General features: G+C 42.3%; 30 protein-coding genes (1 of these 30 only partly in view). 16 read left to right on the top strand and 14 right to left on the bottom strand.

The features are described from left to right. On the bottom strand, window positions 1–1,789 hold the 5' portion of the coding sequence (locus BSAG_RS17645; RefSeq protein ID WP_004312572.1) for a rhamnogalacturonan lyase. The gene continues 53 nt to the left of window position 1, outside the view; only the first 1,789 of its 1,842 coding nucleotides appear in the window; its start codon is at window positions 1,787–1,789; its stop codon lies off the left edge, out of view. 244 nt (window positions 1,790–2,033) lie between these two features. On the opposite strand from BSAG_RS17645, the gene BSAG_RS17650 reads away from it, so the two are divergent. Both BSAG_RS17650 and BSAG_RS17655 read left to right on the top strand, forming a co-directional pair. Next, window positions 2,034–3,173 (top strand): glycoside hydrolase family 88 protein, encoded by a 1,140-nt coding sequence (locus BSAG_RS17650; protein ID WP_004312573.1) that lies wholly within the window; start codon window positions 2,034–2,036, stop codon window positions 3,171–3,173. Window positions 3,174–3,302: 129 nt separating this feature from the next. Further along, window positions 3,303–4,937: a rhamnogalacturonan acetylesterase gene (locus BSAG_RS17655; protein ID WP_004312574.1), complete on the top strand. Its 1,635-nt coding sequence runs from the start codon at window positions 3,303–3,305 to the stop codon at window positions 4,935–4,937. Between the two features lie 318 nt (window positions 4,938–5,255). Here BSAG_RS17655 and BSAG_RS17660 read toward each other — a convergent pair whose 3' ends face one another. The 8 genes from BSAG_RS17660 to BSAG_RS17695 all read right to left on the bottom strand — a co-directional run bounded on the left by BSAG_RS17660 (window position 5,256) and on the right by BSAG_RS17695 (window position 23,846). After that, window positions 5,256–8,654: a DUF6250 domain-containing protein gene (locus BSAG_RS17660; protein ID WP_004312575.1), complete on the bottom strand. Its 3,399-nt coding sequence runs from the start codon at window positions 8,652–8,654 to the stop codon at window positions 5,256–5,258. Between the two features lie 170 nt (window positions 8,655–8,824). Next, a complete protein-coding gene (locus BSAG_RS17665) occupies window positions 8,825–10,960 on the bottom strand; it encodes a hypothetical protein (protein WP_004312576.1) in 2,136 nt (711 codons plus the stop codon). A 77-nt stretch (window positions 10,961–11,037) separates the two neighbouring features. Continuing rightward, window positions 11,038–12,759: a RagB/SusD family nutrient uptake outer membrane protein gene (locus tag BSAG_RS17670; RefSeq protein ID WP_004312577.1), complete on the bottom strand. Its 1,722-nt coding sequence runs from the start codon at window positions 12,757–12,759 to the stop codon at window positions 11,038–11,040. Between the two features lie 21 nt (window positions 12,760–12,780). After that, the gene (locus BSAG_RS17675) at window positions 12,781–15,831 is read right to left on the bottom strand and encodes a SusC/RagA family TonB-linked outer membrane protein (RefSeq protein ID WP_008771101.1); all 3,051 of its coding nucleotides are present in this window, start codon (window positions 15,829–15,831) and stop codon (window positions 12,781–12,783) included. Window positions 15,832–15,878: 47 nt separating this feature from the next. Next, window positions 15,879–17,891 (bottom strand): RagB/SusD family nutrient uptake outer membrane protein, encoded by a 2,013-nt coding sequence (locus tag BSAG_RS17680; RefSeq protein ID WP_004312579.1) that lies wholly within the window; start codon window positions 17,889–17,891, stop codon window positions 15,879–15,881. 21 nt (window positions 17,892–17,912) lie between these two features. Further along, window positions 17,913–21,092, bottom strand: a complete 3,180-nt coding sequence (locus tag BSAG_RS17685) for a SusC/RagA family TonB-linked outer membrane protein (protein ID WP_004312580.1) — start codon at window positions 21,090–21,092, stop codon at window positions 17,913–17,915. Between the two features lie 60 nt (window positions 21,093–21,152). After that, on the bottom strand, window positions 21,153–22,778 hold the full coding sequence (locus tag BSAG_RS17690; RefSeq protein ID WP_004312581.1) for a fimbrillin family protein: 1,626 nt from the start codon (window positions 22,776–22,778) through the stop codon (window positions 21,153–21,155). 54 nt (window positions 22,779–22,832) lie between these two features. Further along, window positions 22,833–23,846, bottom strand: a complete 1,014-nt coding sequence (locus BSAG_RS17695; protein WP_157442943.1) for a fimbrillin family protein — start codon at window positions 23,844–23,846, stop codon at window positions 22,833–22,835. A 399-nt stretch (window positions 23,847–24,245) separates the two neighbouring features. Here BSAG_RS17695 and BSAG_RS17700 point away from each other — a divergent pair, with 399 nt between their 5' ends. The 3 genes from BSAG_RS17700 to BSAG_RS17710 all read left to right on the top strand — a co-directional run bounded on the left by BSAG_RS17700 (window position 24,246) and on the right by BSAG_RS17710 (window position 31,172). Further along, complete coding sequence (locus BSAG_RS17700; RefSeq protein WP_008771100.1) at window positions 24,246–25,424, top strand: tyrosine-type recombinase/integrase; 1,179 nt, start codon at window positions 24,246–24,248, stop codon at window positions 25,422–25,424. A gap of 510 nt (window positions 25,425–25,934) precedes the next feature. Further along, window positions 25,935–29,066 (top strand): SusC/RagA family TonB-linked outer membrane protein, encoded by a 3,132-nt coding sequence (locus BSAG_RS17705; protein WP_004315619.1) that lies wholly within the window; start codon window positions 25,935–25,937, stop codon window positions 29,064–29,066. A 24-nt stretch (window positions 29,067–29,090) separates the two neighbouring features. Next, window positions 29,091–31,172 (top strand): RagB/SusD family nutrient uptake outer membrane protein, encoded by a 2,082-nt coding sequence (locus tag BSAG_RS17710; protein WP_004315618.1) that lies wholly within the window; start codon window positions 29,091–29,093, stop codon window positions 31,170–31,172. Window positions 31,173–31,264: 92 nt separating this feature from the next. On the opposite strand, the gene BSAG_RS17715 is transcribed toward BSAG_RS17710, so the two are convergent. The 4 genes from BSAG_RS17715 to BSAG_RS17730 all read right to left on the bottom strand — a co-directional run bounded on the left by BSAG_RS17715 (window position 31,265) and on the right by BSAG_RS17730 (window position 38,245). Further along, window positions 31,265–31,954, bottom strand: coding sequence for an SGNH/GDSL hydrolase family protein (locus BSAG_RS17715; RefSeq protein WP_008017535.1), 690 nt, complete (start codon window positions 31,952–31,954; stop codon window positions 31,265–31,267). 88 nt (window positions 31,955–32,042) lie between these two features. Continuing rightward, window positions 32,043–33,425, bottom strand: a complete 1,383-nt coding sequence (locus tag BSAG_RS17720) for a glycoside hydrolase family 28 protein (protein ID WP_004315616.1) — start codon at window positions 33,423–33,425, stop codon at window positions 32,043–32,045. Window positions 33,426–33,487: 62 nt separating this feature from the next. Then, window positions 33,488–35,575: a beta-galactosidase gene (locus BSAG_RS17725; RefSeq protein WP_004315615.1), complete on the bottom strand. Its 2,088-nt coding sequence runs from the start codon at window positions 35,573–35,575 to the stop codon at window positions 33,488–33,490. A gap of 312 nt (window positions 35,576–35,887) precedes the next feature. Beyond that, window positions 35,888–38,245, bottom strand: a complete 2,358-nt coding sequence (locus BSAG_RS17730; protein ID WP_004316737.1) for a family 43 glycosylhydrolase — start codon at window positions 38,243–38,245, stop codon at window positions 35,888–35,890. Window positions 38,246–38,488: 243 nt separating this feature from the next. Here BSAG_RS17730 and BSAG_RS17735 point away from each other — a divergent pair, with 243 nt between their 5' ends. From BSAG_RS17735 to BSAG_RS17760, 6 genes are all read left to right on the top strand, one after another. Beyond that, the gene (locus BSAG_RS17735; protein WP_008771098.1) at window positions 38,489–41,365 is read left to right on the top strand and encodes a sugar-binding domain-containing protein; all 2,877 of its coding nucleotides are present in this window, start codon (window positions 38,489–38,491) and stop codon (window positions 41,363–41,365) included. 130 nt (window positions 41,366–41,495) lie between these two features. After that, window positions 41,496–42,734, top strand: a complete 1,239-nt coding sequence (locus BSAG_RS17740) for a rhamnogalacturonan acetylesterase (RefSeq protein WP_008771097.1) — start codon at window positions 41,496–41,498, stop codon at window positions 42,732–42,734. A gap of 48 nt (window positions 42,735–42,782) precedes the next feature. Then, the gene (locus BSAG_RS17745) at window positions 42,783–44,318 is read left to right on the top strand and encodes a glycoside hydrolase family 28 protein (protein ID WP_004316734.1); all 1,536 of its coding nucleotides are present in this window, start codon (window positions 42,783–42,785) and stop codon (window positions 44,316–44,318) included. Next, window positions 44,269–44,871 (top strand): DUF4450 domain-containing protein, encoded by a 603-nt coding sequence (locus BSAG_RS17750; protein WP_004316733.1) that lies wholly within the window; start codon window positions 44,269–44,271, stop codon window positions 44,869–44,871. The genes BSAG_RS17745 and BSAG_RS17750 overlap by 50 nt, the downstream gene beginning before the upstream one ends. Beyond that, the gene (locus tag BSAG_RS17755; RefSeq protein ID WP_004316732.1) at window positions 44,868–46,271 is read left to right on the top strand and encodes a glycoside hydrolase family 28 protein; all 1,404 of its coding nucleotides are present in this window, start codon (window positions 44,868–44,870) and stop codon (window positions 46,269–46,271) included. Before BSAG_RS17750 ends, BSAG_RS17755 begins: the two co-directional genes overlap by 4 nt. Then, a complete protein-coding gene (locus BSAG_RS17760; protein WP_004316731.1) occupies window positions 46,271–49,036 on the top strand; it encodes a glycosyl hydrolase in 2,766 nt (921 codons plus the stop codon). The genes BSAG_RS17755 and BSAG_RS17760 overlap by 1 nt, the downstream gene beginning before the upstream one ends. A 316-nt stretch (window positions 49,037–49,352) precedes the next feature. Here the strand turns inward: BSAG_RS17760 and BSAG_RS17765 are convergent, their stop codons facing one another. Beyond that, window positions 49,353–50,525, bottom strand: a complete 1,173-nt coding sequence (locus BSAG_RS17765) for a MalY/PatB family protein (RefSeq protein WP_004316730.1) — start codon at window positions 50,523–50,525, stop codon at window positions 49,353–49,355. Window positions 50,526–50,593: 68 nt separating this feature from the next. On the opposite strand from BSAG_RS17765, the gene BSAG_RS17770 reads away from it, so the two are divergent. The 5 genes from BSAG_RS17770 to BSAG_RS17790 form a co-directional block, all read left to right on the top strand. After that, window positions 50,594–51,379, top strand: a complete 786-nt coding sequence (locus BSAG_RS17770; protein ID WP_004316729.1) for a Cof-type HAD-IIB family hydrolase — start codon at window positions 50,594–50,596, stop codon at window positions 51,377–51,379. 105 nt (window positions 51,380–51,484) lie between these two features. Further along, window positions 51,485–53,485: a tetratricopeptide repeat protein gene (locus tag BSAG_RS17775; protein WP_004316728.1), complete on the top strand. Its 2,001-nt coding sequence runs from the start codon at window positions 51,485–51,487 to the stop codon at window positions 53,483–53,485. A gap of 83 nt (window positions 53,486–53,568) precedes the next feature. Further along, complete coding sequence (locus BSAG_RS17780; RefSeq protein ID WP_004316727.1) at window positions 53,569–56,094, top strand: AsmA-like C-terminal region-containing protein; 2,526 nt, start codon at window positions 53,569–53,571, stop codon at window positions 56,092–56,094. A 79-nt stretch (window positions 56,095–56,173) separates the two neighbouring features. Next, a complete protein-coding gene (locus BSAG_RS17785) occupies window positions 56,174–56,788 on the top strand; it encodes an L-threonylcarbamoyladenylate synthase (RefSeq protein WP_004316726.1) in 615 nt (204 codons plus the stop codon). Between the two features lie 232 nt (window positions 56,789–57,020). Further along, on the top strand, window positions 57,021–57,671 hold a 651-nt coding region (locus tag BSAG_RS17790; protein WP_008997381.1), incomplete at its 3' end, for a transposase.

Genomic DNA, 57,671 nt, shown 5'->3' with positions numbered 1-57,671 from the left:
CAAAGTAGAATCCCGGTTGTGTCGGCTGGTTGTAGGCTACGTTCTGGGTAGCGATACTGATGCGATAAACAGGATCCTCCAAAAAGGTGTGGAAGCGGTAATCAGTGGGAATGGTAGAGACATAAAGTCGCAAAGCGGTATTATCGGCTGTGCGCAACAGTACTTCTTCCCGCCAGTCGCCTACAATATCTCCTTGCAGGCAAGGTGTTGCCTTCGTTCCGTTGTTGGAAAGAGCTCCTTCGAAAATGGCTATACGCTCACAGACTCCTTTCTTCCAATTATATTTGCTGACTATATTTCTATCCAGCAGTTCGCGCAGTAAATCACCGTCCCACCAGACAGCCATATTACATGACAATCCTCTGACACGGGCTTTCACCACTTCTCCTTTTATATTTCTTATTCCTCCGGAAGCAAGAGACCACATTTCAACGCCCGGATGGGTCGGGTCAATATCAGCCGCCATGCAACGCCCGACATCTGTACTATCTTTTATCTGGAAAAGTATTTCTCCGGTTGCCGCATCTCTGTACGTACTTCCGTCACGCTTGTTTTCGTGACAGTCCCATACTTGCAACCCTTTGCGGGAAGGATCGAAATGAGTCAGATGAATCGCGTCTCCATGTCCCATCTTCGTTGTGTACAGCCCTTTGCCGTTATGGTCGATGGCACACGAGCCGTAGATAATCTCATCGCATCCGTCACCGTCTACGTCACCTACCCGAAGGTTATGATTACCTTGTCCGGCATAGTCTTCACAACCGGGATGGTTACTGTCGAAAATCCAGCGTTCTTTCAGTTCCTTTCCATTCCAGTCGTATGCTGCCAATACTGTACGGGTATAATACCCACGACACATCACAACACTAGGATGGATGCCGTCGAGATAGGCTACGCAAGCCAAAAAGCGGTCACTACGATTACCACGATTGTCTCCCCAGTCCATCAGGTTTCCTCTTCCCGGTACGTAATCAATTGTTTGCATCGCTTCTCCTGTCAGTCCGTTGAAGACAGTCAGATATTCCGGTCCGGTCAAAATACGTCCCTGTTCATTCCGATAGTCAGCTTGCGCATCTCCAATCACTTTTCCTTTTCCGTCCACTGTTCCGTCGGCGGTTTTCATTACTACTTCCGCTTTACCGTCACCATCGAAGTCAAACACCATAAACTGGGTGTAGTGTGCACCGGCACGTATATTACGTCCCAGATTAATGCGCCATAAATGTTGCCCGTTTAATTTATAACAATCGAAATATACCTCTCCGGTGTAACCGTCATGCGAATTATCATGTGCGTTCGACGGATCCCATTTCAAGATAATCTCATATTCCCCGTCACCGTCCACATCGCCGATACTGGCATCATTAGGAGCATAGAAATAACTTTGCCCTGCCGGAGTCGTACCGTTTTCAGGACGATTCAGCGGAATGTTCAGATAACCAGCCGGAGCATCGGACGGCAATTGATAATTGCTTTCCGTTTTTGATTGGATAGCTTTGACGGTATAAAGTACGGATTCCGTACCTTTATATATATCCTGAAAGAAAGTCGCATTTCTTATCGGATATTTGTTTACCTTTTCACCGTTTCTATAAACATCAAAAGATTCGTCCATCGGGTCGGAGGACAGATAACGCCAAGACACGGCAACAGTAGATGGATTCTCTCTGATGGCAATTACCCCGCGTCCCAAATGTTCGCGTTTCAGTTTCGAAAAGTCATAGTTCGGCTGCGCCACTACAAAAGCAGCTATCAGACACAGACTTAAAAAAGCACTTATGCATTTCATAGTTTTATCGTTAATCAATTTACAACACAAAAGTAAGCGGCACAGCCTACTTATAAAATAGAATATTGTACAGATCTATGTAGAAATCATCATATAGCCCACTTTTAAACCGCATTATAACTACCTGGTGAACAAAAATGAATATATCTGAACGGAAATCCATTGAAAAAGAAAAGTGCGTCCCTTATCTTTGCCAATGAAAATTAGAATGAACACCCAATTAATAAAACAGAATTATTTCACCATGAAGAAATCACTACTCTCATTCTTTACAGTAACTCTTCTTTGTCTTATGACAGGAAAGCCGGTCATGGCACAAGAGTTACCTGCACAAAAAGAGACTTTAGAGACTATCGTAAAAGTAAACGACTACTTTATGAAAAAGTATGCCGATTACACATTGCCTTCTTTCTATGGCAGAGTTCGTCCAAGCAATATATGGACGAGAGGCGTATATTATGAAGGATTAATGGCTCTGTATGGCATTTACCCTCGTGAGGATTATTATAAGTATGCCTACGATTGGGCTGATTTCCACAAATGGGGAATGAGAAACGGCAATACCACCCGTAACGCAGACGACCATTGCTGCGGACAAGTTTATATCGACCTTTATAATATGTGTCCGTCCGATCCGAATATGATCCGGAATATAAAAGCAAGTATCGATATGGTAGTCAACACTCCGCAGGTGAACGATTGGTGGTGGATTGACGCTATCCAGATGGCAATGCCAATCTACGCAAAGTTTGGAAAAATGACCGGTGAACAGAAATACTACGATAAGATGTGGGATATGTATTCTTACACTCGTAACGTGCACGGAGAAGCCGGAATGTATAATCCTAAAGATTGCTTATGGTGGCGCGATCAGGACTTTGATCCTCCTTACAAAGAACCGAATGGAGAAGATTGCTACTGGAGTCGTGGAAATGGCTGGGTATATGCAGCTCTTGTACGGGTATTGGATGAAATCCCTGCCAATGAAACACATCGCCAGGACTATATAAATGATTTTCTCGCTATGAGCAAGGCACTTAAAAAATGTCAGCGTGAAGATGGTTTCTGGAATGTGAGTCTTCATGATCCGACGAACTTCGGAGGTAAAGAGACTTCCGGAACAGCACTGTTTGTATACGGCATGGCTTGGGGAGTGCGCAACGGACTGCTCGACCGCAAAGAATATCTTCCCGTCCTTTTAAAAGCATGGAACGCTATGGTGAAAGATGCCGTACATCCGAACGGATTCCTGGGATATGTGCAGGGAACAGGCAAAGAGCCTAAAGACGGACAGCCGGTTACTTATAAGAGTGTGCCCGACTTTGAAGACTACGGAGTCGGTTGTTTCCTGCTTGCCGGAACAGAAGTTTATAAATTAAAATAACATAGACAGTTTTTTCATTAGGTTTAAAGATAATCATTCATTAGGTTTAGTTAGAGGTTAGTTAGTAGCTAGTTCCCTCACTGACTGTTTAGACACCGGTCAGTGAGGGATTTCAAAGAAAACAGATTCATGAAAAACAAATTATTCCCGTATATATGTTGGCTGATGGCCATTACATTTAGTTTGCAACTGCAAGCGCAAAATAAAGTTTCCGCTCCCATGGCAGACGTCAATCAAGTAATTGACAACACGCTGGACAGCCTGAATAAAGCACGTACCTCGCGACCGGAAGCCGGTTCGAGCCGGAAAGGTGACAACCCTGTTCTGTTCCTGGTAGGTAACTCTACCATGCGTACCGGAACTTTAGGAAACGGCAACAACGGACAATGGGGATGGGGCTATTATGCAGGTGATTATTTCGACTCTAACCGGATTACTGTAGAAAATCATGCACTGGGTGGAACCAGTAGCCGTACTTTCTATAACCGTTTATGGCCGGATGTAATCAAAGGAGTACGCCCGGGAGACTGGGTTATCATCGAACTAGGGCACAATGACAACGGCCCATACGACAGCGGACGTGCCCGTGCTTCCATTCCCGGAATTGGCAAAGATACACTGAACGTAACGATTAAAGAAACCGGAGTAAAAGAAACCGTATATACCTACGGGGAATATATGCGTCGTTTCATTCAAGATGTAAAAGCCAAAGGTGCTCATCCGATCCTTTTTTCGCTTACTCCCCGCAATGCTTGGGAAGACAAAGACAGCACCATCATCACACGTGTCAACAAGACTTTTGGATTGTGGGCAAAGCAAGTAGCCGAAGAACAGCATGTTCCTTTTATTGATTTGAATGATATCAGTGCCCGCAAATTTGAAAAGTTCGGCAAGAATAAGGTGAAATATATGTTCTACATCGACCGTATACATACAAGTGCTTTCGGTGCTAAAGTAAATGCTGAATCTGCTGCTGACGGAATACGTGCGTATGAAGGACTGGAATTAGCCAATTATCTGAAACCTGTTGAGAAAGATACAGTGACAGATTCCAGTCGGAAAGAGGGACGTCCGGTATTGTTTACTATCGGAGATAGTACGGTCAGAAATGAAGATAAAGACAAAAACGGTATGTGGGGTTGGGGAAGCGTAATTGCTGACGAGTTCAATCTAAATAAAATTTCTGTAGAAAATCGTGCGATGGCAGGACGTAGTGCACGTACTTTCCTCGATGAAGGTCGTTGGGATAAGGTATACAATGCCTTGCAACCGGGGGACTTCGTTCTGATTCAGTTCGGACATAATGATGCAGGAGATATAAACAAAGGGAAAGCCCGTGCCGAATTGCGCGGTTCGGGAGATGAGAGCAAAGTCTTTCTAATGGAAAAGACAGGCAAATATCAAGTTGTTTATACTTTCGGCTGGTATCTTCGAAAGTTCATCATGGATGTTCAGGAGAAAGGTGCCATTCCCATCGTTCTTAGTCATACGCCACGCAACAAATGGAAAGATGGAAAAATAGAACGTAATACCGAGTCTTTTGGCAAGTGGACACGTGAAGCTGCGGAAGCTACGGGAGCTTATTTTATCGATCTGAATAAGATTAGTGCCGATAAACTAGAAAAGAAAGGTGTGAAGAAAGCAGCAACTTACTATAATCATGACCATACACACTCTTCTTTGAAAGGAGCGCACATGAATGCGAAAAGCATTGTTGAAGGGTTGAAAAAGAGCGATTGCCCGTTAAAGAATTACTTAAAGTAAGAACATAAGGGATAAAGTACGCTATCTATCCCGTAATCTATTAATAGAAAAGTTACTCTTATCCCTTTGCAAACTTCTTTTGGATTAGTACCAAAGTATCAGTTGCTTAAGACTAATCTATAAACGCAAGTTCCGTTTATAAAAATGCAAGTTTTGTTTTTATAATCAAAAGCTTCATTTATAAAAACAGAACTTGCGTTTATAGTTTATAATAAGTTGATTGTAAGTTTGGTATTAAAAGAAAGGAAGTTTACCCTTAATGCGGAAGAACTTTGCTATTAATAGATTGGGAGGCAACTAGTGCTACTTTACACTCGTTCAGTTATCTATTGGAATAACTTCCTGCATATAAATAGCATCCAAGCTCCAAAGAGCAGCATCATTCGTGCTGATGCTCGTACATTCATCTAATAGAGACGGTACTTCCGGCGGAAGTATGGTAGTGATGCGGAAAGGCGGTGCAGGTGTATGTTCCAACCGGGTAAACAAATCTTTCCAGGCTTCTTCAGCCATTTGGGTATTACGCAAGTGATAAGCTGCGTAAGCCATCAGGCGGGAAACACGAAAACGGCTATGGCTAAGCTCCCATGCTTTCTTCTTGTAACGTGCAGCATGGTCAAGCCAGGCGTCTTTCCATTCGGGTATATCAATCATACGCATCATTTCATTGGCTATCTCAAATCCGCCCATGATCGTCATTAAATGGTTGGTTGTTTCCAGTTTGGGGTCACATTCGGTTGTGATGATCCCTGTTGACGGATCAAATCCTAGAGCTTTGGGACCGGTAAAAAGGCGGTTAGGCAGGGCGGCAATGCTTTTCATTCCTGCTATTATTTTATCACGATAAGTTGTGTTACCTGTGCGCTCCCATTCTGTCATCCAATTACCGGCATAAGCCAGCCAGTCGGGGCCGATACGCAAACGGGCGGGAGCAGTACAAGGATATTCACTGCGAGGTTGGGCCAGGCGCATAGGGTCCAGTTCATAGAGTTTGTGGTCGGCATCCTTCACTTCAGTCATTAAATCACCGCAACGTTCGTCCGTAGTAAGGTAATAGTAGAAACGGTTCCAGGCGGCCTGGCTGATTCGCGCTTCTTTTGCTCCGCATCCCCAATGACTTACATTATGCCGACTGCCTAATCCGGCATTGGGACCGATATGATAGACATCCACTTCACCCGTATGACGCGTCATAGCTTCTGCCATACGCCAAATATCAATACGCCCGGTACGCAGGAAATTATACCATAGCCACATATTAGAAGCCAGTTCCGTATTGTCCCAGGCAAATCCTCCGACATCGTAACGCCAGGTATGACGAACGGGGTCATAAGCGTGCATCACATCACCATAATTCCAGAAACCGTACCATTTGTTTTGTTCGATTGCTTTCTGATAGAAGTCAATGTAAGCATCCAAGCGGTCTTCTACACGAGTACGGAATGGAGTAGTACGGTCAGGGAGACTCCATATCCCGAAAGCTTGGCGGGCATGAAGATAATTCGGGGTTGGCAGTAACAGACTAGGGCTAGAAAATTGTTTGGCATAATCAGCAAAAGCCTTTTTCCCGGTATATCCACTTTGTGGGATCAGTGTAAACGTAGTTGTACGGGCAATGCCGTATGGCGTATTCATGCCCTCCTGAACATCTTCATAGCTGGCATTCAGGTCATGAGCTATACGATCATAATGCCGCAAATCCATAGGTTCGGACTCCGGGCTCCACAACCAGGCGGTAAGGGTAGCTACCGGGGTTCGTGCGTCTGAAATTTCAATAGAAGAGGGATAAGACTGCCAAAAGTCATGCATACAAAGTCCTAATCCTCCGGTAATATCTCCAACAAAAGTATATCCATCGCTACGTGTGCCGGAAAAGGTTCCTATCCAGGGATTATCGTTATTGGCACGTTTACGAATGGAGAAAGCATCGGCAGTGAGTTGAGACAGACGGTAATCATTCCATGAAGCCCAGTTATCGAGCAGAGAGCGGTTCTTTTCATCGAAAGATTCATAAGGTGGAATACGTTTGCCTTCCATTTGCTGTTGTTGCAGGGAGGGTTCATCTGTTGACTTCTGTTGTGCATCTTTCTTTTCATTACTGTTTTTCTTATTATCTGTCTTATTTAAAGTGAGTATGCGACGCCCTACCAATGGTTGTACCGGCTCGCTCCACACTCCTCCATCTGCACACGAGAAAGCAATATGACGATTATACAGAGCTTCACGCATAGGAACGTCGAAACGGATACCTAAACTACGAATGAAATCTTTCTTCTGATCTCCGTCATAGACGAAACTATGTACCATTTTGATCTGTTCACTGCAACCATAAAAGTAGAGACGTACCACAAAAGGAAGCCACTCACGGTTATTCCATTTGTTCATATCAGAGTTATTCGCATAGTTCCCTTCCTCTTCAGAGTGATTCGTATCAATCTCCTTATTCCTGTTCCGATGTATCCCTTCCAACTTTACAAGTGCCCGTACAGAGCCCAGACGTTCTATGGTTACTGATTTTATTTCTCCTATGTAACGAGTAAAAGATATTTGAGATGTATTTTCTTGAATCGGCTCGCTTTGAGTATTACAAATCAGACGCGCTTTCTCTCCTACTTTAGTTCCTTTATATAATAGACTATCAATCAGGAAATCTCCGCGTTGGGGAATAAATACGGAAATTACCCCTGTTTCAATTTGAATATTTTCAGGCGTTTCAGTGATTGCAATAGAAGCATCAGGCTGTTTATTGATAGTTTTTGCTTTCCGGGGGGCTTTTTCTAATGTCAGTCTTTCTGTTCCGGCAGGAATGACTCCGGCAACTCCGCTCCATTTCACGGAACCATCCGGCCAGTAAGCCAACGGCCAAGTATCTATCGGAATCTCTTGATTTCTATCTGTTTTTAGTCGCAATGAAGTTTCAGGAAATAGGTAGCCTTCATCAAAAGGAACTCCGAAGCTTACAGCTTTGTCTTGTTCAGGAGTATTGCCGATCCAATGTAAAGGAACAGTAGACGTTTGGGATGGCAAACATTCGTAGCGGAAGTTTGTAATACGGGTACGGGATAAGGTGGTGCGAAAGCCGAACCATCCTTCTGTCAGAGGTTCGGCATCGCGGAAGTCCACCAGTCTCTTGCCGTCTATGTAATAACTAACCCTATTATTTTCATTTGTTATCTTAATGTGATACCAGTGATTCGCTTTTAGCAAATGTTCGGTATCTGTATATTCTTTCAGTATGGCAGGACGTACCTTGGGATCTGTGATTCCTGCTTCATTGCCGTCATAACGACGGAAGCGTGTAGTAGAGTTATAGTTTCCACCATATCCCATGTAATAGAGTTGCAAAGAATAACAATTCAGAAAGATTCCGCTACGCCACTTCTCACGTTTCCATATATTATCAGGATGTTTGGGGTCCGAAGCCATCCAAAAGCAATTCAGGTCACTCAAGCGGTCTCCTTCTTTTTCTACAACTACACACGCATCATATTCAATGGTTACCCGTCCGCTCATCTTTTCTTTCCTCCATAAGGTAAGGCCTTTAGGAGACAGTATTTCAGCGGTATCACCCTGAAATGTCACTTTATAATCCGGAGATTCCGACTCTACCTTCCAATATTTATGAAACTGGCGGGCGTTGAGGCCGGAAACTTTATTGTTTTGTGCGTTTGTTCCCAAAGTGATGAAGAGGAACAAAAGGATAAAGAGTTTTTTCATATGTATATTTGCTATCTCACCTTACAAAGGTAGGGAGAGCCGTTCAATTAAGAAATAGAATATTATCCATATATATGGCGATTCGTTCAACTATGAAAAAAAGAACAACCCGACAGTTAGCCGGATTGTTCTTTCCTTATAAACTTATACTAAATAGAATAAGATTTTTCTTATTCTTTCGGTTCTTCCGTTTCGGATGACTTCAAAGTTTCGGCACCTACATAATAACCCAGGTTAGTTCCCTGATTATATCCCATGTTCTGCATAGCCTGAGACATGTCATAGTTATGGTCGGTCATCAAGTGTGGCAGACGGTGTGTAGTAGGATGATTCGTTGAGAATATATAGATTGATTTATAATCACTTGAGCCTAAAATAACCTCTTCACGGTAATCACCCAAAAAATCACCATAATAACAAGGATTATATTTTGAGGCATGATTTCCCTGATTACTACCATAAAGGTCAAAAGATATCAGACGATTCTTATTTGACTTGTTTACATCAGGGTTCGCTTTATAGCTCACAATACAACCGCGGTCTAACATTTCCCTAGTAGACTGACCACTCCAATAAATAGCCACATTATACATCACTCCGCTACCAATTCCAGTAGGATATGTAGTAGAAACCAATCCGGTACCATTACAACTAAACATACCTTCTTGTGTAGAAGACCAATATTCAAAATCCGGACTATCCGGATCAACATCCGCTACTATACAACGCCCAACATCACTTGCATCTGCCGGTAAATTTCGTCCATGACCGGTAATCATACTACCATCTCTTGCATTCATCACCTGACAGGCATATCCATTTCCCTGACCTTCATAATCTTTTGACTCTTCAAAAGAAGCAACAATCTGCAATCCGGAACGGTCTTTTATGAATTTTCCGACATGCAATATATCTCCATGCCCATTTCCACTACACCATAACTCGCTTCCATTATCGTCAATAGCTGCCGAACCATACAAAATCTCATCCCTTCCATCACCGTCCAAATCAGCAACACGGAAACAGTGTGAACACATCCCTAACCATTTAGACGAATGATCTGCTGTATCAAACTTCCAACGTGGAACCAATTCATTACCTTTTAAGTCAAGTGCCCAAACCTGCCAATTCTTATAAATACCTCTACTGATTATCAAACTAGGATTAGCCACTCGCGCTCCGGTTGTTTCATCAGGAATACCATCCAAATAAGCAACACCGATAAAGAAGCGATCCATACGATTGCCAAAATCATCTCCCCAATATTCACTCCAATACTTGGCACGTGATACTTTCGATCCTTCTCCTCCACGTGGAATATTATCTATACGAGTTATTTCACGTCCGTCATATCCCCTGCAAATAGAGATATATTCGGGACCCTCCATTATCAAACCGCAAGTAGTAGCTGTAGACGGGTCATTCTGATCTCTCGCAATAGCCGCTCCGGAGTACCAACCTTTACCATCTGTTTGACGATTACGATAATCATTCACTTTCCCATTTGCGTCAGTGATAATCTTGCCATCGGCAAACTTTGTACCTTCGGAAGTACGGAAAGCAATTTCACACAAACCGTCACCATCAAAATCATACAAGATATAAGAAGTATAATGTGATCCGGAACGGATGTTAATTCCCAAATCAATCCTCCACAAGAAAGTCCCGTCCATTTTATATGCTTCCAACAGAGTAGTACCATTAAACCAAACTCCCATATTCGCTCCGTCGTATGGTTCTCTCTTCACCACAATCTCTAATTCACCGTCACCGTCCAAGTCACCTAGCTGAATGTCATCAGGAGAATATGTAATCGATGCATCGGGTACATTCATGTCTAATCTAATCTCATGATAAAACTTTTCTGCCATTTCAGAAGTAAATGTATAATCGCAAAGCGTTTCAGCCTGATTAGCAAGAGTAACCCGATATACATTCGTTTTTGATACATCAATATCTGCATCCACCCAGGAAGTCGTATTTGAAATAGGTTCTTCATTCAATTTCACTTCCGTCTCACCGTCTACTGATTTATAAATATCAAAAGCAACATTAGACGGATCGGTCTTCAATAATCTCCAGCTAATCAATGCGGATGCAATCCCTGATGCGTTATTGGGATCAGAAGCCGAAATAGGATCATAACTCACCCACATGGCGCGGCTACCCGTTATGACTTCGGTCGGCAGAGGAGGCAATTCTTCTGTTTGATTGCCATTGTTCACTTCAACGACGGGGTCATTATCTGAGCAAGCAACTATAGCCAGCAAATAAAACAGCCCCAATATTATATAATGTATCTTCATTTCTTTCGTTTTTTATTCTATAAACATCCGTTCTATGCAAGAATATCCTATTTCTATTCATCAGTATTCCGGTTAAGTTACCAACCCGGATTCTGCTCCAAATTAGGATTTTTCGATTTTTCACTCTGAGGAATCGGGAAGAAATACATCTTATCATCCCAACTTCTTTCTTTTACCTTACGCTCATACGTATAAGTATCATCCCCATTTTTCGTAATTTTCATTTCAACAATGTTTTTGAAATGTTTGTCCCCCTCCTTCCAACGACGTACATCCCAAAAACGATGTCCTTCAAAAGCCAATTCTACCATACGTTCATTCTGATATTTCTTCCAGAAAGCATCATTGGTCATCCCTTGAGGGAATCCGGGCATTCCGGCACGTGTACGAACTACTTTGATAGCATCTACAGCCGAAGTTGTAAATTCACTGTCCGTTGCATACGGACTACCCAGATACTTATATACAGCTTCCGCATAATTCAAATAGAACTCTCCAAAACGGAACGTAATCCATGAATGATAGGTCTTTGAAGCTGTACCGGCACGCAAATCTACTGCCGTCTGACAATACTTCTTCAGATAATAACCTGTCGGAGTTCCGCCACTCAAAGGTTCCGCATTTAATCCGCCCTGATAGGTTTGCAGAGGAACAGTATTCCAGTTAGGCCATTTTTCGTCTCCATTCTTGGCAATAGTCAGATAGAAACGAGGGTCGCGGTTGGTATAATAAGGATTAGTAGGATCGTAGTTATCCAACTCGTCCGGGCGCAACCCTGTATCCTTCATCTCATACGCATCCACCAGTGTCTGTGTGGGACAGTTTCCACCTTTACAATTTTCCAACCCTACCGGGAAGTTATATCCCTCAAAAGAATTAGTGGTAGTAGTGGCACGACGGAGAAAAATCAATTCACTAGTAGCGTCATTGTAATTATCCTTACTCCAAAGTGATGAATAATCCTCCACTAAGAGTTTTGCCTTTTCAGCAAATCCATTACTGTCATCTAAAATTTCCTTATTGGCTTTAGCTGCACGATACCACAGATCTTTATTATCAGTCGGGTTAAACAAAGGACTTGCCGCATATAACGCAGCACGAGCTTTCAAGGCCAATACCGTTTTACGGTTGGCACGTCCTGTTTCCGCCGGACTACTAGGCAATGCCATATCTCCCAGTTTACTGTAATCGACAATAATCTTATCCTTTATATCATCACATTCGGCTATGATATAATCAAAAATCTCCTGTGCCGGTCTGCGCGACAATGTATTCGATTCTTCGGCTGTTAATATATGGTCGCTAAACGGCACATCTCCATATTGCCGTACCAAGTTAAAGTAGAAATATGCACGAAGGAAACGCACCTCATACTGGTAATTGGTATAACGGAACATTTGTTGTGCATAATCACTGTTCAAAGCCAACTCGGGAAATGTCAGTCCGGTAAACTTCTCCAGATATAAATTACAATTGGCTATCCCTTCATAACAGGACGTCCACATACTACTTTTAGCATTTGACGGACTCCAAGAACCATTGTAAAAGTCTTCAATCTGATTTCCCGAATAAGCATATTCAGCCTCATCAGTAGCAGAACCAAGAATTGCCCCGCTATAGTTTCCAAAGTCCACATCCATGGACAAATAGATATTTGTTATCAGCCCTCCCACATTACCGAAGTTGAGCTTCACAAAATCCTCATCATAGTTATTGTACTCATGATATTCCATCTTATCTGAGCAGGAACCGAGTGTGACTACACACATCATTCCGTAGATAATGTTTTTCAGTTTCATTCTTTCGCTTTGTTTTTATGATTAAAAACCAATCGTAACACCGACTACTACACTCTTATTCAGCGGAGTCGCTACACCATAACATTCCGGATCTGCCACATCAATGTGATCTGAACAGAACAAATCTGTTCCTCTAACATATAACTTGGCACTCCCCAATATCTTAGTCTTCTTCATCAATTCTTTCGGGAATCTGTAATACACCTCCGCATTACGCAACTTCAAGAATGACCGGTCTGCCAACCAAACCGTATTAGCCTGATAGTTATTGGCATTACTCTGTGAACTCAAACGAGGATATTTGGCATTTTGATTTTCCGGTGTCCAACGATTCTCATAATAATGAGTAGAAAGTGTCGTATTATTTATCAATGGCCAAAACATACTCTTCGTATTCAATAAAGCAGAATAGTTACCTGTTCCCTGAAACATTACATCTACCCCAATCCCTTTCCATTCGGCTCCCAAATGGAAAGAATAATAAATTTCCGGAGCTGTCGTACTATAACCAATAGCAGTTTTGTCATTAGCATCAATGATTCCGTCTCCATTCACATCTTTATATTTTATGTCTCCCGGCACTACCGTAGTAAAGTTTTGTGTAAGGCTGTTTGCTATATCTTCTTTATCTTTGAAGAAACCTTCAGCTACCATTCCATATACTTGGCCCAACCGATTTCCTGTTTGCACAAGATTCTTATACAAACGCGGTTCTTCCAGTTGTTCCTTAATTTCATTCTTATTCCAAGCAAAATTACCGCCAAGATTAAACACTACATCTCCTAACCTTTTCGTATAGTTAAGTCCTAGTTCCATACCATAGCTATCAACGATTCCGGCATTCTCGAACGGAGCATCAACTCCCAGTACATCGGTATATTTACCCTCGGAAGAAACCCAAATATCTTTTCTCCGTTGATAATAGCCTTCTGCCGTCACATTCAATCCATTGAACAACATAGCATCAACACCAACATTATATTTATACGCTTTCTCATGTGTCGAATTAGCAGTTGCCAAGCGACCGATAATAGTACTTCCGAATTCAGAGTCGTAACTACTGTTAAACTTATATTGCGTACCGGTAGTCGTATAAATCTGGTCCCAATAGTCATATACGGTAGTACTTCCGTCTTTAGGCAGATAATCAACATTGATCACTCCAAACGAAGCTCGCAATTTCAAGAAGTTCACCCAAGACACATCTTTCAACCATTTTTCTTCCGAAAGTACCCAAGCAGCAGAAATGGTAGGAGAAAAAGCCCATTTATGTCCCGGTGCCAATAAACTGGAAGCCGAGCCAACCAATGCCAGATCCAAATAATAGCGATTAGAGAAACCTACATGATTGTACCAAGAAACATTTTGCCGATAAATAGTAGTGTTCAGACCGTATGAATCACGATATTCATAATCCCATTTCAATTGAGAATACACATCCCACTTTTGGAATGAACGATTATAATCTACACTACCTGCAAAATTAAATTGACGAGCCCAATTGTCAATACCCGCACCCGAACCCATTTCACTGGATTCGCCACCTGAAATGGCAGTATAAAACGGCCCGTTAGTTGTCCAGCTTGTTGCATAACCGGCATACGTATAAGTCTTGCTATGGTCTTCTAAAATATTGGAATAGTTATCATAAGCTAAACGAAAGTTAGCTCCCAATCCTTTCAGCAAACCAGACAAATCTTGTGATAAGGTAAGGTCGGTAAACAAACTGCGAGAGTGTCCTTTAGAATAAGCAGCTCCCTGCGATTGTGCGACAGGATTCGACGTGCCCGCCCAAGTAGTACTTCCTCCCCAACTGCCATCTTCCGTACGAACCGGAAAAGCTGCAGAAGGAATCGAATAAATCATATCCCATAAGTTAACCGAAGCCCCCGGAATCCGAGATTCGGATAATGTTCCGAGAAGATTTAACTTCAATTTGGTAGTGCCCGTTAAATCAATATCCAGATTTGTACGCAAATTAGCACGTGAATACATATTCTGTGTAGAATATCCGTCATTTGCATTCGGGGTCTTGATAAACCCTTTGTCTGTTAATAAATTCGCCATAGTATAGTAGCGGAACTTTGTTCCTCCTCCACGGAATTCGATCGTGTATTTATTAGAAACTCCTCTGTCTTTAAAGGTTTCATCAATCCAGTTCACATTAGGATAGAGATAAGGGTACATACGGGAAGCTCCTCCACTGCCTACTCCATTACGGAAAGCGTCGACTTCTTCCGGAGTATATCGAGCTCCCAAACCTTCATATCCACGCGCTTCATTCACAGCAGAAGCATACGTAGCCGCATCTACAAATTCCGGACGTCGAGACTGAGTGTTAATGATGTGATCATACGTAAACGTTATCTCTTTTGTTTTGTACTTACCACGCTTCGTCGTAATCAAGATCGCACCGTTCACTCCTTTGTATCCGTACAATGCCACAGCCGCAGCATCTTTCAGGATGGAAACGGATTCTACTTCTTCCGGACTCACCAAGCTCATGTCTCGTTCCAAACCGTCAACCAGCACAAGCGGTGTACTACTTGACAAGCTCTGCAAACCACGTACATAAAAGGTAGGATCTGCCATTAAACCTGTACTAGCTGCATTCTGCAAAGTAGTAAGACCCAATCCATATCCATATAAAGAATTGGATATATTCCGGGAAGACCGCTTATTAAACTCTTCATTATAGGTGGTAGAAACAGCTGCTGTTGATTCATGACGATTGAATGTCCGGTTAGCTCCCACATCAATAGTCTGAGCTGCATATCCCATCACAATAGTCATCGGACCATCAGCCTTTACCACAACTGTGGTAGAGCCTTTGTCGGCAGAAAAGACACTCAAGCGTTGTCCCTTCTCGACCGCAATCTCGAATTTACCATCTTTATCAGTTTCAACCCGGGTCTCCACTGCGCCACCTTCCACATTAACGGACGCTCCATAGACTGGGTTTCCCGATTTATCAACAACAATACCTATAATGTTGTTGTCTGTATTCTGCGCTCTGACCGGAATGCTCAAACAAACTAGTAAAGCCAGTATCAGAATCTTATTTTTTCTCATATAAATCAATATTCAAGTATTGTTTTAATCTGTTTCGTTGTCTCACATTACCAACCCGGATTCTGAATCAATCCATACCCTTTGTTAATTTCCGTTTGCGGGAATGGAGAAAGATACCATTTGGAATCAAATCCGTATGTCCACCAACGACGAACCGGTTTAGATAATTCAAACCTTTCATATTCAAATCGAGTAGGTTGCAATGCTCCTTTGTTCTTATCTCCTTCATTCCATTTTGTATTACCTGTCATGCGATTACCGGTATCATCCAAACGATAGGCAAGTAATCCATGCAGACGTTTCTCGAAACGATCGGCACGTTTGTAACGGACAAGATCAAAGTAACGGCTATCTTCAAGCCCCAATTCCCGAACACGTTCACACAGCAATTCTTCCAATAAGGCAGCTTTGTCAGAAAGTAAATTCTTATCTGTAACACACTCCGCCAAATCTTTTTTCAATCCCACGCGGGCACGTACTATATTCATTTGGTTAATAGCCCCCCGGTGATCGTTCTTAGCTTGAAGCAAAGCCTCCGCATAAGTCAAATAAATATCAGACAAGCGAAGATAAACCCAGTGCGTATACTGACGTTGGTACTCAGTTCCCAAATAATATTTCATATTTTTATAACCGGTCGCATAGTTACCAGATTCAAGTGCCGCATTTTGTCCTTCATCGTATCCTCCGACCCACAATTCATAAGGTAAACCGGACATCGTTCCGGCACTCCAGTCTAACATCTTCGGTAGTCCATTCACCATGCAATGCTCATACAGACGAGGGTCACGGGTTAATACGATTTCCGACAATAGTTGTTCTCCATTTTTAAATGTTCCGGTCAAGAACATTTCATCCAACTTACCTTCTGTTTCCGCCTTTTTCCAGTCAAACGGAGTGCCGTCGGCCCATGGGAACATCTCCACATATTCCTGTGTAGGCGGATATTCAGTACGGCAAAGTGACGGAACAGCCCAAGAATGCCACATATAAGAACTTGAATTGAAAGCGTCCGACATATTCGTGCGAACAGAATGTAAGACTTCCTTGCTGTTCTGACGAATATACCCCATACGATATGCCTGACGATACTGTTCCGGTGTTTCTTCCGAAGCCTTATTCAGGCTATACCCGCCTTGACTCTCCAGCTCTTTAAAGAATGCTTCACAAGCCTTCAAACAGTTATCCCAAAGTTCCGCATGATAGCCGCCGTACCATACCAGACGTTGCTGTTCAGCCTCTGAGTTTCCTCCTGCATATCCGTTGACATCGTTAAATAACGGAGAAGCGGCAAATTGCCAGATTTTGCATTTCAATGCCATCGCACCGGCCTTTGTCCAGTGTCCGGCCTTGCTAGCAAGATCGGCATCAGCATAAGCCCACACCAATCCGCCGGAATTGATAGCATCATCCAACATCTTTATCATGTAGTTAACAGTCTCCTCTACCGTAGCACGGGGTATTTCATAACCTGACTCCGTACCAGTGAATGAAGCATATAACAATGGAAGACCTCCATAATGACGGAACATATCAAAATAGCGCGCCGCAATCAAGCATTTAGCTTCTGCCACCAACTGAGTTTTTTCAGCATTATCCATACCCGGCACTCTATCTATATTTTCCATTAGCAACCAGCACCAACGCACTACTTCCCATACCATTTCCCGTGTATATGGGAAAATATTACCACGCGTGCCATAGTTGGCATTGAGAGAACCCAAATAATACTGCTGATATACAGTCGCATCACTAAAATAAAGTGACCAGCAGTCTGTTAGCGCATCCTTCTTTCCTAAATAAGGACTGGAAGAATCAGGAATATTACCGTTACTATCCGTATTATAAGGTAATCCGTAATACTGTCTACTGTAACAGGTATTCAAAAATTGGCGCGTATATTCCGCACTATTGAACACTGTGTCAATAGTAGCATTTCCGCCCGGTGCCTTATCCAAAAAAGAGTTTCCGAATTTAATTTCGTCCACACATGAAGTGGAAACCAAACAAACCGCCGCTCCCAACATTGCACCGATGAACCATTTATTTTGTAATTTCATTGTATCTTTCCTTTATCTATTTTAGAATCCTAATTTCAAGCTCAACGTATAAGTCTTGGACAATGGATAAGAAGGTGCATTAGTAGCTCTTGCCTCCGGATCACCCCACAAATAAGGTGTAATAGTCCACAAATTATATCCTGCAAAAGCCAACTGACATGTATTCAGTCCAAGTTTCTTCATTAATGGGAAGTGAAAATTGTATGCCACCTGAAGAGTTTTCAAACGCAAGTATTTGGCATCTTTCTCATATAAAGTGGAAGTAGCATAATTATTCTTTGCATTATCAATGGTAGCTCTCGGATACTCCGAAGATTGTGACGGATTTTCCGGTGTCCATGTATGATCTAAATGGTATGCCAACAATCCTCCCTGCTCGCTATTGGAAGATGAATAAAACGGTTGACGAAATACATCCGAAATCATACGACTTACATTCCAGGCCCCTGTCCATTGAGTACTTATTTCCAAATTCTTCCAACTGAATCCTAAATTAATACCTAGCATATATTCAGGATCGTCTGTAAAGCCATAGTCATAACTTGCATCATTTGCATCAATCTTACGGTCACCATTCAAGTCAACATATACTGCATCTCCATTTTGAAGAATACTCTCGTGAGTGGGGAACGGACGATTAAATGTCTGCTCATATAGCGCAGGTGTATCCTCATCATAGAAGCGCCAGAAAACATATTGACTACGCGAACCGATACGGTGTCCCTTCTGATATTGATATAAATTATTCTGCGGGGCTTCCTTCTTTTCAAGAATCTCATTCTGATTATAAGAAAGGTTAATACCCGCCCAATAACGGAAATTATCGCCAATCTTATCGTTCCATTTTAAAGAAAGTTCCCAGCCCCAACTGTCTACACTTCCTAAATTTGAATAGGGAGTAATGAACCCTAACATTCCCGGAGCTGTACCGTCACGCAAAAGGATGTCATTACGACGTTCTTTATAATATTCAAAGGTTGTTTTCAGACGGTCATCAAGGAAGTTAATATCAACACCATAGTTCCGTTTCAGAGCTTTTTCCCATGTCACAGCAGCATTATTCTTAGCTACCTCACGTGCCCCTAGACTAACAGTACCATTATCTGTACCGAATCCATATCCCCAAGCGTTAGTCGCTCCTCCACTTGCTGTTACACGATTCGCCAAATCACCTAAACCGACATTATATGGATCAGCCATATACATAAATCGCGATCCCCCAATATTATCGTTACCTACTAAACCGACACTGGCACGTAATTTCAAAAAGCTAACCACCGACTTCAAAGGACGGAAAAACTTCTCTTCACTCATCACCCAACCTATAGAACCAGCCGGGAAATAAGAAAAGCGCAAATCGGACGCAAAGTTTTCCGAACCGTTATACCCCACATTAAACTCTGCCATATAGCGGCTCTTCCAATCATAAGTGACACGTCCGACTAATCCGACATATCCATGAGGAATGTCCGAATATACTTTCGGATAATATTCTTTCTGTTGATTATATAAGAATAAAGCTGTCACTGTATGATCACCAAAAGTACGATTATAATTAAAGCTAGCTTCCATATACCAATTACGCGCTTTGCCTGTAGTATACGAATACTTCACATCTGTATTCTCTCCAAACTTACGATAAGCAATACTACCGTCATCCATCAATACAGGAGTGTATGTAGCAATAGACCCACCAGAACCTACTTTATTAACTGTAAATGAGCTGTTATAAGATCCTTTCACTTTAAAAGAAAGCCCTTTAGTCAAAAAGTCCATTTTTTGATCCAGAATCACATCCACATTCAGCGAATTGTTGCTGGTTTGGCTGAATCCATTTCCATAATATCCCATACCTGTACCTCCAGTAAATGGTAATTTCAGCCCGTCCGAATAAGTCTCATCGCTCGAATTTACTAATTTTCCGTCTATGATTCCCGGACTGGAGAAAGGAGTAGCATAATACATATTTTTAATCAATCCGGAAGATCCCTGACTCGTACGCGGTTGATCTGAATTATTCACATTACCACTAATATTGAATGACAAAGTAGTCGTTTTAGTGACATCCATATCCAAGTTTGTACGATAGTTAAACCGACGGTACTGATAGCTTAAATTATAAGGAAGATCAAACTCACTAAAAAGTCCTCCTTGCGTATAAGCACCTGCAGAGATGAAATAACGTACTTTATCTGTTCCTCCCGAGATGTTCAGATTATGCTGGCTCTGAAGCGTAGAGCTTTTCATAATATAGTCAGCCCATTGTATATTTGGGAAACGAATAGGATCGGAACCATCTGCAAATTTTTGAATCACTCCATCACTAAATAAGGCAGATTTGCCATCACCGGACATCATTTGATTATGAAAACGGGCATAGTCATAGGAACTTGCCTGTTCTACCATTTTTGTAGGCATCAATACAGAAGCAGAAGTAGTAAACGAAATTTTCGCCTTTCCTTCCTTTCCTCGTTTAGTTGTAATCAAAATGACCCCGTTTGCTCCACGAATACCAAATACGGCTGTTGCCGAAGCATCTTTCAAGATAGAAATGGATTCAATTTCATTCGGGTCGATATCACTCATACTTTCACGATCCACACCGTCTACCTGAATTAACGGTGAAGAATTTTCCCAAGTAGCTTTACCACGAATAAAAATTTCAGCGGCATCCGCTCCCGGCTCACCGGAATATTGTACGGTAGTCAAACCTGTCATCTGCCCTCCTAATACATTGGAAACCGAACCTACAGATACACGGGTCAATTCTTCTCCCTTCACACTGGCGATAGCTCCTGTCATAGTCACTTTCTTCTGCGTGCCATAAGCTACAATCTCCACCTCTTCAAGAGCAGTCACATCCTCTACTAGGATGATTTTCATATCATTTTTTGCTACAACTGTTTTATCAGTATAACCTATAAAAGATACTTTCAGTTTAGTACCGGGACGTACATTTATTCTAAATACACCGTCAATGTCGGTAATTGTACCGTTAGATGTTCCTTCCGCAAGTACACTTGCTCCAATTATCGGTTCGCCTTGGCTATCTACTACTGTTCCTTTTATAGTACTTTGCTGCTGTACAACTTCGATGGCTGCCGAAGCTGTTTGCAATCCCCATGCAGGTGCAAAAGTTGCTATAGTGAAAAACAGAGCGACAGGTAAGGTTGTCCCCTTTATAAAGTTTTTCTTATTCATATATGTATATGTTCATGATATAAGTATAGTTGACGGACTTTATATACCGTCATGTTTATTTTAGAATGCGAGCATCATACGGAAATAGCCGGCGCATGAAGCACGTTCACAAGTGACGTGAAAGCTTCCATTTCCCATGCTATGTGTCCATTGATTGACTGCAGAACGCTGTGTACTACTCCAATAGTGCCCAGCAGCCTTGTTATTTACAGGTAGATCAGAAGTAACCATCTTATCACCATTTACTTTCTGAAGACTACTATTAATACCACTCATATTCTTGGCAACCTGATCCCAGCACATCACAGAAGGTAGATACCAAGGAGTTACACCAGAAGGAACGGCTTCTGCTTTACGATAAGCCATGATATAGTCATAAACATAATCACAAGTAGATGTACTACCCATTCCTTCGTAACACATAGTAAGTATTTTTGTGTTATTATACCCCATCAATGCGGGAAAAACCTTTGATGCATCATTTTTGTTAACATCCCTCTCGGTGTTACAACCTACAAACTTATCCTTCCAATCTTCATCTGAATTAAACCAATCTGAGTAATAACCAGCCTTACTAGAATGAAACATTTGCAAGGCAATATCGTTTTGTTCATCATCTTTTACCAATGAGTTCTTTGTAGATAATACTATCCCATGCGTACAAGCGGGGAAGTCACGACGCAAAGCATCAATCTCAGCAGAATAAAGTTCGGGATGTGTTACACTGGGCTGTGAATTACCCACATAACAAACAATACCAATCACATTCTCCGGCACCGCCTCCGCATCTACAGAAACTATTTTTCCGTCCGCACAAAAATAATCCCCTACCTGCAAAGTATGGTTAATCTTACTCTTATCTTCGATGGTATACATCTTCGCTGTTCCTCCTTCCAAAGTACCTTTAGCTTCGTATTCCATTTCACTTACTCCTGTATAAGTACCCTTTATGGAGAATTCCTTATTCGGGTTAACCAAAAAGCGGTATGTATCCGTACTTTCCTGATAATAAGGAGTTGCTTGAGTATTGTTCACTGTAAACGAACCGGCAGCCAAAGGTAACAGATAATCATCTATACCGCCATTTGTAAAGCTATAGGTCAAATTAGGCATCTTTACTACCGCAAGAGCCATCCGATGTTGCATAGTAAAAGCGATCTGCCCTTTCAAACGATCCCCCTGAACACTACCCGTACTGGTCATCAAATCATATTGTGTATAATTTCCTTCATTTTGTTCACTGCCTATTTTCCAATTGTTGACGTATGTTTCAAAAGGATCCACCTTCGTCGGATCAAAAGTCACATTCGCATTATACGGATAGTATGCATAAAAAGTCATCCGCTGAAATTGTGAACCTTTGTATTCAATAGGATCCCCTCCATCAGTCAATTCCCAATAGCCATCTGTCAGTGTGAATTTCCGATTCTTGATATCCTCTACCACCGTTTCTCCTCTTACCGCAAATATACCGATAGCATCTCCGTTAGAAAATCGGGTAGTATATCCATTCTCTGTAGCACGTGTCTTACCACTTTCGTCCATAAATCCTTCATCAGACACACTAATCTGAAATCCCTGCAAAGAATCCGGGGTTTCTCCGGTCAGTTCTTCATTTTGCGAGCAAGACGCAACTACGGCTGCGCCAGCCAGAAAAAGCATTGATATATAATTATATATTTTCATAAATCTCATGTTTATATTTTTAGCATTTTTATCTATATTAGATTGGTAAACAGATCACTTCACAACAGGCTGTGGAGTTACGGTTTCTTCTGTAATATTCCAACTAGGATTGGTTATCTCTGTTCCAGTTTCAGCTATACTCGGGTCGGATGTTATAGGATCGTGGTTTTCATCCTCCCATCCTATTATTTGCGTTTGTTCTGTAATTGTCAACACATAATTATTGTCCTCGTATTTATTTGTCTTGATGATGTAATTATAAGAAAATCCTGATTTCAATTCTGTCAAGTTAGCAAACTCGGCTTCATAAAGATAACCGTTCATTCTAGCTTGGATAGTTACTTTGCCTTGCACCTTCTGTGGCAGTAAAATAGCTTGTACTGTATAATTATCCTGCTCTCCTATTTTATCCCAATAAATATCATCTTTATCCGTAACAGGGTCTTCACTGACTGTTGTCTCCCCTGTTTTAGGATTAAATGTACCATTATTCTTAAGCCCAATAAGATAACAAGTTATATCTGCCAAGTCCACACCTTCGCCAGCTTGAAACTCCAATCTAATACGACTCATCACATGATTGAATGCTAATGTCACGTTCGGGGTTTGTGATGTAGCCTTCCCTTTGGCAAAAAGAAAATCTATCTTCGCACGTTCTTCTGCTGTAGCTTGATTTTCACTAGCTGTAGTCACTTCCAATACAGGTTGTTCTTCACCTGATGTACCAGAAAATGGAGCGTATGCCACTACATCATACTCTCCGGAACCTAATACCCAAATTTCTTCTGCATTTCCTCCTTTTGCTGCAAAAAGACCATTGCCCTTGTATTTGTAATGAATATTCACTTGTTCCGTACCACAAGTGATTCCTACCGAGTCTTCTGCCTCCCAGTTTGTTTCCGTAGCTCTTGTAACAAGATTGCTAGCCTCATGATTGTTTATTACTGCACTAAAAGAAACTTTCGCTCCCGTATCACCGGTAAACTGAATATCAGTTTCTTTAATATCGTTGCTACATCCTGCTAAAAGTAGTAAGGCAACAGCAGTTGTGACATAGTTTTTTTTCATACCATGTTTTTTAAAGTTAAACATATTTTTGTTGATTAGTAAAATCGTCGTAAAGTAAAAAAGACAATGGCTGCATTCTTTTCCAACCAGCAATTGAAATAAATGAAGCATTTTTTTTATTGTTTTCCATATCTATTAGGTACATCTGTTAAGTTAAACAAAAGTTAGATTCTCTTTTTAAAAGCAATTTTTCACACTCTACCTGTGAAAAAGTGTTGCAAACATAACGACTTAATCAAGATATAGCAATGCAGAATCGTACAAATGCATGGAAAATACCGTCTTTTGCACGATATTCCATGCTGTAGGAGCGATTTTCGATTAGTACCTAATGACTATGAACCTTTTTGTTTCTATTTTATTGTATGGGAAATAGTAATTTATAAACCTAAAAATGATATGGCGAATTTTTCAATTGTAGTTGTTCCAACTAAAAAATTATCAAATGGCAGACATCGAATAAGGATAGCCGTAGCACATCATTCTCAAACCAGATATATACCTACCCAATTTACTTTGGATTCTGCCAATCAACTAAAAAATGGTCGAGTAGTAAGGCATGAGAATGCAGCGAATATGAATGCCTGTCTTCGGAAACTAATCAATGAGTATGAAGAAATTGTTACATCGATCAGCTATTTACCAGCAATTTCATGTACCGAACTTATACGTATAATTACTTATGAACAAAAGAAAAAAGGTATAACCTTTCAAGCTGTTGCAAAAGAATACATGAATTTCATGAAAGGAGAAGAGCGGGAGAAATCTTATAAACTTTATAAGATAGCTTCCGAAAGATTAGTCAAATATATGAAAGGGGATTTTCCTTTAATTCAATTGACACCTATACATATCCAAGGATTTGCCAAAGTTCTTCACGAGGAGAATCTGGCAGATACAACTATCAGAATATATCTGACTTTAATAAAGGTGATAGTAAATTATGCCGGTAAGATGAATTATGTATCTTACTCCATTCATCCTTTTGTCCTCTTTAAGATGCCGACAAGTAATGTGCGAGAACTTGATTTGTCAATAGATGAACTGAAGAGAATACGTGATGTCCGGCTTTTAAAGTCTTCTTTATCCATGGTGAGAGATATTTTTATGCTTTCTTATTATTTAGGCGGTATCAACCTGAGAGATTTATTAGCATATGATTTTAAAAATAAGAACGATATGCGTTATGTGCGTCACAAAACACGCAATAGCAAGAAGGGAGAAAATGAAATTGTATTTACTTTGCAGCCTGAAGCAAAAGTGCTTATAGATAAATATATGTCGAGAAATGGGCATTTGCAATTTGGTAAATATTCATCTTATAAACAAATATATAGTTTAGTCTTCCGACATATAAATAAGGTAACAGAACTTTCAGGGGTAAAGAAAAAGGTTACTTACTATTCCGCCCGAAAGACATTTGCACAACACGGATATGATTTAGGCATTCAAATTGAAAAAATAGAATACTGTATCGGACACAGTATGAAAAATAACCGTCCTATCTTTAATTATATTAAGATTATGCAAGAACATGCCGATAAGGTGTTCCGTGCCGTACTTGACCAATTGCTATAGTATAGATAGTTTTTCACTGCTATTTTTATTTCCTTCTTTTGCTAATCGATTTCATTCCGATCGCTATTCTTTTTTCGTTCCACTATAGTTATCCGCAAAGTATACTATAGTTACCCTTGCGGATAACTATAGTCAAACGCAAAGATAACTATAGTGGAACGAAGAAAGATTCGCATGCCGGATAACTCATAATAGGTAAAAAAGAAATTAATGGTACTAATTGTTCAAATCTTATCCTCAATTGATTGCTAGCTATATGTAGTCGTCTGATGTGCAGGCAGTTATGTTTAAAAAGAGAATCTAACTTTTGTTTAACTCTATAATAAATATGCTATGTAAATATAGAAATACCATACAATATATTATACAACTAAACCTCTATAAAGTACTACGTTACAGGAATATCCATATAAAATATAAAAAGAAACAAAGAGTCTTCATTAGAGGATAAAAAGATAAATCAACAATAAAGGATCTATAAACCAATATTTATAACTTAATAATTAAAGTATGAAAAGCAACAAAAAAGGTAATCACCTGTATGCCTATAAGGATACTATCCGACGGCTATTTCTTCTCACTTTGTTCTCCTTTTTAATAGTAGAATCCTATGCCCAAAACAAAACGATTTCGGGTACGGTTACAGATTTTACCGGAGAACCGGTTATTGGTGCCAGTGTGTTGGTTAATGGTACTACTAATGGTACAATTACTGATTTAAATGGCAAGTTTTCTCTTTCCAATGTACCAACCAAAGGTACAATCACTATCACTTATATAGGATACAAAAAGCAAGAAGTATCCGTAGCAGGAAATACTAACTTCAAGATAACTCTTCAAGAAGATACTGAAACACTGGATGAAGTAGTAGTTGTGGGCTACGGTGTACAGAAGAAAAGCGATGTAACTGGCGCTATGGCCCGCGTAGGAGAAAAAGAATTAAAAGCAATGCCTGTAAGAAATGCATTGGAAGGAATGCAGGGCAAAACAGCAGGTGTGGATATTACATCTAGCCAACGTCCCGGAGAAGTCGGTAACATTAACATTCGTGGGCAACGCTCTATTAATGCAGAGCAAGGACCACTGTATGTCGTAGATGGTATGGTAATTCAAAATGGAGGTATTGAAAACATCAATCCTTCCGACATTGAAGCTATTGACATTTTGAAAGATGCTTCGGCCACAGCCATTTATGGTTCACGTGGTGCCAATGGTGTAATTCTCGTAACTACTAAAAAAGGAAAAGAGGGAAAAGTAACCCTGAACTATTCAGGTACTGTTACTTTTGAAACATTACATGATGTCACAGAAATGATGTCCGCCACAGAATGGCTGGATTATGCTCGCCTAGCCAAATACAATGCGGGTTCTTATGCTTCGGCCACTCCAACTTTTGAAGCAGATAAAGCAGCATTCGGCAGTGTAAGCGCTTCGTGGAAGAATATCGAGCAAGCATGGTCAAATGGCAATTATGATCCCTCAAAGGTCGGCTCCTACGACTGGGCATCTCACGGCAAACAGACGGGTATCACCCACGAACATACCTTAAGTGCCTCCGGAGGTTCGGACAAATTCCAAGGTTATGCTTCATTCGGCTATCTAGATCAAAAAGGAACACAACCAGGACAAGCCTATGAACGTTATACATTAAAGACATCATTTGACGTAACTCCTGTTGATTGGTTCAAAATGGGTTCTTCAATTAACGCATCATATTCTACTCAAGACTATGGATATAGTTTCTCTAAATCCGTAACTGGTTCCGGTGACTTCTATAGTGCATTAAGAAGCATGATCCCATGGACTGTGCCTTACGATGAAAACGGTGAATATGTCCGTTATCCAAGCGGTGACGTAAATATCATCAACCCCATCCGGGAATTAGACTATAATACCAATCAACGCCGTACTTTCCGTGCTTCTGCCAGCATGTACTCACAGATTGATTTCGGAAAAATTTGGAAACCACTGGAAGGTTTATCCTATCGTCTTCAGTTTGGTCCCGAATTTCAATTTTACACTCTAGGAGTTGCTAACGCTGCTGATGGCATCAATGGAGATGGTAACAACGGTGCACAATATAAGAACGAACAAAAGCGTGCATGGACATTGGATAACCTGATCTATTACAATAAAACTCTAGGTCAGCATAGTCTAGGAATGACATTGATGCAATCCGCTTCTGCCTATCATTACGAGATGGGAGATATGAGAGCCACCAATGTAGCCTCGTCGGATGAGCTTTGGTATAATATGGGATCTGCCGGTACATTGAATTCCTTTGGTACTGGGCTAACCGAAACTCAGATGGCATCTTATATGGTTCGACTGAACTATGGTTACAAAGATAAATACTTGTTAACGGCATCTATGCGTTGGGATGGTGCCTCTCAATTAGCCGAAGGGCACAAATGGGCAAGTTTCCCCTCTGCAGCTATTGCATGGAGAATGGATCAGGAAGATTTCATGAAAGACATCAGTTGGTTGAATCAGTTGAAACTTCGTGTAGGTATGGGTGTCACAGGCAATGCAGCTATCAAAGCATACGCAACCAAAGGTGCCATCACCGGTTTATACTATAACTGGGGACAAAGTGATTCATCTTTAGGTTATGTACCTTCCGATCCTTCACAAAAAGAGCCTGCTAAAATGGCTAATCCAACCTTAGGCTGGGAACGAACTACACAATACAATGTCGGTATTGACTATGGCTTCTTTAATAACCGACTCACCGGTAGTATTGATGCATACAAAACAAAAACCAATGACTTATTATTAGAAATGTCAATCCCTTCATTAACGGGTTATGTTTCTACGTATGCCAATGTGGGTAAAACATCCGGATATGGTATTGATTTGCAAGTAAATGCAATACCAGTACAAACCAAAGATTTTACCTGGAGCACTACTTTAACATGGTCTATGGATAGAAACCGAATTGACGAATTATCTAACGGCAGAACTGAAGATGTGAATAACAAATGGTTTGTCGGTGAAGAAATCGGTGTTTATTACGACTGGGTATATGATGGAATATGGAAAACGGAAGAAGCTGAAGAAGCTGCTAAATACGGACGTAAGCCAGGACAAATCAAAGTAAAAGATTTAAATAATGATGGTGCAATAGATGCTAACGATGACAAGCAAATTGTAGGGCATACACGTCCACGCTGGACAGGTGGATGGAGCAACACTTTCAGTTATAAGAATTTTGAGCTTTCCTTCTTTATTCTGTCACGCTGGGGATTCACAGTCCCGCAAGGAGCTGTAACGCTCGACGGTCGCTATATGCAACGTAAAGTAGACTATTGGGTGGCTGGTACAAATGAAAATGCAAAATACTATTCACCCGGCTCCAACGGCGAAGGAGCCGATGCTTTCAACAGTGCAATGAACTATCAAGATGGATCGTACATTAAAGTACGTAATATTTCATTGGGCTATAATTTTACCCCGCAACAATTAAAGAAGTTGGGTATCAATAATCTGAAGCTATATGTTCAAGCCATGAACCCATTCAATATCTATAAGGCATGTGACTTTTTAGATACAGACTTGGTAAACTATGACAATAATACCAAGACATTTGGTTCACCTACCACTTTGAAGAGTTTTGTAATAGGTGTCAACATCGGATTCTAATCAACAAATTAAAGTAAAGACATTATGAAATTAAATAGAATATTATTTGCTGCTTTAATAGCCAGCGTAACAGGAAGCTCGATCACATCGTGCAGTGAGTCTTTCCTTGATGAAAATCTTACGACTCAATATAGTACAGACCGTTTTAAAACCCAGGAAGGTCTTGATGAATTGGTAACTGGCGCCTATCAGAAACTTAAATTTAAATTCAATTATATATGGGGGATCCAATGTTACAATATGGGAGTGGACGAGTTTACCGATGCTAACAATGTAATTCCTGCATGGAATCACTATAGCCAGGATTTAAACTCATCTGAAAATGGTGCCAACCAACCCATCTGGGATAATTACTACGGACTAGTTGAACCCGCAAACATATTGATTCAGAACATACCTCAATATTATAATCAGAGTTCACCTACATACAACACCCGTTTAGGAGAAGCACATTTCCTTAGAGCTTATGCTTATTTTGAATTAGTAAAACAATTTGGTGGCGTACCTTTGAAATTAGCTCCGTCTACAAGTGCCGAAACATATTTCACACGGAATTCTGCTGAAGAAATATACACACAGGTTATATCTGATTTTGGAGAAGCCTACAGATTACTTCCCAATAAAGGTGAATCAATCGGACGGATTAACAAATATGCTGCCGCACATTTCCTTGCAAAAGCACATTTATTCCGTGCATCTGAATTGTACAGCGATTGGAACAGTAATTATGTAGCATCCGACCTCGATGCTGTTATTCAATATGGTTCGGAAGTTGTAGATGCACATCCGTTGTGTAGTGATTATGTAGAACTTTGGGACTATGAACAGCCAAACGGAGCCAATGAGAAAGTAAGCGAAGTGATTCTAGCGGCTCAATTCTCTAATGATGAATCAACATGGGGACGCTTTGGAAATCAGATGCATCTTTATTATCCGGCCGTATATCAAGGCAATGATATAGGTGGATGTAAACGTGACATCTCAGGAGGACGTGAATTCTCATACGTAAGTGCTACAGAGTATACCATGCAGGTATTTGACCGTGTCAATGACTCTCGTTTCTGGAAATCATTCATCACCTGTTATGGAGCCAACGAAACCAAAAGCGCTCCTACCTGGACAGCAGAAGATATGCCATACGCTCCGGCAGGTGTAAAAGAAGGTGACAAACGTTTTAGTGGAGGTGAACTCGGTATGAAATACATCGTTAATGACCCGGGAGACAACCGCTATGAGAAATATCCCAATGCTCCGGCGTATACTGTTTTGAAAGATGGAAAAATGTGTAACACGTATACATATGTACGCTATTTCAAAGGGCAGGAACACAGTTGGAATGTAAATGAAAAAACAGGTAATTATTACGATATCATACCCCACAAACGTTCCGTAGCTTTATCTAAATTCCGTGATGGTTACCGTGTTTCTATTGCGTCTCAATTCGGTACTCGTGATGCTATTATCGCCCGTTCGGCAGATGATGTACTAATGGTTGCCGAGGCATATATTCGTAAGGGGGAAGCCAACTATGACAAAGCTATCGAGTGGATGAATAAATTACGTGAACGTGCCGGTTATAAAACAGGTGAGGATCGTAGTAAGAATGTAGATGGCGGACAAGCCTATAAGAACAATCCTTATTGTTCGGGAAAGGGGGGCGGTCATTCTTCTGAAGGTGCTATTTACTGGGAAGAAAATACTTATTACGAGTCAAACAATATAGAACAGGAAACCACTGCTTCTACCAAAACAACAATGAAATTAAATAGTGTATCAGATGTATATAATTCTACAGTAGATGTCCCTATTTACAACGAACTGGGCTGCACATCCAATGCTGACAAAATGATGTGCTTCCTGTTGAATGAACGTACAAGAGAACTTTGTGGCGAATTGCAACGCTGGGAAGATCTGGCACGTACCAAGACGTTAGACGCCCGTTGGCATAAATTCAACGATGGTGCCAGCAGAGGTCTTGGCGAATTCAAATCGGAGAAACATTACTATCGTCCGATCCCCCAAGCCTTCTTGGACGGTATCACCAATTCAAATGGTTCTGCATTAAGCAATGAGGAAAAGAAAGCAATGCAAAACCCGGGATATTAAGATAAACAGCTAATCCTATTGCCACTTGTCACTCTTTGAAATAGAATTTCTAACCAAAGAAGAACAAGTGGCAATATTTTTTAATGCTCCTTTCACTTCGTCTTCTTCACCATGAACTCTTTAATCTGTTCACTAATCTGCTCCATTCCCTTTATTGAAGGATGCCCACTCTTTTTGTCAATGTCATGCAATTCTATACAATCAATATTATAATGCCTGCAGATAGTTCTGACAGATTCATTAAACTCTTCCTTTAAACCGGAATTCAATAAAAAATAGATTTCAACATTAGGATAGCGATCAATCATGTGAGCGAGCATATAAGCCATAGCCGGACGAAATTTATACAAATCATCTTTAGCCCACCCCACATACTGATACTCCCCAAGCGGAGAGCCAGCCCAACAATCATTAGTTGCGCCAAAAACAAAAATTACATCCGGACAACCCAGTTGATCCATACGGGTTATAAAAGAACGATCCGAGTAATCTTCATTGCGATAACCCGTATTACAAATCGTTGCACCCGAAAATGAATTATTGACACAAAGGCGGTAATTATTCTCTTTAATGAATTTATGCCACCACGTCTGTTTTACTGAAGTCACATCTGTTTGTTGTCGTGGAGAGACATAATACCAAATACTATTCGTATCTGGTTGTAGATATCCTTCAAACGTTGAATACGAGTCGCCTAAAATAGAAATAGATTTCAGGCTTTGGGCAAAACTTATACTGCTACATAAAATAGTAAGTAGCAGCAAAAAACAGGATTTCTTCATACTAGAATAAAGTTTTCAATTTTGCCGCTAATATACTACATTATGCTAATATGACAGTGCGATTTTTTCTGCCAATTTCAGAAAATGATTATTTTACCTCCCTTTCATAGGTCACATTCTTCTCTACTACATTCTCCACATTATTCACTTTCTTTACGAACTTCTTCACTTCCCCTACCTTCACATTCTTGATTGTTACATTCTTCACCGGAAGTTTTGCATCTCCTTTCAATTCGTAAATAGCATCTGCTGACTCACAAGTGACTTTATCCATATAAATGCCATCAATACGGGTAATCCGTTCTTCATAAGTAGGTACCAAATCTTTCCATTGATAAAGCACTTCGGTATCTATTTCAAGTACACGTTGAGCCATTCCTGCCTGTACATTCTTCATATAAACGTTTTCTATAAACCCACCTCTACGATGATTGGTTTTTACGAAAAAAAGACGCATTACTGAATTCGGAGCTGTGCAATCATGCATATAAATATTCCGTATTCCTCCGGAAATTTCACTTCCAATACCAAGTAATGTATGTCCTTTAAGAATCTGGCAATTACGGATAACAATATTTTCGCAAGGAGTATTTAATCGCCAGGCATCTTGATTACGTCCGGCTTTAATCACTACTGCATCATCACCCTGATCGAAAGAACAATCTTCTACCAGAAAATTACGGCTCATTTCGAAATCAATACCGTCATTATTATGTCCGTGCGCTTTTACATCCAGATTACGTACCAGTCCTCCGTCACACATATAAAGATGAATGGTCCAGAACGGACTTTCACGAATCTTAAACCCATCCAATAAAACATTCTTGCAGCGATTGAAATGAATCAAGTGCGGACGAAGGTGGTTCTCTCCTACCGCCATTTGACGTTCAATAACAGGAACATCGGTCGAAGCTTTCGTATATAACTCTTTCAATGCCTCCAAATGAGGTTGAGGACGTTTGAACCATACTTTCCAAGTATCCATCTTCGGCTGAAGAGTCCCTTTACCTGTAATTGCCACATTCTCACATTCAAAAGCATAGAGTAATGGAGAATAATTATAACATTCCAAACCTTCCCATGAAGTCATCACTGCCGGAAGATAATCAGAAGGATTATCCGTAAAATTCAGAATTGCATTCTCCTCCAAATAAAGATTTACATTACTTTTAAAATGAATTGGCCCAGTTAACCATATACCTGCCGGAACAACAACACGTCCGCCACCTGATTTATGACACGCTTCAATAGCGGCAGCAATTGCTTTTGTATTGTTTACTTTACCTCCGTTTTTTGCTCCGTAATCTGTTATCAAAAAGTCTTTGTCCGGATAGATAAATACTTTAATAGGTTGCATAGGGAAAGGAGCTTTCACCTTTACCATTTTATAATTATCAGCGGCAAAAGTAAAGGAAGCTGTCAATAAGCAAAGGCAGACAACTACCATCGGTTTCAGTAAGTAAGTCTTCATTACAATATCATATTTTTAATTCTTCAAACACATCAAAGATAAGAATATTAATTTATAGCCGGTCACATTGAAAACACCAATACACCCGCTGTAGGAATATTTGTAGTTCCAATCAATGCTTTGGCTCCTTTCGGCAAGTTGAAGGCATAGGGCTGGTCTGAATAGTTCAAAACAATTCCCAAGCCATTCCGGTATTCCATTGTCACGCCATAAGGCAAATCCATTACCGGGATATTCAGCTGTGCATATAGTTTTTTCAATATATCTTTTTCCAATGCTCCGTTGTGGCTGTCCACTCCAACATAAGTAATCGTACCTTTCCCCAGTTTGCGGAAAGTCACAGCCGGACTTCCTTCATAGAATTCGTTCTTATAAGTAGCCCATATTTGAGCATCTGCCGGAGGATTCAGAATCTCTCCCCATGTATTCCAAGCATACTCTTTTCCGTTCATAACAACAGTACCGGGATCTTCGGGAAGAAGCAAATCATAAAAGTTCATTTCATTTCCGGTCAGCGGAGTAATCATAGAGCCAAAAGGAGCCTCCGGGAGACGACCATAACGATCCTTCTGCGCCGTACGACAAGTCAGAATGAGGTTTCCGCCATTCTTCACATAAGAAATCCATTTGTCCACCAGTTCTTTATCAGCTAATTGATAAGCCGGCGCAATGACGACCGGATAATCGGATAAGTTCTTGGCTTCTGATATAAAATCGACGGGGGCTCCGAATGATTTTAAGGTACGGTAATACTTTTCAATATGCACAAAAGTATCCCAAGTCCGGTTTTGCTTCTGTCGCTCAATGCTCCAGGAGTTTTCAGGATTGAAAAGAATAGCTGTACGACGTGCCAGGTAATCAGCAGGCTTCGCCTCACGGGGAGCATAATGCTTACGAAGTTCACGAATCTCTTTTATAAAAGTTTCATACTCTTTTCCACCGGGGGTAACAGTCACTCCGTCTGTTCCTACTATTCCATAATGATACTGTTCTGTACCATAGAGCGGTTGGCGATAGCGGTAGGTACAAATAAAATCACTTCCACCGGCAAATACACTCCACATCCATAGACGGACAGCTCCCGGAAGAGGCTGGGGATTGATACTGCCCCAGTTCACTTGTCCCGGTTGCAGTTCCATTACACCATACGTTCCCTGTATCGGACGGAAAAAATCATTCGCCCAAGCAATACGCAATGGATTACCTACACGATAGCCCCGACGACCGATTCCCTCATTATCTCCATATACCATGTAACGGGTATAGCTTTGGAAATCCAACGCAGGACTACCACCAATATGTCCTTCATCATAGTTCGGTATATAATTGGTTGTTACCCATTGGTTCTTTGCATATTTCTTGATTAACAAGCATTGCTCATTCAGAAAATCATTGGTTTGCATTGCTGCAAAACGACGGTAATCCAAAATCTGATGATGATTCATAAACATCTGTACACGCTTGGGAAGCGTTATTTCATCAAAAGAAGAATAAGACTCACTCCAAAAAGCAGTTCCCCAGGCATTATTTAAAAGTTGAATGTCATTATTGTATTTGGCACGAAGAAAATCACGGAAGGCAAGTTCCGCTTTCGGATTATAGTCAAACTGTACGGCAGGTTCGTTATCGAGTTGCCATCCGATAATACGAGGATCGTTACCATAGTGCTGCGCCAGTTTTTCAATCATCTTATAAGATAACTCTCTGTAAAGAGGAGAAGCAAATGAAGCATGCTGACGGGCACCGTGGTCAAGTACCGTTCCATCTTCATTCTTCAACAGAATTTCAGGATATTTCCGGCTCATCCATACAGGAGGAGTGGCAGTAGACGTACACATTATCACTTTTAAATCATATTTGGCAGCTAAAGCTACCGCTCTGTCAAGCCAGGCAAAATCATAACGTCCTTCTTCCGGCTCCAACTGCGCCCAGGCAAACTCGGCAAAATGAGTAAATTCAAATCCCAGTTCATGCATTTTCTTGAAGTCACGTTCCCACTGGTTTTCATCCCAGTGTTCAGGATAATAGTAGACACCTGTCAGTGTCAGATCTTTGTCATTAAACCAAGAAGAGGGGTGTGCTGTGGTTGAAAGGGTCAGCAGACTGACACAAAGAATCGCTAATATTTTACTTTTTATCATATACTTCATAAATTCAATTGATTATTAATGTTAGCTATTGTTTATCATTCGTTTTATAAATGGGAATTTATCAGTTAAATGAGAATTTATCGGTTAGGCTGAAAGCCTTACAATTATATATTTATTGGGATGCCCTGAAAGGGCTTAATTATATAGCGTAGGGCAACGCCCTACGAAAAAAACACACCAGCCACAAGCCCTGAAAGGGCGGAACTGTATACAATTATGCCCTTTCTGGGCGCAAATTCAGATTACCGTTTTTTCGTAGGGCGTTGCCCTACGCTATATAATTAAGCCCTTTCAGGGCACTCCGCAAAATTATCATTTCTCATAGATTTTCCATTCCCACAATCCAGCATCTCCCCTGCGGATATGAAGACGAAGATAACGGGCCTCCCCTATCTCCTTCGCCAAATGCGGGGAGCGCACTTCTACTTTAGCTTGTTCGGCACATGTCCGCCAGTTTTTTCCATCCATCGATTTTTCTAACCGCCACGTATGTCCTTCAGTAGGGCGGGTAAAGTAAAACTGACATTCGTTGACATTGCGAATCCCTTTTAAATCCACCGTAATGAATGGACTGCTATCCGTATCGGCTGCCATCCAACGAGTTCCATTCGATTCATCGGCTACATGAGCAGCCTGATAAGTATGCGTTCGAGTATAATTCTTCACGGAGGCTTTCTCCGGTAGAGGCTGGTTAGGCTGTGTTTCAATGCTGACCACAGAAGTGCGCGGTTCTTTCTCGCTGGAAGCATAAAAATGTGACTGCAAAGACAAATTCGTCCGTTTCTCTTGTGGAGTTGCCAGGCACCCCACTCCACGCATATCGGGAACTAAAGTCTTAATTGTTCCGTCATCATTAAATTCCATCCAGTTGGCATATATCTGCCGGGTGGTTCCACCATCTCCGTATTCGAGATAAAGAAAGATATACTCATCCGTTCCTTCATCGTAGAACACATTGCCATGCCCCGGTCCCCACACTTGATTTTCGGGAGAAGAAAACAAAAAGATATCGTTGCCCTCCGGTTTCACAAAACCTGTAAGAGGAGATTCGCGGCTCATCATGTATGCATTTGCATAATTCTGATGACCGCTCAATGTATAAATATAATAATAGATACCTTTACGTTTAAACATTACGGGACCCTCTGAATATCCCTGACGGACTGTTTTCAATGTCACCGGTTCCCCATCCAGATGAAGCCGGTCAGCAGAAAGACGTGCCGCATTCCGACGACGCCAAAAGATATATCCCGTACCGTCATCATCAATAAAAGGCTCTCCGTCGATATCATTAATAATGGCGGGGCTATCTACTTCTTCTCCGGAAACAAAAAGCCCTTTTCCTTCGGTAAACCGGAAAGGACCCTCCGGACGATCTGCAACAAGCACATAAGTCCCCATCTTATCACCGGGCTTGACAAAAGTGACATATAAATAAAACTTTCCATCGTGTTCAATCACTCTCCCGGGAGCCCAATACCGGAAATATCCTTTTTTCTTTTCACCTTTATCATTCGTATATTCATATCCTTTCGACCAGTCGAAACCACTAATATGAGAACCCTCAAAGCTCCAGTTTACAAAATCTTTCGACTTCCACACAACAGGTGTTCCGGCACGTTCAAGACCATAATCCAAATCAGTGGTTCCGTAGAGATAATAGGTATCACCAAACTTAGAAACGGAAGGATCCGCCACATTATCGGGGATTAAAGGATTATAAGTACGATTGGCTATCAATGCCTCCACCACGGAAGCATCTACCGCAAACGCCGTTCCATGACGGATGCCTCTCGGAAAAGAAACTTGATCGGACACGTCTTCCCATGTTTCGCCATGATCTAAAGAGCGAACGGCACCATAACGATGATCGCGGTATTTATCGAAGTAAACATAAAGCGTATCACCGACAAAAAGAGGAGCAGGTCCTTCCGCCCAATACTTTCCTGTAATAGGCGCCGATACTTTGGTCGGAAATCCTTTTTCGATCTTTTTTGTACGCGTAACGCGCAAATTCTTTTCCGGGGGATTGGAGTTTTCATTCTTGACTATCATTATCAGGTCTCCCAGCTTCGGATCTTTCACAATGGCAGCGTCAATCACGCTGAAATCAGGATTGAAGAACATTTTCGTCTTTGAGAAAGTATAGAAATCCTTTGTTGTCACATAATAAATACGATGATTCAATCCCTTCTCGCTTTCGCTGGTAGGTATTTCCTTGTGACGACCGGGGATGGTAGTTGCCCAAAAGATATAGTAAGTTTGCGAAGGTTCGTCATAAAAGAGTTCAGGTGCCCAACAATTATAGGCAGTCGGCTCGTGCATCATTACCGGAATAGCCTGTTGTTCACTCCAATGAATCAAATCACGAGAAGAAGCATGGCCGATAATCCGATCAGTCCAACTGGAAGTCCAGACCATGTGGAAAGTTCCGTCCGGAGCCTGGCAAATACTCGGATCTCGCATTAATTTATCTTTACCGACGGAAGGTGTCAGATAAGACCGTCCGCCATTCAAAGGCATCCAATTCATCCCGTCATAACTATAAGCTAAATGCAATCCATCTTTACTGTCATTGATGAAATAAGAAAAGAGATAAGCAGTCTTACCGGCGAAGATTGTCATTACCGAGCAAAGACTTAGAGCCATCCAAACAACTACTTTTTTCATGGTTCCTTTTAAGATTAAAAAGTTTACCCCGCAAAGATAAGGTATCTCCCAACCTCCTCAAAGATAAAGAGCATGGACAATATTTCAAATCCATGTAGTTTTGTACACCATCCGTCCTATAAGTGCATTTTGATACAATATTCTATGTATCTGTACATCTTTCTATTTACTAAACCCTTAAAAAGCTCTACTTTAGCGGCAGATTTTAAAATAGAGATGAAAAACATATCAATTCTATATATCATGAAACAACTTTTAGTAAGTATTGCCATCGTATTTGCCTCTATACTGACCGTAACGGGGCAAAATCATTCTTTCAGTTTATCCGGCAAATGGAATTTCCAGATAGACCGGGAAGATATCGGCACCAAGGAACAATGGTTCAAAAAAAGCCTTGATGATCAGATTAATCTCCCCGGCTCCATGCCCGAAAAGCTGAAAGGAGATGAAGTAACCGCCCGCACCCGGTGGACCGGAAGCTTGTATGACAGCTCTTACTATTTCAATCCATACATGGAGAAATACAGAATAGAAGGACAAGTGAAACTTCCCTTTTTCCTGACTCCCGACAAACATTATGTAGGGGTAGCCTGGTATCAAAAGAAAGTTACAATACCTTCCAACTGGAAAGGAGAAAGAATCACTCTTTTCCTGGAACGCCCGCACATCGAAACGACCGTATGGGTCAATCAACAGAAACTCGGTATGCAGAACAGTCTTTGTGTCCCTCATGTGTATGATCTGACTTCTGCTATTACTCCCGGCAAAACCTGCCTGATTACTATCCGCATCGACAACCGCATCAAAGAAATCAATGTAGGCCCCGACTCTCACAGCATCACCGACCAGACCCAAGGTAACTGGAACGGAATCGTAGGACGAATCGAATTACAGGCCACTCCTAAAGTCCATTTTGAAGACATTCAGATATACCCTGATTTAAACAATCAGAAAGCACTGGTACGCATGAACATACAGTCTGCCTCTTCCACCAAAGGAGATATTACACTTTCTGCCGAAAGTTTCAATACGGACACTCAACACAAAGTAGCTCCTGTTCAGCAAAGCTTCCATATCCGTCCGGGAGACAATGCGATAGAGATGGAACTTCCTATGGGAAAAAATTTCCTCACATGGGATGAGTTCAATCCTGCACTGTATAAACTGACGGCAAAATTGACCAACGGTAAACAGTCCGACATCAAACAGGTACAATTTGGTATGCGCGATTTCAAGATAGAAGAAAAATGGTTCTACGTCAATGGTCGCAAAACAATGCTTCGCGGCACAGTGGAAAACTGTGATTTCCCATTGACCGGTTATGCTCCAATGGACGTAGCTTCCTGGGAGCGGGTGTTCCGCATTTGCCGCAACTATGGTTTGAATCACATGCGTTTTCATTCTTTCTGCCCGCCGGAAGCTGCTTTTATCGCAGCCGATCTAGTCGGTTTCTATCTGCAACCGGAAGGTCCGAGTTGGCCGAATCACGGACCAAGATTGGGTAACGGTCAGCCAATTGACAAATATCTGATGGACGAAACAATTGCCCTGACTAAAGAATACGGAAATTATGCATCTTACTGTATGTTGGCTTGTGGTAACGAACCTTCCGGACGCTGGGTGGCATGGGTGAGCAAGTTTGTCGATTATTGGAAAGCGACAGATCCGCGTCGTGTATACACAGGAGCTTCCGTAGGAAACAGCTGGCAGTGGCAACCTCACAATGAATACCATGTGAAAGCCGGAGCACGCGGTTTGAGTTGGGCAGGCGCGCAACCGGAAAGCAAATCGGATTATCGTGCAAGGATAGACACCGTGAAACAACCGTATGTATCACATGAAACAGGTCAATGGTGCGTATTCCCGAATTTCAACGAAATCCGCAAATATACCGGAGTCAACAAGGCGAAGAACTTTGAGATTTTCAGGGATATTCTGAATGATAACCACATGGGAGGTCAAAGTTATGATTTTATGATGGCTTCGGGCAAATTGCAGGCACTTTGTTATAAGCATGAGATTGAAAAGACATTGCGCACCCCCGATTATGCAGGTTTCCAATTGCTGGCTCTCAACGATTATTCGGGTCAGGGAACGGCATTGGTTGGTGTACTGGATGTATTTTTTGAAGAGAAAGGATATATCAACGCGGAGCAATTCAGACGTTTTTGCAGCCCGACTGTCCCCTTAGCCCGTATTCCGAAGTTTGTATATGCCAATGATGAAACATTCCATGCCGACATCGAAGTTTCCCACTTTGGTGCAGCCCCTCTGCAAGGAGCAAAAACTAGCTATACTATCAAAAACAAGTTCGGAAAGGTGTATGCCAAAGGAACTGTCGGCACACAAACGATTCCTATTGGAAACCTTTGTGCACTAGGCAGTGTGGATATGAATCTGAAGGGGATCGATACTCCGCAGAAACTAAACCTGGAAGTGTGTATTGAAGGCAGCGATGCCGTCAATGACTGGGATTTCTGGGTATATCCTGCACAAGTGGAACTGACACAAGGAAGCGTATATACTACCGACACACTGGATGAAAAAGCCATTTCCGTACTGAAAGAAGGAGGAAATGTATTAATTACGGCAGCCGGCAAAATACAATACGGAAAAGAAGTTAAACAATACTTTACTCCGGTATTCTGGAATACTTCCTGGTTCAAGATGCGCCCACCGCACACAACTGGTATTTTCCTGAATGAATATCATCCTCTTTTCCGTGAATTTCCTACGGAATTTCATAGTAACCTGCAATGGTGGGAATTATTAAATAAAGCCCAGGTGATGCAATTTACCGACTTCCCGGCAGAATTCCAGCCAACCGTTCAAAGCATCGACACCTGGTTCATCAGCCGGAAAATCGGAATGTTGTTTGAAGCAAATGTATTGAACGGTAAACTGATGATGACCAGCATGGATATCACCTCTCAACCGGAGAAACGAATCGTTGCCCGACAAATGCACAAGGCAATCCTGGATTATATGAATTCGGATGCTTTCCGTCCAACAGAGAAAATATCTCCTGAGCTGATTCAGGCATTGTTCACCAAAGTGGCAGGAGATGTAAAATCTTATACCAAAGATTCGCCGGACGAGCTCAAACCGAAAATTAACTAAAAAGGAAATTATCAGGCACAGATTACACGAATTACACTGTTGCTTTATAGAAAGCGTAATTCTAAAAACCGTGAAATCCGCGTAATCCGTGCCTAAATTCTATAAACAATATACATTCATATTATTTATAATGAAAACTACCATCATAGGCTTACTACTCTTGGCTACAATAACCGTCCATGCCCAAGAAGAAGTCCGAACCTACCAACTGTCGGACGCACCCCGATATAGCGAAGAGACGGGATACGGATACGACCTCACCGCCACACCCGAGAAAGGGAGTAAATCACCTTTCTTCTTCTCTGTCCGTGTTCCGGACGGGAATTACAAAGTTACAGTACGCCTGGGAAGTAAAAAACAGGCAGGAGTGACCACCGTAAGAGGTGAGTCACGCCGGCTATTTGTTGAGAACCTGCCAACTAAAAAAGGACAATTCGTAGACGAAACATTTATCATCAATAAACGTACCCCTCGTATCTCCGAAAAAGAATATGTACGAATCAAGCCCCGTGAGAAAGCGAAACTGAACTGGGATGATAAACTGACATTGGAATTCAATGGAGATGCACCTGTGTGTCAAAGTATCCGTATCGAACCTGCCGATCCGTCGGTTATCACTGTTTTTCTGTGTGGTAACAGTACGGTAGTCGATCAGGACAATGAGCCTTGGGCTAGCTGGGGACAAATGATTCCTCATTTCTTCGGAACAGATGTTTGCATCGCCAATTATGCGGAATCCGGTGAATCGGCCAATACTTTTATCGGAGCAGGACGTTTGAAAAAAGCATTGAGCCAGATGAAGAAAGGCGATTATCTCTTCATGGAGTTCGGACATAACGATCAGAAGCAGAAAGGTCCCGGAAAAGGAGCTTACTACTCTTTTATGACCAGCCTGAAAACATTCATCGACGAAGCACGGGCACGTGGAGCATATCCCGTACTGGTTACTCCCACCCAACGCCGGAGCTTTGACTCAACCGGACATATCCGCGATACACACGAAGATTATCCGGAGGCCATGCGCTGGCTGGCCGCCAAAGAAAATATACCTTTGATTGACCTCAACGAAATGACTCGGACACTATATGAAGCGTTAGGCACGGAAACATCCAAACGCGCCTTCGTACACTATCCGGCAGGAACTTATCCCGGACAGACCAAGGCTTTTGAAGACAATACCCACTTTAACCCTTACGGCGCTTACCAGATAGCCCAGTGTGTGATTGAAGGTATGAAGAAAGCCGTACCCGAGTTAGCCAAACACTTAAAAATAGACCCGGCATATAACCCGGCACACCCGGATGATGTGAATACTTTCCACTGGAACGAATCACCTTTCACAGAAATAGAGAAACCGGACGGAAATTAAGAGATAAGTATTAGGTATCAAGTATTAAGTATCAGGCATTAGATAAATATGAAAACCAAAAGCATCTTTCCCCTGTTCCTATTGGCAGGCACACTTTTGACAGCAGCTTGCGTCACCCCAACGGCCAAACAGGCAGGAAGCAACAGCTTCGAATGGGGGCAAGTACCGCAACAACCGGATTTGTCATGGGCTGACAGTGTAGGAAGCCGGCAAATGCCCGGAAACAGTCTTATTTTATCCGCCAATTCTTTTGGCGCAGTAGCAGACAGCACGGTGCTTAGCACAGAGGCTATCCAGAAAGCAATCGACAGTTGTTCCGTCTCCGGTGGAGGCACGGTCACCCTTCAACCGGGATATTATCAGACAGGGGCATTGTTCGTAAAAAGCGGTGTCAACCTGCAACTGGATAAAGGAGTGACTCTACTGGCTAGTCCTCACATTCATCATTATCCCGAATTCCGTTCACGGATTGCGGGAATTGAGATGACATGGCCCGCGGCAGTAATCAACATTGTCAACGAAAAGAACGCTGCCGTCAGTGGAGAGGGAACGCTGGATTGCCGAGGCAAAGTATTTTGGGATAAATATTGGGAAATGCGGAAAGAATATGAAAAGAAAGGATTACGCTGGATTGTAGATTACGACTGCAAACGTGTACGGGGTATTCTCGTGGAACGCAGTTCGGACATTACCCTCAAAGGATTCACCCTGATGCGGACAGGCTTTTGGGGATGCCAGGTTCTTTATTCCAATTACTGCACCATAGACGGACTGGTCATTAATAATAACTTGGGAGGACACGGCCCTAGTACGGATGGTATCGACATCGACTCGTCTACTAATATTCTGATTGAAAACTGCGACGTCGATTGCAATGATGATAATATTTGTATCAAATCGGGACGCGACGCAGACGGATTGCGTGTCAATCTCCCCACGGAAAATATAGTAATACGCAACTGTATAGCCCGCAAAGGCGCAGGCCTCATCACCTGTGGCAGTGAAACCTCCGGCAGTATACGAAATATATTGGGATACAATCTTCAAGCAGTCGGCACCTCGGCTGTACTACGGTTAAAAAGTGCCATGAACCGCGGAGGAACGATCGAAAACATCTATATGACCGACGTAAAAGCAGAAAACGTCCGCCACGTACTGGCTGCGGATCTGAACTGGAATCCCAGTTATAGTTACAGCGTATTACCTAAAGAGTATGAAGGGAAAGATATTCCGGAACATTGGAGAGTAATGCTGACTCCGGTAACACCACCCGAAAAAGGTTATCCACACTTCCGCAATGTATATGTATCAAAGATCAAAGCAGAAAATGTAGATGAATTTATCTCTGCTTCCGGCTGGAATGACTCGTTACGTCTGGAAAATTTCTATCTTTATGCCATCGAAGCGCAGACCAATAAACCGGGAAAAATCTGCTATACAAAAAACTTCAATTTGTCTGAAATAACATTGGATATGAAAGACAAAAACGCTATTGAACTAAAGGAAAATGAACAAAGTAATATCCACTTCAACTATGCTGAAACAACTCCTGACCACCGTACTGCTGGGAATCTTGCTCATTGATGCGCAAGCACAATCCCTGACTCCGCCTGCCGGTACTTTCCGGCTGGGAATATCGAAGGGAAATGAAAGTCACTGGCTGAAGCCTAAAGAAAAAGTAGAAGGGATCCATTTCCAATGGAAAGCCTTGCCCGATAGTCATGGATTTATTCTGGAAGTAGAAGTGACTTCCACATCAAAAGCGGATAAGCTCTTTTGGAGCTTCGGCGATTGCCAGCCGGATTCGGATATCAATGTCTTCAGTGTGGAAGGACAGGCTTTCACTTGCTATTATGGAGAAAGTATGAAATTACGTACTTTACAGGCTGTCACTCCCAGCGATGATATTCGCTTGAGCAACGGACATAAGGATGAAACTCCCCTGATGCTTTACGAATCGGGCAAACGGACGGACCGACCGGTATTGGCCGGACGTTGTAATCTATCTCCTACCCTCTCGCAAGAAAAGGACACCAAGCCATTCCGACTTTACTTCTGCTTCTACGAACAGAATGAAAAAGCGGATTACAACTATTATATGTTACCGGATATTTTTGCCAAAATCGACAAAAAATGAAAAGAGCTTATTTATTATTCACTCTGTTAATTGGTTGCATCTATATACATGCAGCCATTTATAACGTTAAGGACTTTGGAGCCAAAGCGGATGGAAAAACCATCGATTCTCCTGCTATCAATCGTGCGATTGAAGCAGCTGCAGAAGCCGGAGGAGGTACGGTTTACCTACCAGCCGGAGAATATGCCTGTTATTCTATCCGGTTAAAAAGTAACATTCATTTGTATCTGGAGCAAGGTGCGTGTATTCTTGCCGCTTTCCCCGGAAAAGAGGCAGGATATGATAGTGCCGAACCGAATGAACATAACAAATATCAGGATTTCGGACACAGCCACTGGAAGAATTCCTTAATTTGGGGAATCGGGCTGGAGAACATAACGATCAGTGGGCCCGGACTTATCTACGGTAAAGGGCTGACTCGCGAAGAAAGCCGCCTACCGGGTGTAGGCAATAAAGCTATCAGTTTGAAGGAATGTAGAAATGTGACTCTGAAAGATTTATCCATGTTGCATTGCGGACATTTTGCCCTGCTGGCTACAGGAATAGATAATCTGACTATTCTGAATCTGAAAGTAGATACAAACCGGGATGGATTCGATATTGATTGTTGCCGGAATGTGCGTATCAGCCAGTGCACGGTGAACTCGCCCTGGGATGATGCCATTGTATTGAAAGCATCCTACGGTTTAGGACGCTTTCAGGATACGGAAAATGTGACGATCAGCGATTGTTATGTAAGTGGTTATGATAAAGGAAGTGTATTGGATGGCACCTGGCAACTGGATGAACCGCAAGCCCCCGATCATGGTTACCGCACCGGACGCATCAAACTGGGAACAGAAAGTAGCGGAGGTTTCCGCAATATTGCGATTACTAATTGTATCTTTGAACATTGCAGGGGACTGGCATTGGAAACGGTAGACGGAGGACATCTGGAAGATATTGTTATCAACAATATAACGATGAGGAATATTGTCAACGCTCCTATCTTCCTCCGGTTAGGCGCACGTATGCGTAGCCCCGAAGGTACGCCTGTGGGCACCATGAAGCGCATTCTCATCAGCAACATCAACGTTTGGAATGCCGACAGCCGTTATGCCTCCATCATCAGCGGAGTGCCGGGTGCATGTATTGAGGACGTAACTTTTCGAAATATTCACCTCTATTATAAAGGAGGATATAGCGAAGAGGATGGCAAACGTATTCCGCCCGAACAGGAGAAAGTATATCCCGAGCCCTGGATGTTCGGCACTATTCCCGCTAAAGGGTTTTATATCCGCCATGCACGGAATATTACCTTCGACGGCATCCGCTTCCACTTTGAACAACCGGACGGACGACCGCTTTTTGTAACTGATGACGCAGAAAACATAGAATACTATAATACACCGAAAGAATAATGAATAAAAGACAATGGATAGTTCTTTGCCTGCTCGCCACAGGTGGAGTAATGCAAGCACAACAATGGCCGGACACTCCGGTGGAAGCACGTCCCGGTGCCAGATGGTGGTGGCTGGGAAGTGCCGTAGACGAAAAGAACCTGACGTATAATCTGGAAGAATACGCACGCACCGGAATGGGAGCAGTAGAAATTACTCCTATCTATGGGGTGCAAGGCAATGACGCGAATGAAATTCAGTTTCTTTCTCCCCGCTGGATGGAAATGCTTAAACATACACAGGCGGAAGGAAAACGTACGGGTATCGAGATTGATATGAATACCGGAACAGGATGGCCTTTTGGCGGACCTGAAGTCAGTATCGAAGATGCGGCTACCAAGGCTATCTTCCAGACATACGAAATAGAAGGCGGCAAAGAGGTTGAACAGGATATCAATGTGACCGATCCCAAGCAACAACCATTTTCCGTACTAAGCCGGGTGATGGCATACGATGAAAAAGGCAAATGTATCAACCTGACTGCTCACGTCAAAAAAGACAAGCTGCAATGGAAAGCACCTGCCGGCAAATGGAAAGTGATCGCTCTTTACATCGGAAAAACAAGGCAGAAAGTGAAACGGGCAGCTCCGGGAGGAGAAGGCTACGTGATGAATCACCTCTCAAAAAAGGCGGTAAAAAATTATCTTTCCCGCTTTGACCGTGCTTTCAAAAGTAGCAAGACAAGTTATCCGCATACTTTCTTCAACGATTCATACGAGGTTTATCAAGCTGACTGGACGGATGATTTCCTGGAACAGTTCGCTCGCAGACGGGGGTATAAACTGGAAGAACATTTCTCCGAGTTTCTGGATGAAAATCGTCCGGAAGTTAGCAGACGTATCGTGTCGGATTACCGGGAAACCATTTCCGACCTCTTATTGGAGAACTTCAGTCATCAATGGACAGACTGGGCACACAAAAACGGTAGTATCACCCGTAATCAAGCACACGGTTCGCCCGGCAATTTGATTGATATCTATGCTTCCGTGGATATTCCCGAATGTGAAGGTTTCGGATTGTCGCAGTTCCATATCGAAGGATTGCGTCAGGACTCATTGACCAAAAAGAATGATTCGGATCTGTCTATGTTGAAATATGCTTCTTCGGCAGCTCATATTGCAGGAAAAACGTATACTTCTTCCGAGACATTTACATGGCTGACGGAGCATTTCCGTACTTCCCTGTCGCAATGTAAACCGGATATGGATTTGATGTTTGTTTCCGGAGTCAATCACATGTTTTTCCACGGTACTCCTTATTCTCCGAAAGAAGCCGAATGGCCCGGATGGCTGTTCTATGCTTCTATCAATATGAGTCCGACAAACAGTATTTGGCGTGATGCCCCTTCTTTCTTCCATTACATTACCCGCTGTCAGAGTTTTCTGCAAATGGGACGGCCGGATAATGATTTCCTGATTTATCTTCCGGTATATGATATGTGGAACGAGCAACCGGGACGATTGTTACTGTTCACCATCCACCACATGGATAAACTCGCTCCCAAATTTATCAATGCTATCCATCGTATTAATAACAGCGGATATGACGGGGATTATATCTCTGACAACTTTATTCGCAGTACCCGTTTCAAGAACGGACAGTTAGTTACATCGGGCGGCACTGGTTATAAAGCACTGGTAGTACCTGCCGCGCACTTGATGCCGAGTGATGTGCTGGCGCATCTTTATGAACTAGCCAAGCAAGGAGCTACCATTGTATTCCTCGAAAACTATCCGACAGATGTACCGGGATATGGTCAGTTGGAACAGAAACGAAAAAGTTATCAACAGACTTTGAAGAATCTGCCTGCCGTATCGTTTTCAGAAACAACCGTTACTCCGATTGGGAAAGGTAAGATTATCACCGGAACGGATTATGCACGTACATTGGCATGTTGCAATATCCCTGCGGAAGAAATGAAAACAAAATTCGGGTTACAGACCATTCGAAGAGTAAATGACACAGGACATCATTACTTCATCTCTTCATTGCAGAACAAAGGAGTAGATGGTTGGATTACTTTAGGTACAAATGCCGAAACAGCCGCTCTCTTTAACCCCATGACCGGAGAATGCGGAGAGGCGAAAGTGCGTCAGGTAGACGGAAAGACACAAGTCTATCTGCAATTAAAATCGGGCGAGTCTATCATCCTGCAAACATACCGACAACCTTTACAAGCATCCAAGCCGTGGAAGTATGTAAAAGAACAACCCTTTAGTCTTCGCCTGGACCATGGCTGGAAATTGCACTTTGCTGAAAGCACACCGGAGATTCAGGGTACATTTGATATAGACCGTCCATGTTCATGGACAAACATAGATCATCCGGCAGCCCAAACAAATATGGGGACTGGCGTTTATTCTTTGGATATTGAGTTGCCGGCTCTGAAAGCTGACAACTGGATTCTTGACTTGGGAGACGTACGCGAAAGTGCCCGTGTCCGAATCAACGGACAGGAAGCAGGCTGTGTATGGGCAGTGCCTTATCAGCTTAAGGTAGGGCAATTCCTGAAACCTGGAAAAAACCACATCGAGATAGAAGTCACTAACCTCCCTGCGAATCGGATTGCAGAATTGGACAGACAGGGAGTGCAGTGGCGCAAATTCAAGGAAATCAATATTGTAGATTTAAGATATCGTCCGGCTAATTATGGACATTGGGCTCCTATGCCTTCCGGTTTGAATAGTGAAGTACGATTGATTCCGGTAGATTTTACACAAGAGTAAGGAAATCATTATTCACCAAGGAGGACGCAAAGGACACAGAAGTGAAAACAGTTCGGGGGTATAAACTAGCAGATGATCTTCTGCTTACTAGTGAAAGATAATTTCCTTCACTAGTATTTTTTATATCTTTCCTCCTATAAATAGTGATCGAACTTGCATTCCGGTTTTCGTTTGACTTAAGTTAAGCGATAGTTTGACTTAAGTTATTCTATCGTTCGACTTAAGTCAAACGAAAACTCATTAGGGAATGAAAAAGATATTCTCTTCAAGGAAAACAACTAAATATAATATAGCAGCAGATTATTTCTTGCTTGAGCTACTTTAAATTTATCACAGCTTGTTCCAGTTGTTTCAATGCCTGTTCCAACACTGCACGCGGACAAGCGATGTTCAATCGCATAAACCCTTCCCCCTCCTTGCCAAATGTTGTTCCGTCATTCAATGCCAGATGAGCATCTTCTACGAAAAGGCGGTTCAGTTCTTTCTGATTAAGTCCCAACTCACGACAATCTAGGAAAATAAGATAAGAGGCTTGCGGACGAATCATTTTAATCGCAGGAATATGTTCTTTTAAATATGTTTCTGTAAAATCCACATTTCCTTTAATATAGGATACCACTTGATCCAGCCATTCTGTTCCATGACTGTAAGCAGCCGATACGCTAAGATAAGCAAACAGGTGCCCTTCACTGAATTCACTTGCTTCCATATACTTCTGGAAACGGTGACGAAGTTCATCATTTTCAATGATTGCATAAGAACTGGCCAGCCCCGGCATATTGAATGCTTTGCTCGGAGACATAAAGACAAGTGAATTCATCCGTGCTTTTTCCGAAATCAAAGCAAAAGTAGGGTGTTTATAAGGAGGTAAGGTCAAGTCGGCATGAATCTCGTCAGAGATCACCAAAGTACCGCTTTCATAACAGATATCAGCAATTAGAGAAAGTTCCTCTTTTGTCCATACGCGTCCGCCCGGGTTATGGGGATTACTTAAAATCAATAATTTGCATCCTTGTACATCCCGGCGAAAACGGTCAAAGTCGATATAATACTGTCCATCTTTCAGTACCAATGGGCTGTATACTACTTCACGCTCATTCTTCTGTGTTACCAAAAAGAAAGGATGATAAACAGGAGGCATGACCATTACTTTATCACCTTTTTGCGTAAAACATTGAATAACGAAAGCCAATCCGCGGACAATACCGGGAGTGAAAGTCAACATCTCTTCACGGATCGTCCAGCCATGACGCTCTTTCACCCAGTTAACAATAGACTCCGACCATTCTTTGCAAGCAAAAGTATATCCGAGCACTTCATGTTCCAGCCGTTTTTTCAAAGCCTCTATTACAAAAGGAGCCGTACGGAAATCCATATCAGCTACCCACATTGGAATCAAGTCATTGCGTCCCCAACGGCTTTCTACAGCATCCCATTTTACGGAATCTGTACCGTTACGGTTTATTATTTCATCAAAATTATAGTTCATACTGCATAATGTTTTTATGTTATGTGAGACAAAAGTAGTACATTTGTACTCAATTCAAAAAGGAATTTATGACGAAAGCTTTATTTTTTGATATAGACGGAACGCTGGTCAGTTTTGAAACTCACCGTATACCGTCTTCTACCATCGAGGCGTTGGAAGCTGCCCACGCAAAAGGGCTGAAGATATTTATCGCTACCGGACGCCCGAAAGCCATTATCAACAATCTTTCCGAATTGCAGGACCGGAACCTTATCGATGGATATATAACCATGAACGGAGCCTATTGTTTTGTCGGTGAACAGGTTATTTATAAAAGTGCCATACCACAGGAAGAAGTGAAAGCAATGGCAGCTTTTTGCGAGAAGAAAGGTGTTCCCTGCATTTTCGTAGAGGAACATCATATTTCTGTCTGCCAACCTGATGATATGGTGAAAAAGATATTCTACGATTTTCTGCATGTGAATGTCATTCCTACTGTATCTTTTGAAGAAGCAACAAGCAAGGAAATTATACAGATGACTCCTTTTATCACAGAGGAAGAAGAAAAAGAAATCCGTCCGTCTATCCCCACCTGCGAAATCGGACGCTGGTATCCCTCATTCGCAGACATAACAGCCAAAGGAGACACCAAGCAGAAAGGGATTGATGAAATCATCCGTTACTTCGGCATAAAGTTGGAAGAAACAATGGCATTCGGAGATGGAGGAAATGATATCACTATGCTTCGCCACGCAGCTATCGGAGTTGCTATGGGACAGGCTAAGGAAGACGTGAAAGCCGCTGCCGATTACGTTACGGCTCCCATTGACGAGGACGGAATAAGTAAGGCAATGAAACATTTCGGAATTATTTAATAATGTGCCGATTTACCAATGCGCCCAAAAAACTATTATCCCGCGATTTCATGACACAACGTATTGGCAAATTAGCACATCAACAAATTTGCATATTATTATATTATGAGCGTAGACACTAACAACGCTGAGTTTCAGGATGCACTGAATCTGATTCAATATACCCGTCAATCGGTTTTTCTGACAGGAAAAGCCGGTACGGGAAAATCTACATTCCTGCGTTATGTCTGCGAGCATACCAAGAAGAAGCATGTTGTACTTGCACCGACCGGAATTGCCGCAATCAATGCCGGTGGAAGTACGATGCATAGCTTCTTTAAATTACCTTTTTATCCGTTATTGCCGGATGATCCTAATTTAAGTCTCCAACGTGGCCGTATTCACGAGTTCTTCAAATACACCAAGCCACATCGTAAGTTGCTGGAACAAATAGAACTGGTCATTATCGACGAAATCTCTATGGTACGGGCAGACATCATCGATGCCATCGACCGTATCTTACGAGTTTATTCACATAATCTGCGCGAACCTTTCGGTGGAAAACAACTCTTATTGGTAGGAGACGTCTTCCAACTGGAACCCGTTGTAAAGAACGATGAGCGGGAAATTTTGAACCGCTTCTATCCCACCCCCTACTTTTTCTCTGCCAGAGTGTTCGGACAAATAGACCTCGTCTCTATCGAACTTCAAAAAGTATATCGACAGACGGACCCTGTATTCGTCAGTGTCCTCGACCATATCCGCACCAATACAGCCGGAGCCGCAGACCTGCAACTGCTCAACACCCGCTACGGAAGCCAGATTGAAGAATCTGAAGCAGATATGTACATCACACTCGCCACCCGAAGAGATACGGTCGACTCCATTAATGAGAAGAAATTAGCAGAGCTCCCCGGAGAACCCATTACTTTTGAAGGAGTTATCGAAGGAGATTTTCCGGAAAGCAGTCTGCCTACTTCACAAGAGCTTGTACTCAAACCCGGTGCACAAATCATCTTCATCAAAAATGATTTCGATCGTAGGTGGGTAAACGGTACGATTGGTGTCATTGCCGGAATTGATGAGGAAGAAGAAACGATCTACGTCATCACCGACGATGGAAAAGAATGTGACGTAAAACTGGAATCATGGCGTAATATCCGCTACCACTACAACGAAAAAACAAAAGAAATAGAAGAAGAAGTATTAGGCAGCTTCACTCAATACCCTATCCGGTTAGCATGGGCCATCACTGTTCATAAAAGTCAGGGACTGACCTTCAGCCGTGTAGTCATCGACTTCACCGGCGGTGTATTTGCCGGAGGACAAGCATACGTAGCACTTAGCCGTTGTACCTCACTGGACGGCATCCAACTCAAAAAGCCTGTCAACCGTGCCGATGTCTTCGTCCGTCCCGAAATCGTCAACTTTGCCGGACGCTTCAACAACCGCCAAGCCATCGACAAAGCCCTGAAACAAGCACAAGCCGATGTGCAATATGCCGCTGCTTCACGTGCCTTCGACAAAGGGGATATGGAAGAATGTCTGGAACAGTTTTTCCGTGCCATCCATTCCCGCTACGATATTGAGAAACCTGTTCCCCGTCGTTTGATCCGCCGTAAACTCGGCATCATCAATACACTGAAAGAGCAGAACAAGAAGCTCAAAGAACAGATGCGCGAACAACAGGAACGTATACGACAATACGCCCACGAGTACCTGTTAATGGGAAACGAATGTATCACCCAAGCCCACGACGTACGTGCCGCCCTCGCCAACTACGACAAAGCCCTTAGCCTCGACCCCAACTACATAGATGCCTGGATAAGAAAAGGAATCACACTCTTCAACAACAAAGAGTACTTCGACGCTGAAAACTGTTTCAACACCGCAGTCAGCCTCCATCCTGCAAACTTTAAAGCAGTCTATAACCGTGGAAAGCTCCGACTAAAAACAGAAAACACAGAAGGCGCCATCGCCGACCTGGACAAAGCCACCAGCCTGAAACCCGAACACGCCGGCGCACACGAACTTTTCGGGGATGCCCTGTTAAAAGCCGGAAAAGAAGTGGAAGCTGCGTTACAATGGAGAATTGCAGAGGAACTGAAGAAAAAGAAGAATCCCTAAAAAATTCTCTTTTATCTCTTATTATCAAAAAGTTTTATTAGTTTTGCTCTTCATTATATCTCAAACTCTTAAAATAGAAGCAAATGAAAAAAGGTTTGAAAATCGCAGCTATCACCGTAGGAGTAATTATCATTCTGATGTTCCTTCTTCCTTTCGCCTTCCAAGGAAAGATAGCCGACATTGTAAAAACAGAAGGCAACAAGATGCTTAACGCACAATTTGACTTTAAGAACCTTAACATTAGTCTGTTCCGCAATTTTCCACAGGCTTCTGTCACTCTCGAAGATTTCTGGTTGAAAGGTACGGGTGAATTTGCCAATGACACCCTTGTACAAGCCGGAGAAGTTACCGCCGCAGTCAACTTATTCTCCCTTTTCGGAGATAGCGGTTACGATATTTCTAAAATATTTATCGAAGACACGAAGTTACATGCCATTATCTTGCCGGACGGACGTACCAACTGGGATATCATGAAACCGGATACAATAGCAACAGTCGAAACGCCTGCAGAAGAAGAAGCCTCTTCTCCTTTCAAAGTCAAACTGCAACGCTTTGTTATCAAAAACATGAATCTGATTTATGACGATCAACAAGGAAAGATGTATGCTGATATCCGCGACTTCAACGCTATTTGTGCCGGAGACTTAGGAAGCGAACGTACCACTCTGAAACTGGAAGCGGAAACCAAATCACTCACCTACAAGATGAATGGAATCCCTTTCCTGGCAAATGCCAATATCTCCGCCAAGATGGACGTAGATGCTGACCTTGCCAATAACAAATACACATTAAAAGACAATACCATCCGCCTCAACGCCATTCAGGCAGGCATCGACGGCTGGGTAGCCTTGAAAGACCCGGCTATCGACATGGACTTGAAACTTAACACGAACGATATAGGCTTCAAGGAAATATTGTCATTAATTCCCGCCATTTACGCCACAGAATTCTCCAGCCTGAAAACAGACGGAACTGCAACGCTTACCGCAACGGCCAAAGGTATCCTGCAAGGAGACACCGTTCCGGCATTCAATATTGACATGCAAGTCAAGGATGCTATGTTCCGCTATCCGGCTCTACCGGCAGGAGTAGATCAAATCAACATCAGTGCCAACGTTCAAAATCCCGGAGGAAATATCGACCTGACTACGGTCAACATCAATCCGTTCAGTTTCCGCCTTGCCGGAAATCCGTTTAGCCTGACTGCTACAGTGAAAACACCGATCAGTGATCCGGATTTTAAAGCAGAAGCGAAAGGAGTACTCAACTTAGGTATGATCAAACAAGTCTACCCGCTTGGAGACATGGAGTTGAACGGTACCATCGACGCCGATATGCAAATGTCGGGACGCCTCTCATCCATCGAAAAAGAAGAATACGAACGTATACAAGCCTCGGGCACTATCGGACTGACGGGCATGAAACTCAAAATGAAAGATATGCCGGATGTAGAGATTAAAAAGTCTCTCTTCACCTTCACTCCGAAATACCTCCAGTTGAGTGAAACAACTGTCAACATCGGAAAAAACGATATCACCGCCGACAGCCGATTTGAAAACTACATCGGTTATGTATTGAAAGGTAGCACATTGAAAGGAAACCTGAATATTCGTTCCAACTACTTCAATCTGAACGACTTCATCACCGCTTCTGCCGATGAAGCCTCCACATCAGAAGCTGCGTCCACCGACTCTGTAGCTACAGCCGCCACAGGTATTGTTGAAGTTCCCCGTAACATCGACTTCCAAATGGACGCTAACCTGAAACAGGTGTTATTCGACAAGATGTCTTTCAATAATATGAATGGCAAACTTGTTGTAAAAGATGGCAAAGTGGATATGAAAAACCTTTCCATGAACACCATGGGTGGTAATGTAGTGATGAACGGCTACTACTCCACCGCCAACATAAAGAAGCCGGAAATGAAAGCCGGATTCAAGCTCTCCAATATCGGTTTTGCACAAGCATACAAAGAACTGGATATGGTGCAGAAAATGGCTCCTATCTTCGAAAACCTGAAAGGTAATTTCTCCGGAAGCATCAACGTCCTGACAGATTTGGATGCAGCCATGAGCCCCGTACTGAATACGATGCAGGGTGACGGTAGTCTTTCCACCCGCGACCTTAGTTTAAGCGGAGTAAAAGCAATCGACCAGATAGCCGATGCCGTGAAGCAACCCAGCCTGAAAGACATGAAAGTGAAAGACATGACATTGGATTTCACCATCAAAGACGGCCGCGTAGAAACCAAACCGTTTGATATCAAGATGGGAGACTACACACTGAATCTTTCCGGCAGCACAGGACTCGATCAAACCATCGACTATTCCGGTAAAGTGAAACTGCCCGCATCCGTAGGCAATATCTCTAAGTTAATGACTCTTGACTTGAAAATCGGAGGTTCGTTCACCTCTCCGAAAGTCAGCGTAGATACTAAGAGCATGGCCAACCAAGCTGTCGAAGCCGTAGCCGATGAAGCAATCAGCAAACTCGGACAGAAACTTGGCCTGGACTCTGCCGCTACCGCCAACAAAGATTCAATCAAACAGAAAGTCACAGAGAAAGCTGCGGAAAAGGCACTGGATTTCTTGAAAAAGAAACTCAAATAAAAAGAGAAAATAATAACCATTTAACCCACTCGTCCCTCCTCCTTCTCCTTTGCGAGAGGGAAGGGATGAAGCTTTTAATATGCTACTGAAACTATATGATAAAAACAATAACCCGCAGGATTTACAACGAATCATCGATATCCTGAATGACGGCGGACTTATCATCTATCCTACCGATACGATGTACGCCATCGGCTGCCATGGTCTGAAGGAACGTGCCATAGAACGGATCTGCCGGATTAAAGAGATAGACCCTCGAAAAAACAATCTGTCTATCATCTGTTATGACTTAAGCAGTATCAGCGAATACGCGAAAGTAGACAATAACGTATTCAAACTGATGAAGCATAATCTTCCGGGACCATTTACCTTTATTTTGAACGGCACCAACCGGTTGCCGAAAATCTTCCGCAACCGGAAAGAAGTAGGTATCCGTATGCCGGACAACAACATCAGCCGTGAAATCGCACGCCTGCTGGACGCTCCCATTATGACCACCACACTGCCATACGAAGAGCACGAGGACTTGGAATATATGACTGATCCCGAACTTATAGATGAAAAGTTCGGCGACATCGTCGATCTGGTCATTGACGGCGGTATCGGAGGTATAGAACCTTCAACGGTAGTGAAATGCACGGACAACGAACTGGAAATCGTCCGACAGGGAAAAGGCTGGCTGGAAGAGAATTAATTCCGCAGACAGTTATTTCTAACTTACAAAATGGGCTGCAATCAATTCAACACTGATGCAGCCCATTCTCTTTTTATAGAGTCAATTTTATGCTTACTTAGGGATATTCCTAAAATAATAAAATTTAAGGCAACTAATTCATTGCGAGTTAGTTGCCTTTTTTGTATCTTTAAGCATTCCCCCCAAAAAACGGTTTGACGGCCAAAACGGGGGTAATCTAAAATAAAAACACATGGTAAAGATACAAAAAATCTCAGAAATCGAACCTCTTTTAGGTTTTACTGAGTTCGATATGCTAAAAAAATATCGTCAAAGTTTTGCAACGAGTGAATTAGGTCGCCTCCATGCTCTGTTTCCTTTCTCGGAACTGGCCCGACAAATGCATTTGAAGTCCTCTGCATTGGGTCGTAAAAGTTATTTTTCTCCTGAGGGTAAAATAGCCTTGATGGTCCTGAAGTCCTATACCAACTTTTCAGATTCACAACTGATTGAACATTTAAACGGTAATATTCATTACCAGTTATTTTGTGGTGTTCAGATTGATCCGCTTCATCCACTGACCAATCCTAAAATCGTCAGTGCAATTCGTCAGGAACTAGCGGATCGCCTTGATATTGAGTCCATCCAGCTCATTCTTGCCGAGCATTGGAAACCTTATCTTGAGAACCTTCATGTCTGTATGACCGATGCCACCTGTTATGAAAGTCATCTGCGTTTTCCTACTGATACCAAACTCTTATGGGAAGGTATTGTATGGCTTCATCGTCATCTGTGCAAACATTGCCAGACCTTGCACATACAACGTCCCCGTAACAAGTATCTTGATGTACGCCGTGCCTATCTTGCTTATAGCAAACTGCGTAAACGCAGGAAATCACAGACT

The sequence above is a fragment of the Bacteroides sp. D1 genome, assembly GCF_000157095.2.
GTDB classification, from domain to species: domain Bacteria; phylum Bacteroidota; class Bacteroidia; order Bacteroidales; family Bacteroidaceae; genus Bacteroides; species Bacteroides xylanisolvens.
Note: the sequence above shows the minus strand (reverse complement) of the source record. Positions and strands in the feature narration are given on the sequence as shown.

Coding starts and splice junctions, on each gene's coding strand:
- BSAG_RS17670 (WP_004312577.1), bottom strand. CDS start 12,759: ATGAAACTGAAAAACATTATCTACGGAATGATGTGTGTAGTCACACTC.
- BSAG_RS17760 (WP_004316731.1), top strand. CDS start 46,271: ATGAATAAAAGACAATGGATAGTTCTTTGCCTGCTCGCCACAGGTGGA.
- BSAG_RS17665 (WP_004312576.1), bottom strand. CDS start 10,960: ATGAAGATACATTATATAATATTGGGGCTGTTTTATTTGCTGGCTATA.
- BSAG_RS17730 (WP_004316737.1), bottom strand. CDS start 38,245: ATGAAAAAAGTAGTTGTTTGGATGGCTCTAAGTCTTTGCTCGGTAATG.
- BSAG_RS17735 (WP_008771098.1), top strand. CDS start 38,489: ATGAAACAACTTTTAGTAAGTATTGCCATCGTATTTGCCTCTATACTG.
- BSAG_RS17770 (WP_004316729.1), top strand. CDS start 50,594: ATGACGAAAGCTTTATTTTTTGATATAGACGGAACGCTGGTCAGTTTT.
- BSAG_RS17700 (WP_008771100.1), top strand. CDS start 24,246: ATGGCGAATTTTTCAATTGTAGTTGTTCCAACTAAAAAATTATCAAAT.
- BSAG_RS17655 (WP_004312574.1), top strand. CDS start 3,303: ATGAAAAACAAATTATTCCCGTATATATGTTGGCTGATGGCCATTACA.
- BSAG_RS17715 (WP_008017535.1), bottom strand. CDS start 31,954: ATGAAGAAATCCTGTTTTTTGCTGCTACTTACTATTTTATGTAGCAGT.
- BSAG_RS17740 (WP_008771097.1), top strand. CDS start 41,496: ATGAAAACTACCATCATAGGCTTACTACTCTTGGCTACAATAACCGTC.
- BSAG_RS17690 (WP_004312581.1), bottom strand. CDS start 22,778: ATGAAAATATATAATTATATATCAATGCTTTTTCTGGCTGGCGCAGCC.
- BSAG_RS17785 (WP_004316726.1), top strand. CDS start 56,174: ATGCTACTGAAACTATATGATAAAAACAATAACCCGCAGGATTTACAA.
- BSAG_RS17695 (WP_157442943.1), bottom strand. CDS start 23,846: ATGAAAAAAAACTATGTCACAACTGCTGTTGCCTTACTACTTTTAGCA.
- BSAG_RS17755 (WP_004316732.1), top strand. CDS start 44,868: ATGAAAAGAGCTTATTTATTATTCACTCTGTTAATTGGTTGCATCTAT.
- BSAG_RS17765 (WP_004316730.1), bottom strand. CDS start 50,525: ATGAACTATAATTTTGATGAAATAATAAACCGTAACGGTACAGATTCC.
- BSAG_RS17680 (WP_004312579.1), bottom strand. CDS start 17,891: ATGAAATTACAAAATAAATGGTTCATCGGTGCAATGTTGGGAGCGGCG.
- BSAG_RS17780 (WP_004316727.1), top strand. CDS start 53,569: ATGAAAAAAGGTTTGAAAATCGCAGCTATCACCGTAGGAGTAATTATC.
- BSAG_RS17685 (WP_004312580.1), bottom strand. CDS start 21,092: ATGAATAAGAAAAACTTTATAAAGGGGACAACCTTACCTGTCGCTCTG.
- BSAG_RS17705 (WP_004315619.1), top strand. CDS start 25,935: ATGAAAAGCAACAAAAAAGGTAATCACCTGTATGCCTATAAGGATACT.
- BSAG_RS17710 (WP_004315618.1), top strand. CDS start 29,091: ATGAAATTAAATAGAATATTATTTGCTGCTTTAATAGCCAGCGTAACA.
- BSAG_RS17750 (WP_004316733.1), top strand. CDS start 44,269: ATGCTGAAACAACTCCTGACCACCGTACTGCTGGGAATCTTGCTCATT.
- BSAG_RS17775 (WP_004316728.1), top strand. CDS start 51,485: ATGAGCGTAGACACTAACAACGCTGAGTTTCAGGATGCACTGAATCTG.
- BSAG_RS17650 (WP_004312573.1), top strand. CDS start 2,034: ATGAAGAAATCACTACTCTCATTCTTTACAGTAACTCTTCTTTGTCTT.
- BSAG_RS17675 (WP_008771101.1), bottom strand. CDS start 15,831: ATGAGAAAAAATAAGATTCTGATACTGGCTTTACTAGTTTGTTTGAGC.
- BSAG_RS17725 (WP_004315615.1), bottom strand. CDS start 35,575: ATGAAGTATATGATAAAAAGTAAAATATTAGCGATTCTTTGTGTCAGT.
- BSAG_RS17745 (WP_004316734.1), top strand. CDS start 42,783: ATGAAAACCAAAAGCATCTTTCCCCTGTTCCTATTGGCAGGCACACTT.
- BSAG_RS17720 (WP_004315616.1), bottom strand. CDS start 33,425: ATGAAGACTTACTTACTGAAACCGATGGTAGTTGTCTGCCTTTGCTTA.
- BSAG_RS17660 (WP_004312575.1), bottom strand. CDS start 8,654: ATGAAAAAACTCTTTATCCTTTTGTTCCTCTTCATCACTTTGGGAACA.